General features: G+C 63.9%; 54 protein-coding genes and 1 pseudogene (1 of these 55 cut by a window edge). 31 read left to right on the plus strand and 24 right to left on the minus strand.

Annotated elements, in window-relative coordinates; translation table 11 throughout:
- Window positions 1–1,126 precede the first annotated feature (1,126 nt).
- The 4 genes from JGU72_RS24170 to JGU72_RS24185 all read left to right on the plus strand — a co-directional run bounded on the left by JGU72_RS24170 (window position 1,127) and on the right by JGU72_RS24185 (window position 4,487).
- Entirely contained in the window at window positions 1,127–1,762 is a 636-nt protein-coding gene (locus tag JGU72_RS24170; RefSeq protein WP_199686665.1) for a TetR/AcrR family transcriptional regulator, read from the plus strand.
- Window positions 1,763–1,847: 85 nt separating this feature from the next.
- Entirely contained in the window at window positions 1,848–2,726 is an 879-nt protein-coding gene (ppk2, locus tag JGU72_RS24175; protein ID WP_199686893.1) for a polyphosphate kinase 2, read from the plus strand.
- A 22-nt stretch (window positions 2,727–2,748) separates the two neighbouring features.
- Window positions 2,749–3,609 (plus strand): alpha/beta hydrolase family protein, encoded by an 861-nt coding sequence (locus JGU72_RS24180; protein ID WP_199686666.1) that lies wholly within the window; start codon window positions 2,749–2,751, stop codon window positions 3,607–3,609.
- Entirely contained in the window at window positions 3,591–4,487 is an 897-nt protein-coding gene (locus tag JGU72_RS24185; protein ID WP_199686667.1) for an aminoglycoside phosphotransferase family protein, read from the plus strand. Before JGU72_RS24180 ends, JGU72_RS24185 begins: the two co-directional genes overlap by 19 nt.
- On the opposite strand, the gene JGU72_RS24190 is transcribed toward JGU72_RS24185, so the two are convergent.
- Window positions 4,471–6,489 (minus strand): prolyl oligopeptidase family serine peptidase, encoded by a 2,019-nt coding sequence (locus JGU72_RS24190; protein WP_199686668.1) that lies wholly within the window; start codon window positions 6,487–6,489, stop codon window positions 4,471–4,473. The genes JGU72_RS24185 and JGU72_RS24190 overlap by 17 nt on opposite strands.
- Before the next feature lie 120 nt (window positions 6,490–6,609).
- Here JGU72_RS24190 and JGU72_RS31135 point away from each other — a divergent pair.
- From JGU72_RS31135 to lpdA, 3 genes and pseudogenes are all read left to right on the plus strand, one after another.
- Window positions 6,610–6,726 (plus strand): annotated as a pseudogene (locus tag JGU72_RS31135) (nucleotidyltransferase domain-containing protein); the annotation flags it as partial.
- A 783-nt stretch (window positions 6,727–7,509) separates the two neighbouring features.
- A complete protein-coding gene (locus tag JGU72_RS24200; protein ID WP_233532972.1) occupies window positions 7,510–8,433 on the plus strand; it encodes a dipeptidase in 924 nt (307 codons plus the stop codon).
- A 101-nt stretch (window positions 8,434–8,534) separates the two neighbouring features.
- Complete coding sequence (lpdA, locus tag JGU72_RS24205) at window positions 8,535–9,941, plus strand: dihydrolipoyl dehydrogenase (RefSeq protein WP_199686669.1); 1,407 nt, start codon at window positions 8,535–8,537, stop codon at window positions 9,939–9,941.
- A gap of 135 nt (window positions 9,942–10,076) precedes the next feature.
- Here the strand turns inward: lpdA and JGU72_RS24210 are convergent, their stop codons facing one another.
- Complete coding sequence (locus JGU72_RS24210; RefSeq protein ID WP_199686670.1) at window positions 10,077–10,448, minus strand: winged helix-turn-helix transcriptional regulator; 372 nt, start codon at window positions 10,446–10,448, stop codon at window positions 10,077–10,079.
- 99 nt (window positions 10,449–10,547) lie between these two features.
- Here JGU72_RS24210 and JGU72_RS24215 point away from each other — a divergent pair, with 99 nt between their 5' ends.
- The 3 genes from JGU72_RS24215 to JGU72_RS24225 all read left to right on the plus strand — a co-directional run bounded on the left by JGU72_RS24215 (window position 10,548) and on the right by JGU72_RS24225 (window position 13,304).
- Window positions 10,548–11,405: an SDR family oxidoreductase gene (locus JGU72_RS24215; RefSeq protein WP_199686671.1), complete on the plus strand. Its 858-nt coding sequence runs from the start codon at window positions 10,548–10,550 to the stop codon at window positions 11,403–11,405.
- Between the two features lie 190 nt (window positions 11,406–11,595).
- Window positions 11,596–12,057: a MarR family winged helix-turn-helix transcriptional regulator gene (locus tag JGU72_RS24220; RefSeq protein WP_199686672.1), complete on the plus strand. Its 462-nt coding sequence runs from the start codon at window positions 11,596–11,598 to the stop codon at window positions 12,055–12,057.
- Window positions 12,054–13,304 (plus strand): MFS transporter, encoded by a 1,251-nt coding sequence (locus JGU72_RS24225; RefSeq protein WP_199686673.1) that lies wholly within the window; start codon window positions 12,054–12,056, stop codon window positions 13,302–13,304. The genes JGU72_RS24220 and JGU72_RS24225 overlap by 4 nt, the downstream gene beginning before the upstream one ends.
- Here the strand turns inward: JGU72_RS24225 and JGU72_RS24230 are convergent, their stop codons facing one another.
- From JGU72_RS24230 to urtA, 7 genes are read right to left on the minus strand one after another with little or no spacing between them, the layout of a single operon-like run.
- Entirely contained in the window at window positions 13,305–13,853 is a 549-nt protein-coding gene (locus JGU72_RS24230) for a carboxymuconolactone decarboxylase family protein (RefSeq protein WP_199686674.1), read from the minus strand.
- Between the two features lie 10 nt (window positions 13,854–13,863).
- Window positions 13,864–14,568, minus strand: a complete 705-nt coding sequence (locus JGU72_RS24235; protein ID WP_199686675.1) for a GntR family transcriptional regulator — start codon at window positions 14,566–14,568, stop codon at window positions 13,864–13,866.
- Window positions 14,569–14,570: 2 nt separating this feature from the next.
- A complete protein-coding gene (gene urtE, locus JGU72_RS24240) occupies window positions 14,571–15,263 on the minus strand; it encodes an urea ABC transporter ATP-binding subunit UrtE (RefSeq protein WP_199686676.1) in 693 nt (230 codons plus the stop codon).
- Window positions 15,256–16,089 carry an urea ABC transporter ATP-binding protein UrtD gene (gene urtD / locus JGU72_RS24245; protein ID WP_199686677.1) on the minus strand — a complete coding sequence of 278 codons (834 nt, stop codon included), beginning with the start codon at window positions 16,087–16,089 and terminating at the stop codon, window positions 15,256–15,258. The genes urtE and urtD overlap by 8 nt, the downstream gene beginning before the upstream one ends.
- Entirely contained in the window at window positions 16,086–17,222 is a 1,137-nt protein-coding gene (gene urtC, locus JGU72_RS24250; protein WP_374101153.1) for an urea ABC transporter permease subunit UrtC, read from the minus strand. The genes urtD and urtC overlap by 4 nt, the downstream gene beginning before the upstream one ends.
- Entirely contained in the window at window positions 17,219–18,103 is an 885-nt protein-coding gene (gene urtB, locus JGU72_RS24255; RefSeq protein WP_199686678.1) for an urea ABC transporter permease subunit UrtB, read from the minus strand. Before urtB ends, urtC begins: the two co-directional genes overlap by 4 nt.
- Before the next feature lie 59 nt (window positions 18,104–18,162).
- Window positions 18,163–19,440 (minus strand): urea ABC transporter substrate-binding protein, encoded by a 1,278-nt coding sequence (gene urtA / locus JGU72_RS24260; RefSeq protein WP_199686679.1) that lies wholly within the window; start codon window positions 19,438–19,440, stop codon window positions 18,163–18,165.
- Window positions 19,441–19,754: 314 nt separating this feature from the next.
- On the opposite strand from urtA, the gene JGU72_RS24265 reads away from it, so the two are divergent.
- Both JGU72_RS24265 and JGU72_RS24270 read left to right on the plus strand, forming a co-directional pair.
- Window positions 19,755–21,590 carry an acyl-CoA dehydrogenase gene (locus tag JGU72_RS24265; protein ID WP_199686680.1) on the plus strand — a complete coding sequence of 612 codons (1,836 nt, stop codon included), beginning with the start codon at window positions 19,755–19,757 and terminating at the stop codon, window positions 21,588–21,590.
- A 16-nt stretch (window positions 21,591–21,606) separates the two neighbouring features.
- Window positions 21,607–21,990, plus strand: a complete 384-nt coding sequence (locus JGU72_RS24270) for a hypothetical protein (RefSeq protein WP_199686681.1) — start codon at window positions 21,607–21,609, stop codon at window positions 21,988–21,990.
- 11 nt (window positions 21,991–22,001) lie between these two features.
- Here JGU72_RS24270 and ramB read toward each other — a convergent pair whose 3' ends face one another.
- Window positions 22,002–23,411 (minus strand): acetate metabolism transcriptional regulator RamB, encoded by a 1,410-nt coding sequence (gene ramB, locus JGU72_RS24275; RefSeq protein ID WP_199686682.1) that lies wholly within the window; start codon window positions 23,409–23,411, stop codon window positions 22,002–22,004.
- A gap of 129 nt (window positions 23,412–23,540) precedes the next feature.
- Between ramB and JGU72_RS24280 the strand changes: the two genes are divergently transcribed.
- The 4 genes from JGU72_RS24280 to JGU72_RS24295 are packed head-to-tail and all read left to right on the plus strand — an operon-like array spanning window position 23,541 to window position 27,842.
- Window positions 23,541–24,791 (plus strand): lipase family protein, encoded by a 1,251-nt coding sequence (locus JGU72_RS24280; protein ID WP_199686683.1) that lies wholly within the window; start codon window positions 23,541–23,543, stop codon window positions 24,789–24,791.
- A 37-nt stretch (window positions 24,792–24,828) separates the two neighbouring features.
- Window positions 24,829–26,103, plus strand: a complete 1,275-nt coding sequence (locus JGU72_RS24285; RefSeq protein WP_307828585.1) for an extracellular solute-binding protein — start codon at window positions 24,829–24,831, stop codon at window positions 26,101–26,103.
- Complete coding sequence (locus JGU72_RS24290; protein ID WP_307828586.1) at window positions 26,104–27,009, plus strand: carbohydrate ABC transporter permease; 906 nt, start codon at window positions 26,104–26,106, stop codon at window positions 27,007–27,009.
- 5 nt (window positions 27,010–27,014) lie between these two features.
- The gene (locus JGU72_RS24295) at window positions 27,015–27,842 is read left to right on the plus strand and encodes a carbohydrate ABC transporter permease (RefSeq protein ID WP_199686684.1); all 828 of its coding nucleotides are present in this window, start codon (window positions 27,015–27,017) and stop codon (window positions 27,840–27,842) included.
- Between the two features lies 1 nt (window position 27,843).
- On the opposite strand, the gene JGU72_RS24300 is transcribed toward JGU72_RS24295, so the two are convergent.
- Complete coding sequence (locus tag JGU72_RS24300; RefSeq protein ID WP_199686685.1) at window positions 27,844–29,838, minus strand: serine/threonine-protein kinase; 1,995 nt, start codon at window positions 29,836–29,838, stop codon at window positions 27,844–27,846.
- Between the two features lie 122 nt (window positions 29,839–29,960).
- On the minus strand, window positions 29,961–31,373 hold the full coding sequence (locus JGU72_RS24305) for an HNH endonuclease signature motif containing protein (protein ID WP_199686686.1): 1,413 nt from the start codon (window positions 31,371–31,373) through the stop codon (window positions 29,961–29,963).
- A 729-nt stretch (window positions 31,374–32,102) separates the two neighbouring features.
- Here JGU72_RS24305 and aceA point away from each other — a divergent pair.
- From aceA to metE, 3 genes are all read left to right on the plus strand, one after another.
- The gene (gene aceA / locus JGU72_RS24310) at window positions 32,103–33,395 is read left to right on the plus strand and encodes an isocitrate lyase (protein ID WP_199686687.1); all 1,293 of its coding nucleotides are present in this window, start codon (window positions 32,103–32,105) and stop codon (window positions 33,393–33,395) included.
- Window positions 33,396–33,442: 47 nt separating this feature from the next.
- Window positions 33,443–34,333: a 3-hydroxybutyryl-CoA dehydrogenase gene (locus JGU72_RS24315; RefSeq protein WP_199686688.1), complete on the plus strand. Its 891-nt coding sequence runs from the start codon at window positions 33,443–33,445 to the stop codon at window positions 34,331–34,333.
- Between the two features lie 72 nt (window positions 34,334–34,405).
- Window positions 34,406–36,730 (plus strand): 5-methyltetrahydropteroyltriglutamate--homocysteine S-methyltransferase, encoded by a 2,325-nt coding sequence (gene metE, locus JGU72_RS24320; RefSeq protein WP_199686689.1) that lies wholly within the window; start codon window positions 34,406–34,408, stop codon window positions 36,728–36,730.
- Here the strand turns inward: metE and JGU72_RS24325 are convergent.
- Window positions 36,722–37,207, minus strand: a complete 486-nt coding sequence (locus tag JGU72_RS24325; RefSeq protein ID WP_199686690.1) for a limonene-1,2-epoxide hydrolase family protein — start codon at window positions 37,205–37,207, stop codon at window positions 36,722–36,724. The genes metE and JGU72_RS24325 overlap by 9 nt on opposite strands.
- A gap of 125 nt (window positions 37,208–37,332) precedes the next feature.
- Between JGU72_RS24325 and JGU72_RS24330 the strand changes: the two genes are divergently transcribed.
- The gene (locus JGU72_RS24330; protein WP_199686691.1) at window positions 37,333–38,982 is read left to right on the plus strand and encodes a serine/threonine-protein kinase; all 1,650 of its coding nucleotides are present in this window, start codon (window positions 37,333–37,335) and stop codon (window positions 38,980–38,982) included.
- 37 nt (window positions 38,983–39,019) lie between these two features.
- Window positions 39,020–40,060 (plus strand): NAD(P)-dependent alcohol dehydrogenase, encoded by a 1,041-nt coding sequence (locus tag JGU72_RS24335; protein ID WP_199686692.1) that lies wholly within the window; start codon window positions 39,020–39,022, stop codon window positions 40,058–40,060.
- Between the two features lie 25 nt (window positions 40,061–40,085).
- Here the strand turns inward: JGU72_RS24335 and JGU72_RS24340 are convergent, their stop codons facing one another.
- Both JGU72_RS24340 and JGU72_RS24345 read right to left on the minus strand, forming a co-directional pair.
- Entirely contained in the window at window positions 40,086–40,874 is a 789-nt protein-coding gene (locus tag JGU72_RS24340) for a SigB/SigF/SigG family RNA polymerase sigma factor (protein ID WP_199686693.1), read from the minus strand.
- Window positions 40,871–41,305: an ATP-binding protein gene (locus JGU72_RS24345; protein ID WP_199686694.1), complete on the minus strand. Its 435-nt coding sequence runs from the start codon at window positions 41,303–41,305 to the stop codon at window positions 40,871–40,873. The genes JGU72_RS24340 and JGU72_RS24345 overlap by 4 nt, the downstream gene beginning before the upstream one ends.
- A 231-nt stretch (window positions 41,306–41,536) precedes the next feature.
- On the opposite strand from JGU72_RS24345, the gene JGU72_RS24350 reads away from it, so the two are divergent.
- The 5 genes from JGU72_RS24350 (at window position 41,537) to JGU72_RS24370 (ending at window position 45,443) form a co-directional block, all read left to right on the plus strand.
- On the plus strand, window positions 41,537–42,772 hold the full coding sequence (locus JGU72_RS24350; RefSeq protein ID WP_199686695.1) for a S1C family serine protease: 1,236 nt from the start codon (window positions 41,537–41,539) through the stop codon (window positions 42,770–42,772).
- Window positions 42,773–42,853: 81 nt separating this feature from the next.
- Window positions 42,854–43,096, plus strand: coding sequence for a microaggregate-binding protein 1 (gene mbp1, locus JGU72_RS24355; RefSeq protein ID WP_199686696.1), 243 nt, complete (start codon window positions 42,854–42,856; stop codon window positions 43,094–43,096).
- Window positions 43,097–43,182: 86 nt separating this feature from the next.
- Window positions 43,183–44,274 carry a glutamate--cysteine ligase 2 gene (locus JGU72_RS24360; protein ID WP_199686697.1) on the plus strand — a complete coding sequence of 364 codons (1,092 nt, stop codon included), beginning with the start codon at window positions 43,183–43,185 and terminating at the stop codon, window positions 44,272–44,274.
- Between the two features lie 8 nt (window positions 44,275–44,282).
- Window positions 44,283–45,149, plus strand: coding sequence for a CHAD domain-containing protein (locus JGU72_RS24365; RefSeq protein WP_199686698.1), 867 nt, complete (start codon window positions 44,283–44,285; stop codon window positions 45,147–45,149).
- Between the two features lie 138 nt (window positions 45,150–45,287).
- A complete protein-coding gene (locus tag JGU72_RS24370) occupies window positions 45,288–45,443 on the plus strand; it encodes a DUF6131 family protein (protein ID WP_199686699.1) in 156 nt (51 codons plus the stop codon).
- Window positions 45,444–45,481: 38 nt separating this feature from the next.
- Here the strand turns inward: JGU72_RS24370 and JGU72_RS24375 are convergent, their stop codons facing one another.
- The 8 genes from JGU72_RS24375 to JGU72_RS24410 all read right to left on the minus strand — a co-directional run bounded on the left by JGU72_RS24375 (window position 45,482) and on the right by JGU72_RS24410 (window position 52,784).
- Window positions 45,482–46,339: a polyphosphate kinase 2 family protein gene (locus JGU72_RS24375; protein ID WP_199686700.1), complete on the minus strand. Its 858-nt coding sequence runs from the start codon at window positions 46,337–46,339 to the stop codon at window positions 45,482–45,484.
- A 22-nt stretch (window positions 46,340–46,361) separates the two neighbouring features.
- Window positions 46,362–47,135, minus strand: a complete 774-nt coding sequence (locus JGU72_RS24380) for a class I SAM-dependent methyltransferase (RefSeq protein ID WP_307828587.1) — start codon at window positions 47,133–47,135, stop codon at window positions 46,362–46,364.
- Complete coding sequence (locus JGU72_RS24385) at window positions 47,132–48,106, minus strand: oxidoreductase (protein ID WP_199686701.1); 975 nt, start codon at window positions 48,104–48,106, stop codon at window positions 47,132–47,134. Before JGU72_RS24385 ends, JGU72_RS24380 begins: the two co-directional genes overlap by 4 nt.
- Entirely contained in the window at window positions 48,103–48,444 is a 342-nt protein-coding gene (locus JGU72_RS24390) for a DUF4873 domain-containing protein (protein ID WP_199686702.1), read from the minus strand. The genes JGU72_RS24385 and JGU72_RS24390 overlap by 4 nt, the downstream gene beginning before the upstream one ends.
- Before the next feature lie 9 nt (window positions 48,445–48,453).
- Window positions 48,454–49,203, minus strand: coding sequence for a TetR/AcrR family transcriptional regulator (locus tag JGU72_RS31330; protein WP_199686703.1), 750 nt, complete (start codon window positions 49,201–49,203; stop codon window positions 48,454–48,456).
- A 40-nt stretch (window positions 49,204–49,243) separates the two neighbouring features.
- Entirely contained in the window at window positions 49,244–50,491 is a 1,248-nt protein-coding gene (locus JGU72_RS24400; RefSeq protein WP_199686704.1) for a saccharopine dehydrogenase family protein, read from the minus strand.
- A 37-nt stretch (window positions 50,492–50,528) separates the two neighbouring features.
- Window positions 50,529–51,920, minus strand: a complete 1,392-nt coding sequence (locus tag JGU72_RS24405) for an ABC1 kinase family protein (protein WP_199686705.1) — start codon at window positions 51,918–51,920, stop codon at window positions 50,529–50,531.
- A 138-nt stretch (window positions 51,921–52,058) separates the two neighbouring features.
- Window positions 52,059–52,784: a TetR/AcrR family transcriptional regulator gene (locus tag JGU72_RS24410; RefSeq protein WP_374101154.1), complete on the minus strand. Its 726-nt coding sequence runs from the start codon at window positions 52,782–52,784 to the stop codon at window positions 52,059–52,061.
- A 247-nt stretch (window positions 52,785–53,031) separates the two neighbouring features.
- On the opposite strand from JGU72_RS24410, the gene JGU72_RS24415 reads away from it, so the two are divergent.
- Complete coding sequence (locus JGU72_RS24415) at window positions 53,032–54,246, plus strand: DUF445 domain-containing protein (RefSeq protein ID WP_199686899.1); 1,215 nt, start codon at window positions 53,032–53,034, stop codon at window positions 54,244–54,246.
- Window positions 54,247–54,249: 3 nt separating this feature from the next.
- Here the strand turns inward: JGU72_RS24415 and JGU72_RS24420 are convergent, their stop codons facing one another.
- A complete protein-coding gene (locus JGU72_RS24420) occupies window positions 54,250–55,509 on the minus strand; it encodes a DUF7373 family lipoprotein (protein ID WP_199686707.1) in 1,260 nt (419 codons plus the stop codon).
- 244 nt (window positions 55,510–55,753) lie between these two features.
- Here JGU72_RS24420 and JGU72_RS24425 point away from each other — a divergent pair, with 244 nt between their 5' ends.
- From JGU72_RS24425 to JGU72_RS24440, 4 genes are all read left to right on the plus strand, one after another.
- On the plus strand, window positions 55,754–56,260 hold the full coding sequence (locus JGU72_RS24425; RefSeq protein ID WP_199686708.1) for a helix-turn-helix domain-containing protein: 507 nt from the start codon (window positions 55,754–55,756) through the stop codon (window positions 56,258–56,260).
- Window positions 56,253–56,966, plus strand: coding sequence for a heparin-binding hemagglutinin (locus JGU72_RS24430; RefSeq protein WP_199686709.1), 714 nt, complete (start codon window positions 56,253–56,255; stop codon window positions 56,964–56,966). The genes JGU72_RS24425 and JGU72_RS24430 overlap by 8 nt, the downstream gene beginning before the upstream one ends.
- Before the next feature lie 89 nt (window positions 56,967–57,055).
- Window positions 57,056–57,352 (plus strand): DUF2516 family protein, encoded by a 297-nt coding sequence (locus tag JGU72_RS24435; protein ID WP_307828588.1) that lies wholly within the window; start codon window positions 57,056–57,058, stop codon window positions 57,350–57,352.
- Window positions 57,353–57,466: 114 nt separating this feature from the next.
- Window positions 57,467–57,472, plus strand: the 5' portion of a protein-coding gene (locus JGU72_RS24440; RefSeq protein ID WP_199686710.1) for an AurF N-oxygenase family protein. The gene runs 942 nt beyond the window's last position; 6 of the gene's 948 nt are visible here — the first part of the coding sequence; it begins with the start codon at window positions 57,467–57,469; its stop codon lies off the right edge, out of view.

Consider the following 57,472-nt stretch of genomic DNA (forward strand, 5'->3'; position numbering starts at 1 on the left):
GTCGACGTCGGCACGCCGTCGCCGACCAACGACCAGTACCGATCGACAACCGACCGCAACCGTGAAAGATGCACGCAACACTCCTGAGAAATTTCAGTGTTGCAATCACTCCCTGAACCCAAGTCGGTGCGACTCCCGAGTCGGGGTGCGGCGGGGTGGGGAGGGGGCGCGGTGAGACGGTGCGCGGGTGCGACACAGGCAAGGACGGGGTGCGGGTGGGGACGGGCGCGGGACGGGGGTGCGGCGGGGAGAGTGGGTTTGGGGACTCGCGCGGCGAGGGTAAGCGCGGAAAGGCAACCTGAAGTTGGTTTGCCACACTGGAAACATGAACAACATGAGCAACAAGACGCATATTTAGTCACATTGGTCACATCGATGCGGCATTCCGTGCCCCGAGTCTGCACTGACATCTTCTATCCCAGTGTCCACTCTGATCCCTCTAGTAACACCAGTCCCACGGTTCGATCTTGGTCGCAAACCGGGGCGTGAGCCCTCCTCTGGGCTCGGTCGGATCGATTACACATTTGTAATTCGCCGGGTTTGCCATTCTGCGCCGAGGTTCCTGTGGGTATAAAAAGTCTCAAACGAAATGGTAACTCCTCTGTGAATTACGGCGCTCGATTTGTAGCGTAGGACGCGCAGCAAGATCGAAACCGGCAAAAAGTCGGTCAGAATAAGAATGGAGATTTATCAGTGGGCAGCCTCGAATCAACCGTCGATATCCTCGCAGCTTTCCTGGATTTCCTGGCGGCACTTGGCACAGGATCTTCCGGCGGCTTGTCCTAATCCCATAGGCGCGCCCGCCTTTCGCGCCACAGGGCCGGTCCTCTCTGCGAGGACCGGCCTTTCGCGTTTGCGCCTGGCAATACATCGAACCGGGCTTCGGCCGGTCGTATAGGTACACGCCGCCCGGGCAGCATTCGAATTTCGGATTTCGCGTGCGTAAATGTCGAAACAAGGCCGAACCGCGTAATTCGTAAGCTATCCTCCGCGCAATTTGATCGGCGGCGCATTCGGTTGGGTGCAATAGCCGCCCGCGCGGCCGCACCCCCGCCAGGTCACGGTCGTGTAGGCATTTGCTGTCCGGTTGCGGGTTTCGGTGCAGCGTTGGGTACTGTCGTCGGCAATGTCACAAGATTCAGTCGGGCGCACCTACGCGGGACAACTGGTCGAGGATCGGCAGAAGGAACGTCGCGCACGATTCCTCGAATCCGGCCTCACAGTCTTCGCGCGTGACGGTTACGCCAACAGTTCGGTCGGCGCTATCTGCAAGGATGCCGGTCTGTCCTCGCGCCAGTTCTACGAAGTCTTCTCCGGCCGCGAGGCCGTACTGACCGAGCTGTTCACCACTATCGACCGCGATTCGCTCGAAGCTGTGGGAAGCGCACTTGCCGAGAACGCATCGGCAGGCGTTTCCCGCATGATCGAGGCGGGCACGCGCGCCTACATCTCGTCGGTCGGCGCCGATCCGCGCAGGGCGAAGGTGGCGATCGTCGAGGCCGTCGGTGCGAGCACGCGACTCGAGCAGTACCGCGTCCAGCAACGGACCGTCTGGGGCGCAATGATGGCCAGCGTCGCGGAAGTTGCCGCCACCCAGGGCAAGATCCCCGCGGGTGACTACCAGATGCGGGTCAGCGCACTGCTCGGCGCGGTCAACTACGTCGTCTACGATTGGAGCATCGCCGAGCCGCGGCCTTCGCTCGATGACGTCATCAGGGTGCTGACCCGCATTCTCACCGGAGCGATCGGCGCCGTCACCTAGCAAGCCGCGTTCATGCGTCGTTCACCGCGTCGTCGCACACGCGGGATAGCTTCGGCCGGTGACCGACATCGAATCCCGTACGTGGTTGACGACTGTCGACCTGTTCAACACCGCCGGCTACGTCGTGGATGACGAAGACGACGACGATCCCGTGTTGCTGACCCACCCCGAGGGCGTCGTCATCGACACGTGGCGGGAGAACTACCCGTACGACGAGCGAATGGCCCGCACCGAGTACGAGATGACGAAGCGGCTACTGCAGATCGAATTGCTGAAACTGCAGAATTGGACCAAGGCAACCGGTCGGCGGATCGTGCTGGTCTTCGAAGGGCGCGACGCCGCGGGTAAAGGCGGGACTATCAAGCGGTTCATGGAACATCTCAATCCGCGTGGTGCGCAAGTCGTCGCGCTGGAGAAGCCGTCGGTGCGTGAGTCGTCGCAGTGGTACTTCCAGCGCTATGTCGATCACCTACCGGCAGCCGGCGAGATGGTCTTCTTCGACAGGTCTTGGTACAACCGGGCCGGCGTGGAGCGCGTCATGGGCTTCTGTAGCGATGAGCAGCACGCACGCTTCATCAGGCAGGTCCCGCTCTTCGAGCAGATGCTTGTCGACGACGGGGTCGACCTCGTGAAGTTCTGGTTCTCGGTTTCCCAGCTCGAGCAGCGGACCAGGTTCGCGATTCGGCAGGTCGATCCGGTACGGCAATGGAAGTTGTCGCCGATGGATATCGCGTCCTTGGACAAGTGGGAGCAGTACACGTCGGCCAAGGAGGAGAACTTCCGGCACACCGATACCGACCACGCGCCCTGGACGGTCGTGAAGAGCAACGACAAGAAGCGGGCGCGGGTCAACGCGATGCGCCACGTGCTCGGGCTGTTCGATTACGACAACAAGGATGCCGAGATCGTGGGCCACGCAGACCCGCTGATCGTCGGCCGGGCGCGAGACGTCATCGGGGAGTAGCCGCCGCGGTTACAGTCGACCTGTGGAGACGGTACCGATCCAGCTGCCCGACGGCACCACCTCACCGGTGTTGCTATTCCCGGCCGACGAGGCGCACAGCCACAAGCCATCGCCGGATTCGCCGCGGCCGGTCGTGGTGATCGTTCCCGGTCTCGGGATTCCGGGTGGGTACTACGACGTCTTCGCCAAGGAACTCGCCATGCGCGGATTCGACGCTGCCGTCTGCGAGTTGCGTGGACAGGGTGACAGCAGACCGCGGCCGAGCAGTGAAAGCCGTTACGGCTACCACGAATTGGTGTCGGTCGACCTCCCTGCGATGTTCGAGGTCGTGCGGGAGAGGTTTCCGGAGAGCACGCCCTACCTGCTCGGCCACAGCATGGGCGGGCAGCTCGGGGTGCTGTATGCGGCACGGATCCGCGGCCGCCTCGGCGGACTGATCCTCGTCGCGTCGGGCACACCGTACTTCCGTGGCTTCGGCGGCGCGAAGTCGCCGGGCATACTCGTCGGCTCCGCGGCAATGTCGTTGACCGCCAACATAGCCGGGTTCTGGCCGGGCGACCGAATCAACCTTGGCGGCTTCGGACGGCAGTCGAAAACGCTGATCTCCGACTGGTCGCGACTGGCCAGGACCGGACGGTTCGACCCCGAAGGTGCCGACATCGATTACGAGGAGCGGATTTCGCGCCTCAAGTTACCGGTTTTGAGCATTTCGATCGAAGGTGACGATGTTGCTCCGGCGTCGTCGGCGACACACCTTGTGGGGAAACTGCCGAATTCCGACGTGACGACCTGGCTGCAACCGGAACCGTTGGGACACAACGGATGGATTCGCAAACCAGTGACAACGGTTGACCGCATCACGGCGTGGCTGCACGATCGGTGATCGAACTACCGGCCAACCTCGCCGAAGCAGTGACGGACGACGAGGTGATGCTGCGATGGGTGGCGACTCTGCCCGAACGAATCGCCGAGTCGGAGGCGCGGTGGTCGCTCGCGATCGAAGCACCGTTTCAGCCGGGCGGCGTCACGGCGTGGGTTGCTCGCGCACGCAATCGAGCGGGTGAGCCGGTCGTTCTGAAGCTGGGCTGGCGACACGAGGAATCCATGCACGAAGCGGATGCGCTGCGCGCGTGGGATGGGAATGGCGCGGTCCGGCTGCTGGATTCGGCAACGACAGACGACACCGCCGCGATGTTGCTCGAAGAATGCCGGCCGGGTACCCCGCTGTCCCACGTGCGTGCGCCCGCCGCGCAGGACGAAGTCATCGCCGGACTTCTGCAGCGCCTGTGGATCGAGCCCGCAGCCAAATATCCGTTTCGCGAATTGCACAGCATGTGTGCGCTGTGGGCCGACGAGTTCGTCGAAAAGCGGGCGACGACCGGCGATATCGGCCTGCCTGACGACATCGTCGAGGCTGGGATTCATGCGCTACGAACGCTGCCCACCACCGATTCGCGGCAAGTCCTGCTCTGCACCGATCTCCACGCCGAGAATATCCTTGCCGCAGAACGGGAACCGTGGCTCGCGGTGGATCCCAAGCCGTACATCGGCGACCCCGCCTACGACCCGGTGCAATACATGCTCGATGCAACCGAGAGGCTGAGCGCCGATCCGCTGGCCTTCGTTGCGCGCATGGCGAAGTTGCTAGATCTCGATCCGGTTCGGTTGCGGCACTGGGTGTTCGCGCGCTGTGTGCAAGAGTGCATCGATACACCCGAGCTCGCAGGCGTCGCCCGCGCGCTCGTCAGGCAGCTCGGCTGAGGTGTGCCCAGAGGAACTCGTAGATCAGCGCCGACGCGAACGCGAGTTGTGCGTTGTCAGCCGCCCCGCCGTGGCCACCTTCGATGTTCTCGTAGTACCAGACGTCGTGGCCGAATTCCTCGAGCCGCGCAGCCATTTTCCGGGCATGACCTGGGTGAACGCGATCGTCACGGGTCGACGTCGTCAGCAGAATCGGCGGGTAGTCGGCAGTTTCGGACACGTTCTGGTACGGCGAGTGCTCTTTCAGGAACGCCCACTCTGCCGGGTCGTCCGGGTCGCCGTATTCGGCGACCCATGATGCTCCGGCGAGCAGTAGGTGATAGCGCTGCATGTCGAGCAGCGGGACCTGGCACACCAATGCCCCGAACAACTCCGGGTACTCGGTCAGCATGACGCCCATCAGCAGGCCGCCGTTGCTGCCGCCGACTGCCCCGAGTTGCTGGGGAGTGGTGATGCCGCGGGCGACGAGGTCCTTCGCGACAGCCGCAAAATCTTCGTACACCTTGTGCCGACCGGACTTCTGGGCCTGGGTGTGCCACTCGGGTCCGTATTCGCCGCCGCCGCGGATGTTGGCGGTGACGGAAATGCCGCCCCGCGACAACCAGCCGATGCCGTTGCCGCCGTTGTAACCCGGCGTCCGGGATATCTCGAATCCACCGTAGCCGCCGAGCAGCGTGGGACCACTTGCTCCGGCCTTGCGGACGACGAAGTACGGAACCATTGTGCCGTCGAGTGATTCGGCAAAGAATTGTTCCGTCGAAATGCCGGCAGCATCGAAGTGGTTCGGCTCCTGCTTCAGGACGGTTGCCGGTTCGCCGATCGTCCCGGCCAGAAGCGTTGTCGGAGTAGTGTATCCGCTGGTCGTCAGCAGGTAGTCGTCTCCGCTCTCGAGTGGGTCCGTACCCGCGACTGCAGTCGACGCCATCGCTGGTGCATCGCTCAATTCGGTTCGCGACCATTCCCCGGCACCCGGGGTCAGCACGAACAGTTTCGACTGGACGTCCGAAAGCGTCACCAGGAGAAGATGATTCTCGGTCCAGCCGTAGTGATGCAGTGAGGTGTGGGCGTCCGGTTCGAAGAGGACTGTGAACTCACGGCTGCCAGTGAGGAACCCGGCAAAGTCCGTGGCGAGTAGAGCACCTGTCGGATATGTGGTTTCGCCGATTGTCCAGGGTGACTTCGTCCGCACCAGTAACCAATTCTTGTACCAGGATTGCGAAGCATCCGTCGGCGTCTCGATCAGTTGCAAGCCGCTGTCGGTACGCAAGTACGTTTCGTGGTTGAAGAAGTCGGTCGACCGGGAAACATAATGACGTTCGTAACCCGGCGTGCGGTCGTAGCCCGCGGAGACGGAAATGTCCTCTGCGATACCCTCGTACACGGTCTCGGCGGCTTCGAGTGGCGTTCCGCGGCGCCATTGTTTTGCGATCCGGGTGTAGCCGGAATCGGTCATGCTGCCTTCGCCGAAATCCGTTCCGACGTAGACGGTATCGATGTCGATCCAGCTGATGTTGGATTTCGCCTCGGCCAGTACGAATGCATCCTCGGTGACGAAGGTTCTTGTTGCCATATCGAATTCACGGACGACGCCCGCGTCGGCGCCGCCTCTGGAGAGGCTGATCAGCGCGCGCTCCTGGCTGGGTCGCAGTACGGATGCGCCGTCCCATACCCAATTCTCGTCTTCGGCCTTGGCCAACGCGTCGACGTCGATGAGCACGTCCCAGGCCGGCGAATCGGTGCGGTACTCGGCCAGCGACGTCCTTCGCCAGATGCCGCGGGGATGGTCGGCGTCACGCCAGAAGTTGTAGAAGAATGCGCCCCGCCGGGCCGGCATCGGAATTCGGTCGTCGGTATCGAGCATCGCGCGCAGTCGTGATTCGAGGTCGTGGAAGTCGTCTCCGCTCGCAAACTGCGCTTTTGTTCGAGAATTGCGCTCGCGGACCCAATCGAGGGCGCCCTCGTCGGTTACTTCTTCCAGCCACAAATACGGGTCTCCGGCCATCCGGCCATTCTGTCGACCCCGTTATTGCACACACACGGCGGGTACCCGAAATTTCCCCCGGCACCGATTCGTGCTGGGTAACATGCGGAAATGGTCGTCGACGCAGAGTTCCTGCACGAGATGGCATTCCGCCTGTGTGAAATCCCGGGCATCGTCGGAGTCGTACTCGGTGGCAGTCGAGCACGGGGGGAGGGCACCCCCGCGTCGGATTACGACGTCGGCCTCTACTACCGGAGGCCCCTGAATCTCGCGGCGCTCAACGAGCTGGCTCGCGAATACGCGGGTCCTGAAGCGCACGTGACCGATCTGGGTGAGTGGGGGCCGTGGGTCGACGGCGGGGCCTGGCTCACGATGGACGGCACTGCCGTGGACTGGCTCTACCGCGATATCGACCGGGTCGAGGGGCTCTGGTCTGCCGTGCAGCAGGGCCGATTCGGGTTCCCCGCTCAGGTCGGGCATCCATTCGGTTTCGCGGATTTCGCATACGTCGGCGAGCTCGCGCTCAGCGTCGTGCTCGCGGACCCGTCCGGCGAGCTGACGGCGATTCGCGCTGCGGCCCAACACTATCCGCCCGCCCTCGGGGAAGGCCTGGTCCGCCGGCTGCGCGAAGCGTCGTTCGATATTTTCATCGCGCGCAAGGCGGTGAGCCGGGGCGACGCGACGTTCATCGCGGGTTGCCTCTTTCGGGCGGTCGAAGTCTGCGCGCACGCCCTGCACGGCCGCGCAGGCCGGTGGCTGATCAACGAGAAGGGCGCGATCACGGCGGCGGGGCGATTGCCGAATGCACCGCACAACTTCGCCGCGCGTGCGCATTTCATACTTGGGCACGTCGGTACCTCCCCGGCGGAATTGGGGCGCACGCTGGACGCGGCGGAGGAACTCGTCGAGGAGACGGTTCGCGCCTGTGAGTCGATCAGGCCGACCGGCGTGATCGTCGGCGCGGAATCGGCAACTGCCAAAGAAGAATCCGCTGAGTCGCTGCCTGATCTTGTGCTCTGGGAACAGCATTCCTGTCTGCCGCTGAAGACGGTCGTCGATATCGACGAGTTGGCCCGCTACCCGGCAGGGTCCTACGTGTCGGTCAACATCGGGTACTCACCGCAATCGAAGGCGCAGTCGACCGCACTTGCACACGCGTTCCGGCGAACGGCGCTGTGGGACGGTCGTTTCCGGCCGGTCCAGGTTTTCGACGACCTCGCGGCCGCGCTGGAAGAGGACGTGATCGCGCTCGCCTTCGACCTGGAGGACTCGGGGCCGCTCGAAGGAGACCTCGGCAACGTCAAGCACTTCTACGATCTCGGGGTTCGGTCCCTGCTGCCGGCCTACAACTACGCGAACGCGGCAGCGTGTGGCTGCCTGGATTCCGAGGACACAGGTCTGACGGCCTACGGGCGTGATTTGGTCCGGGAGATGAACGCCGTCGGAATGACCGTCGACGGATCGCATTGCTCGCGCAAGACGGGTCTCGACATCGCCGAGTGCACCGCGTCGCCGATGATCTACAGCCACTCGAACTTCGCCGGACTGTGGGACCATCCGCGCAATATCACCGACGACCAAGCCCGCGCCTGCGCCGAGACCGGGGGCGTCATCGGTATCAACGGCGTCGGGATCTTTCTCGGTAGCAACGGACCCGACGACCATCGTGAACGACTCGAAGCGATGGCCGACCACATCACCTACGGCATCGAACTCGTCGGCATCGACCACATCGGTATCGGTTCGGACTACTCGTTCGACCACATCGATTTCAACGCCGAACTGCTGATCAACCCGCAGGCGTTCTCCGAGGCGTACACAGCGTGGGGGCCCCTGCAGTGGGTGCCGCCGGAGGACTTGCTGACTCTGCCGGATGTGCTGCGCAGACGGGGTTTCGACGAGGAGACCATCGCAGCGGTCTTCAGCGGCAACTTCACTCGCGTCGCGAATCAGGTGTGGCGCTGAACAGCCAACAAATGTAAGGCGATCCTAATATTGCTGCCGCTGAATTCGAGGGGGAGGCATCCTAGGACAGCCGGTAAGGGTCGGGACTAGGCTGGTGGACCGTGACCACACACTATGACGTCGTCGTGCTCGGAGCCGGACCTGGCGGATACGTGGCGGCTATCCGTGCTGCCCAACTGGGCCTCAAAACCGCGATCATCGAGAAGCAGTACTGGGGCGGTGTCTGTCTCAACGTAGGCTGCATCCCCTCGAAGGCGCTTCTCCGCAACGCCGAACTCGCGCACATCTTTACAAAAGAAGCGAAGACATTCGGCATTTCCGGTGAGGCAACTTTCGACTTCGGGGTGGCGTTCGATCGCAGCCGCACCGTCGCCGAGGGCCGCGTCAAGGGCGTGCATTTCCTGATGAAGAAGAACAAGATCACCGAGTACGACGGGCACGGCAGCTTCACCGACGCCAACACGATTTCGGTCGAGTTGACCAAGGGCGGCACCGAGACTCTGACATTCGACAACGCCATCATCGCGACCGGTACCGAGACGAAGTTGCTCCCGGGCACGAAGTTGAGCGACAACGTCGTCACATACGAAGAGCAGATCCTCACGAAGGAACTGCCGGGCTCGATCCTGATCGTCGGCGCAGGTGCCATCGGCATGGAGTTCGCGTACGTGCTCGCCAACTACGGCGTCGACGTGCAGATCGTGGAATTCCTCGACCGCGCGCTGCCGAACGAGGACGTCGAGATCTCCAAGGAGATCACGAAGGCGTACAAGAAGCTCGGCGTGAAGATCCAGGTCGGCGCGGCAGTCCAGTCGATCGACGACGATGGGTCGAAGGTCACGGTCAAGATCAAGGACAACAAGACCGAAAAGGTCGAGACGGTCACCGTCGACAAGGTGTTGCAGGCCGTCGGGTTCGCGCCGCGCCTCGAAGGTTTCGGACTCGAGAACACCGGCGTCGAGCTGAGTGACCGGCCCAAGGCGATCGCCATCGACGATCACATGCGCACGAATGTGCCCCACATCTACGCCATCGGTGACGTGACCGCGAAGCTGCAGCTCGCGCACGTCGCTGAAGCTATGGGCGTGGTCGCGGCGGAGACGATTGCCGGCGCGGAGACGTTGACGCTCGGTGACTACCGGATGATGCCGCGTGCGACCTTCTGCCAGCCGCAGGTTGCCAGCTTCGGATTGACCGAACAGCAGGCGAAGGACGAGGGCTACGACGTCAAGGTTGCAAAGTTCCCGTTCACTGCGAACGGCAAGGCGCACGGCTTGGGTGACCCGACCGGTTTCGTGAAGCTGATCTCCGACGGCAAGTACGGCGAACTGCTCGGCGGGCACCTGATCGGTCCGGACGTGTCCGAGCTGCTTCCCGAGCTGACGCTGGCCCAGAAATGGGATCTCACGGTCAACGAGCTCACCCGCAACGTCCACACGCACCCGACCCTCAGTGAGGCGCTGCAGGAGGCCATCCACGGCCTCGGCGGGCACATGATCAACTTCTGAGTGGTGCACGGCCCGGCTGGCGAGACGATCTTCCGGCCGGGCCGTTTACACTCTCGCGCGCGGTTCTGTGTCCCGCTCGCGTTATAACGCGAGCGCGTCGCAAGGTCGCGAGCGTGGCGGGTCGGCGGGCGCTACTCAGCGGGCGTCGTAGCGCGCCCGCGCCGCGGTCACGTCGGCCATCCGCGCCTCGACAACGTCGATCAACGCCTGAAGCTTGCTCGCGACCTCGGTACCGAGGTCGGTCAGGCTGTACTCCACCTTCGGCGGAATTGCTTCCAGCACTTCGCGATTGACCAATCCGTCGCGCTCCAGTGCCTGGAGTGTCTGTGACAGCATCCGCTCGCTGACTCCCTCGACCCTGCGCCGCAGTGCGCTGAAGCGGTACGGACCTTCGTGCAGCGCAACCAGCGCCAGCGTCCCCCAGCGCCCGGTGACGTCTTGCAGTGTTTCGCGGGACGAGCATGCGCGCGCGAAGACATCGACTGCGAACGCCTCGTCCTCGATCATGCACACAGTCTACCCACAGGTGCATACGGTTGCGCATGTACTAACTAATAGTTAGTGTCAGCAAGGCAGGAAGTACTCACGAAACAAAAGGGGCATCTCATGAGCATTGCAGTAACGGGAGCGAGTGGTCAGCTGGGTCGAGCGGTCGTCGAATCGCTGCTGAGTCGCAGCGTCGCAGCGTCCGAGATCGTTGGACTCGTGCGGCAGCCCGCCAAAGCTGCCGACCTCGTCGAGCGCGGCATCGACCTGCGAGTCGCGGATTACGCTGAGCCGCAGACGCTTTCGGCAGCCCTCGCCGGCGTCGATCGATTGCTACTCGTTTCCGGCAGCGAGATGGGCAAGCGCGTCGAGCAGCACACGAACGTTATCGATGCGGCCAAGGCGGCCGGCGTCGGTTTCATTGCGTACACCAGCGTGCTGCGCGCGGAGGAGTCGCCGCTGATTCTCGCCGCCGAGCACAAGGCGACGGAAGCGGTTCTCGTGCAATCGGGCGTCGAGTACGCGTTGCTTCGCAACGGTTGGTACTGGGAGAACTACACCAACGGGCTCGCTGGAACGGTCGAGCGCGGGGTCCTCGCTGGGTCGGCAGGAAACGGTCGGGTCGCAGGTGCCGCCCGCCTGGACTATGCGGACGCCGCGGCGGTCGTCCTGACCACCGACGGGCACGACGGCAAGGTGTACGAACTCGGTGGGGACGAGCGGCTGACCTATGCGGGACTCGCGGCTGAGATCTCGAAAGTCGCCGGTAAAGAGGTTGTCTACCAGGATCTTCCGCAGGCTGAGTACGCGAAGGTGCTCGAGCAGGCCGGACTACCGGCGGGGTACGCGCACGTCCTCGCAGATTCCGATGCCGGGATTGCGGCGGGTGCGCTCGACGTCGACACGGGTGATCTCCAGAAGTTGATCGGTCGGTCGTCGACGCCGGTTGCCGAGGTGTTCCGCGCAGCCCTCGCCTGACTTCCCCGACCCGAGGGGTTCGTCGCCGACCCTCCGGTCGCACCACTTCTCGGGATCCGCACTCGAAATAGGGCCCTATTTCGAGTGCGACTGCCGAGTCGGGGTGCGGCGGGGTGGGGAGCCGGGCGGCCGGGCGGGCGCCGGCCGGTCGGGTTGAGATGCATAGCTTGGTTATGCAATACTGTTACTCATGCTAACGAACCCCGGTGCGGAGGCGAGCCTGCACAGCCTGGTGGTCGAGCTTGTGATCAACACTTCTCGGTTCACCAGGCTGGCCGCTGCGACTTCTACCGGGGGCAGGCCGCGAGCTCTGGTTCGGGCGCTGTCACTCATCGACGGGTACGGCGAACTCCGAATCACCGAGTTCGCGCGGCTCGACGGGTGCAGCCAACCTGCCGCGACAGCGCTCGCGAAGAAGCTGCACTCGCTCGGGCTCATAGACCGCGTCGTCGATCCCGACGATTCCCGCGCGGTGCGATTGAGCCTGTCCGCCGAGGGCCGACGTTGGCTTGCCGATGCGCGTCACGCGATCGGCACTTCGCTCGCTCCACGCCTCGCCGGCGTCGATCCTGAACGGATCGAGATGCTGGCCGCAGGCCTTGCGGAGCTGCGCGAGCTACTCAAATCGCCCGATTCGAAGGATTCCGCATGACAGCGACCATCGTGGCCGGACCTGCCACCGCCGACAAACCGCCGAGCTTGCTCGATCAGCCCAAAGCTGTGTGGGCCGTAGCGTTTGCGAGCGTCATCGCGTTCATGGGCATCGGCCTCGTCGACCCGATTCTGAAGCCGATCGGCGAGCAGTTGAACGCGTCGCCGTCGCAGGTGTCGCTCCTGTTCACCAGCTACATGCTCGTCATGGGTTTCGCGATGCTGATCACAGGTGTCGTGTCGAGCCGGTTCGGGGCCAAACGCACTTTGCTCGGCGGCCTCGCGATCATCGTCGTGTTCTCCGCGCTTGCCGGTATGTCGAGCACCGTGAACGAGATCGTCGGGTTCCGGGCCGGCTGGGGTTTGGGTAACGCGCTCTTCATCGCGACCGCCCTGGCGACGATCGTCGGCGCCGCGACCGGTGGAGCCGCGCGAGCCATCATCCTGTACGAGGCTGCGCTCGGTATCGGCATCGCCGCCGGACCTCTCGTCGGCGGCGTGCTCGGCTCGGTCAGCTGGCGTGGGCCGTTCTTCGGCGTTGCCGCACTCATGGCGATCGCGTTCATCCTGCTCGTGGTGATGTTGCCCGATACGCCGAAACCGGCGCACACAACCTCCCTCGCCGCACCCTTCCTCGCGCTGCGACATCGTGGGCTGCTGACCGTCGGCATCACCGCACTGCTGTACAACTACGGCTTCTTCACGCTGCTCGCGTACACGCCGTTCCCCCTCGATATGGGTACGTACGCAATCGGATTCATCTTCTTCGGCTGGGGTGTCATGCTCGCTGTGGCGTCGGTGTTCCTCGCGCCCATGCTGCAACGCCGCTTCGGCACGCTCACAATGATGGCGATCTCGCTGACGCTCTTCGCGCTGACGCTCGCGACGATGGCGGCCTTCACGGAGAACAAGACGGTCCTGATCGTCGGTGTCGTGATCGCGGGCTTGTTCCTCGGCATCAACAACACGCTGATCACCGAGACCGTCATGATCTCAGCACCGGTCGAACGGTCGACCGCGTCGGCGTCCTACAGCTTCGTCCGGTTCGCCGGCGGTGCCGCAGCACCTTATCTGGCAGGAAAGCTCGGTGAGCACAACATCCACACGCCGTTCTGGGTGGGCGCGGCCTGCACGATCGCCGCGGTCGGCGTACTGCTGACGGGTCGAAAGGTGCTGGCGCACATCGACGACCATGATCCGGCGCCGCACAGCCTCGAAGAAGCCGAGGCGATCACAGTCGGCGACTGATCAGAAGTCCCGCTGGATCCGCAAGGTTCCGATGGTCGTTGCCAGACCGTCGTACTGGGCGACAAGTAGGCAGACTTCGATCAGGCGGCGCTCGTCGTAGTGCTCGGCAAGCGCCTTCCAGGTCCCGTCGCTGAGATCTTTGGTCCCCACCAGTTCGTCCACCGCGGCAAGCAGCGCGCGGTCGCGGTCTGTCCACCCGTCGACCGTCGGACCCGCCAGAACACGTTCGAGAATGTCGGCGGTGACGCCCGCGCGCCGACCGAGCCGGATGTGGTGGTCCATCTCGTATCCGCATGTGCGCAGGTGTGCGACGCGCAGAATGACCAGCTCGCTCTCGTACCGCGACAGCTTGCCGCCCGGCATCAGCTTGCCGCTGTAGTGCAGCCACCCGCGGAACAGTCCGCCGGTGCGGCCGAGTGTGCTGAACAAATGCGCGTCCGCGGCACCGGCGCCTTTGGACAGGATGCGCCACAGCACCCAGTTGACCGGGCCGAGCTCTTTCAAGCGACCTGGCTGAATACGGGCCGCGGAATCTACCTCTGACGACATGACCGCCACGCTACCCGCGCAGCGCAAGACCGAGCTTCGACATCGACATTGCGCGTTCGGCACGTTCGAGCACCCGTACCTGCGAGCTCTCGATATGTGCGACGAGTTGTTCCAGTGCGGACTCGAGTCGCCCGGCGAGCAGCGACTCGACGATCGTGATGTGTTCGGCAACCATCGTTGCGACGCGATCCGGCGTAAGTGCGTCGAGTGCGCGGACCGGCCGCATCCGGGTGTTGACCACCGCAAGCGCTTCGGCCAGCGCGCTGTTTCCCGACGCCTGCAGCAGGGTCGTATGGAACTGCTCGTCGACCGCGACCAACTCGGCGTCCGGCAGCGGTGGCAGCTCGCGGAATCCCTGCCACGTGGTCAACTCTGCGGTCAACGCTTCCGAGTCGTGCTGCAACTCCGCGTTCTCTAGCACACGTCGAATCCCGCGCGCCTCCAACGTGACTCGCAACTCGTAGAGTCCGTCGAGTTCCTCGAGCCTGGGCCGGTAGGGATACAGGCCGTGCTCGTCACGCTCGATCAAGCCGTCCGAGAGTAGACGTGCGAGCGCCTCACGCACCGGTGTCCGCGAGACCCCGTACAACTCGGCGAGGCGCTCCTCGCCTAGCCGCTCCGTTGGAGCGATGACCCCGGACGCCAGGTCTTCGCGGATCGAACGGTAGACGCGCTCGCGCAATGAACTGTCTCTGAACAGGCCCCGACGACCCATGCTCAGATGGCCATCGCCGCACGGACCGTCGACTCGGCTGCGGCGCCACCTTCGCCCTCGGACGTGACCCGTCCCGATTCGAGAACGTAGTAGCGGCCCGCGGCTTGCAGCGCGAAGCCGATGTGTTGCTCGACCAGCAGGACGCTCAGCCCACCGCGATTGCTGAGATCGATGATGGTGCGCTCGATTTCGGCGACGACGTTGGGTTGGATGCCTTCGGTGGGCTCGTCCAGAATCAGCAGACGGGGTTCGGTGATCAGCGCACGCGCGATCGCAAGTTGCTGCCGCTGGCCGCCCGAGAGCAGCCCCGCCCTGCGGGTGAGCAGACCACGCAGTGCTGGAAAAAGTTCGAGCGACTCCTCGATCAACGCCTTGCCGCGCTTGCGTCCGTCTGCGACGAGCTGCAGATTCTCTGCGGTCGTCAACTGGCCGAAGGACTGCTGGCCCTGCGGCACATACGCCATGCCGCGCCGGACCCGCGCGCTCGGCCGAAGCTTGCTCACGTCTTCGCCGTCCAGCAGTACCTTTCCGTTCTTCACCGGAAGCAGGCCGACCACCGCCCGCAGCAGCGTCGTCTTGCCCGCGCCGTTGTGGCCCATCACCGCGGCGACAGCGTCGCCCGGAATCGCAAGGGACACACCGTGAACAACTTCGGAACGACCGTATCCGGCGTGCACGTCGATGAGCTCAAGCATCGTTGCCTCCATCCGACTGACCCGCGACACGGACCAGTTCTTCCCCGCCCGCGGCAGTGCCGAGGTAGACCTCTTGCACCTTGGGATCTGCCTGAATCTCGTCGACAGTTCCTTCGCTGAGGACTTTGCCGCCCGCGAGTACGGTTACCGAGGTCGCGAAGGCTCGCATGAAATCCATGTCGTGTTCGACGACGACGACGGTCCGCTCGCCGCCGATGCGGCGCAGGAGATTTCCCGTCTCGTCGCGTTCTTCGGCGCTCATACCTGCGACGGGCTCGTCGAGCAGCAGCACAGATGCATTCTGCACCAGCAACATTCCGATCTCGAGCCATTGCTTCTGGCCGTGCGCGAGAATTCCGGCCGGTTTGTCGATGAGGTCGCCGAGTCCGGTGATCTCCAGCGCTTCTTCGATTTTCGGCAGAATCGTCTTGCGCCGGCGCAGCATCGTCAACGCGGACCTCGTTGCCCCCGCCGCTATATCGAGGTTCTGCAGGACGCTCAACTGCTCGAAAACGCTTGCCGTCTGAAAGGTTCTGCCGACACCGAGGCGCGCGATCTGGTGGACCTTCTTGCCGAGTAGCTCGACGCCGGACTTCTTCACCGAACCGGTTGCAGGGACGAGGCCGGTGATTGCGTCGATGAGGGTTGTCTTCCCGGCGCCGTTAGGGCCGATCAGGAAGCGCAGGTCGCCCTGAAAGAGTGTCATATCGACGTCGGTGACGGCCTTGAAGCCGTCGAAACTGATAGTGAGACCACGGATTTCGAGGTACTCGCTGGACATGCCAGCGTTGCCGCCGAAGGTGGGCTCGTGCGTGACGGCGGTCATCTGGCTGGCTCCTTCTCCGGTTCGGGCTCGGGTTCGAGTTCGGCGCTGAGGGGCTCGGGTGCTGGGGGCGAAGTCGCGGACCTCTTGCGGCGCTGCACGCGAATCTTCGCGAGACCAGCGATGCCCGCGGGGAAGAACCCGACCACGATGATGAACAGTGCGCCCTGGAAGTACGTCCAGCCCGAGGGGAATTCCTCGGAGAGCGTCGTTTGCGCCCAGCCGACGCCGATGGCGCCGAGCACCGGACCGAGCAGGGTGGTGCGCCCGCCGATTGCGACCCCGATGAGGAACGCGATGGAGGGCAGGATGCCGATGTCTGCGGGGGAGATGATGCCGACGATCGGCACGAACAGCGCACCCGCGATACCGGCGAACAGTGCGGCGACCACGTAGGCGACGATCTTGACGTTGGCCGGGTCGTAGCCGAGGAATCGCACGCGTTCTTCCTGGTCACGGACGGCAACGAGCAACTCGCCGTAGCGGCTGTGCATGAGTTGACGGGCTATCGCGACGACCGCGAGCAACGTGCCCGCCGCGATGAAGAAGAGCATCTGCCGGTTCGCCGGGTCGTTCAGATTGAAGCCGAAGAACGTCCGGAACCGGCTCAGTCCGGTGAACCCGCCGATGCTCTGTTGGCCGATCAGGAGGATCGCCAAGGCCGCGGCGAGCGCCTGGCTGAGGATGGCGAAATAGGCGCCTTTGACTCGGCGTTTGAAAACGCCGTAGCCGAGCACGAGCGCGACGAGTGCGGGCAGGGTCAGGATCGCGAGGATGGTGACGATCGGCGAACTGAACGGGACCCAGTAGCCGGGGAGTTGGCGGATGCCGGAGATCTGCATGAAGTCCGGGACCTCGTCGCCGCGCAACTCGGCGTCGGCGAGTTTGAGGTGCATCGCCATGATGTACGCGCCGATGCCGAAGAACACCCCCTGACCGAGCGTGAGCATTCCGCCACGCCCCCAAGCCAATCCGATGCCCACCGCGACGATCGCGAAGCACAGGAACTTGGCGAGCAGGTTGAGCCGGAATTCACTGAGTGCCGCGGGCGCGACTGCGAACAGCAGGATCGCGGCAAGTCCGAAGCCGGCCGTGGTAGCGCGCCAGCCGTGCAGGAAGGAACGGATCGCAGTCACGCCAGGCTCCTCGTTTTGACGGTGAACATGCCCTGCGGCCGGGCCTGCAGGAACGCGACGATGATGACGAACACGATGACTTTCGCCATCGATGCCGTCGTCGAGTATTCGATGTAGGAGTTGAGTAGGCCGAGTGCGAAGGCTGCGATCACAGCGCCCTTGATCTGCCCGAGACCGCCGATGACGACAACGAGGAAGGCGTCGACCAGATAACTCTGCCCAGTCGTCGAACTCGTGGAGCCGATCAGCGTCAACGCGACTCCGGCGACGCCGGCCAGCCCCGAGCCGATGAAGAAGGTGCCGATATCGGTTCGCCTGCTGGAGATTCCGCTCGTCTCCGCAAGGTCGCGGTTCTGGACGACGGCGCGCATCCTGCGGCCGATCGGGGTCGTCTTCATCGCGACAGCGAGCGCCACGACGCAAACGACCGCAAGCACAAGGATGAAGATGCGGGTCTTCGGAACCACCGGCCCGAAGATCTCGATGCCGCCGCGGAGCCACTCGGGAGTGACCACGTTCACCGCGGGAGCGCCGAAGATGTCGCGGGCCAGTTGCTGGAGGATCAGGCCGACGCCGAAGGTGACGAGGAGCGTGTCCAGCGGCCGGTGGTACATCCGCCTGATCAGTGTCACCTCCAGCAGCACGCCCATGAGACCGCCGACGAAGAATCCGACGACCAACGATATGAACAGCGAGATTCCCGCGGTGGAAAAGACTTGCTGCACAACGTATGCCGTGTAGCAACCCGCCATGATGAACTCGCCGTGCGCCATGTTGATCACACCCATCTGACCGAAGGTCAGTGAGAGTCCCAGCGCTGCGAGCAGGAGAATCGAACCGAGACTCAGTCCCGTGAACAACTGCCCGATCATGACATCCATAACGATGTCCGCCCTTCGTTCATGTGATCGTCGGATTCTTGCGTCAGTGCTGCGGCGGCTCAGTTGCCGCCGAGGTCCTTCGCCCAGTCGTAGGACGTCAGGTACGGGTCGGGCTTGATCGGGCTACCGGAATCCCAGACCGTGTAGATGAGTCCGTCGGGCCGGATCTCGCCGATACGCGCGGTCTTGGTGATGTGGTGGTTGCTACCGTCGAGCGTGACGAGCCCTTCGGGCGCGTTGAACGTGACGCCGTCCGCCGCTTCCTGAATTGCCGCAACGTCGAACGAGTTGGCCTTTTCGACCGTGTTCTTCCACAGGTAGACCGAGACGTAGGCGGCTTCCATCGGGTCCGAGGTCGGCTTGTCCGCGCCGTACTTCGCCTTGTACGCGTCGACGAACGTCTTGTTCTCCGGCGAATCGACCGTCTGGTAGTAGTTCCACGCCGTCAGCTGGCCCGCAATGTTCTGCGCACCGATGCCGTTGACCTCTTCTTCGGCAATCGAGACGGACACGACGGGCATGTCCTTCGCCGTGAGACCAGCATTCGTGTACTCACGGAAGAAGGCGACGTTCGAGTCACCGTTCAGTGTGTTGAATACTGCGTCGGCATCGGCCGAGCGGACCTTGTTGACGATCGTCGAGAAGTCGGTGGACCCGAGCGGTGTGTAGTCCTCGCCCTTGATCTCGATACCGTTGGCAGCCGCGTATGCCTTGATCTCACGGTTCGCGGTCTGCGGGAAGACGTAGTCGCTACCGACCAGGTAAAGCGACTTGACGCCCTTCTCCTTCAGGTAGTCGAGCGCGGGGATGATCTGCTGGTTCGTAGTCGCGCCGGTGTAGAAGATGTTCTTCGAGTCTTCGAGGCCCTCGTATTGAACGGGGTAGTAGAGCAGCGAGTTCTTGTCTTCGAAGACGGGCAGCATCGCTTTGCGGCTCGACGAGGTCCAGCCACCGAACACCGCTGCGACGCAGTCGCTGCTGATCAGCTTCTCGGCCTTCTCCGCGAACGTCGCCGGAACCGAGTTGCCGTCTTCTGCGACCGGAACGATCTGCTTGCCGAGGACGCCGCCGGACGCGTTGATTTCATCGATCGCGAGTTGGGTCGAATCGCGAACTGTCACTTCACTGATCGCCATGGTGCCCGACAGCGAGTTGAGCATGCCGACCTTGACGGTATCGCCCGAGGTGTCGACGCACGACGTGGCCGATTCCGTCGAATCTCCGGCCTTGGAACCGCAGCCTGCGAGGGTCAGCGCAGCTGCCGCAACGGCGGTGGGAATGGCGACAGCGCGCAGAAGGCGCTTGCGCTGACGATGTGGACCACAGGAATCAGCCATGAACGGGCCTTTCGTTCTTCCGATGAGGTGGTCGGTAGCACCGCAGAATGCGCACGTGTGCCACCGCCGAACACGCCGCGCGAGAACTGCGTATACAGCGGCTGTATCCGTGATCGCAGACAGTAAAGGGGAAGTATTGCCACTGAATGACCGTCGATGACGAGTTTGTGTCCGGTGTTTCTATCAGGTGAACGAATCCTCGTCAGGCCCGATTTGGCCAGGTGAACATAATTTGCGGTCGGCCGGACCGGCGCTGTCGACGCCACCTACGATTACTGACAAGTCTGGTGTCACCGTCGACAAGGGAGTCTTGTGTGAGTCACTACAAGAGCAATGTCCGAGATCTCGAGTTCAACCTCTTCGAGGTGCTCGGTATCGGTTCGCTTCTCGACAGCGGCGCGTACGGCGATCTGGATACCGAGACCGCGATCAATGTGCTCGAGGAGGTCGCTCGTTTCGCGGAGGGCCCGATCGCCGAATCGTTTGCCGACGCCGACCGCGATCCCGTGCAGTTCGATCCGGCGACGCATTCCATCTCGATCCCGCCCGCACTGCGCAAGACGATCGCTGCGGTCCAGGCTTCCGACTGGAACACGCTCGGTTTGCCCGAGGGCATGGGCGGCGTGGCAGCGCCCAAGGCAATCCTCTGGGCGATGCAGGAGATGATCATCTGCGCCAATCCCGCCGCGCTGTTCTTCAACATGGGTCCGCTGATGGGCAGCGTCCTCTACGGCGTGGGTACCGAGCAGCAGCAGCGCTGGGCTCAGCTGGGCTTCGAAAAGAAGTGGGCGGCAACGATGGTGCTGACGGAGCCGGATGCGGGTTCCGACGTCGGCGCCGGGCGTGCGAAGGCAATTCCGCAGGACGACGGAACCTGGCACATCGAAGGTGTCAAGCGCTTCATTTCCGGCGGCGACGTCGGCGACACTGCCGAGAACGTCTTTCATCTGACCCTCGCGCGCCCCGAAGGCGCTGGGCCGGGCACGAAGGGCCTGAGCCTGTTCTACGTTCCGAATTACCTGTTCGATCCCGAGACCCTCGAACTCGGTGCGCGCAACGGCGTCTACGTCACGGGCGTCGAGCACAAGATGGGCCTCAAGTCGTCGCCGACGTGTGAGCTCACCTACGGCGCAACGGATTTGCCGGCAGTCGGTTACCTCGTCGGTGAGGTCCACGACGGCATTGCGCAGATGTTCCAGGTGATCGAGAACGCTCGCATGACGGTCGGCGTCAAGTCGAGCGGAACGCTGTCGACGGGCTACCTCAACGCGCTCGCCTACGCGAAGGAACGCGTGCAGGGCGCGGACCTGACCCAGATGACCGACAAGGAAGCACCCCGTGTGGCGATCACGCGGCACCCCGATGTGCGGCGCAGCCTGATGATGCAGAAGGCGTACGCGGAGGGCCTGCGGTCGGTCTACCTCTACACCGCGGCACACCAGGACAACGATGTGGCAGAACTGGTTTCGGGCGCTGGGCCCGATCTTGCCCACCGCATCGACGACCTCCTGCTGCCAATCGTGAAGGGCGTCGGATCCGAGAAGGCCTACGAACTCCTGACCGAAAGTCTGCAGACGCTCGGCGGATCGGGATACCTGCAGGACTATCCGATCGAGCAGTACATTCGCGACGCAAAAATCGACAGCCTCTACGAGGGCACCACCGCAATTCAGGCGCAGGACTTCTTCTTCCGCAAGATTGCCCGCGACCGCGGTGTCGCGTTCGGCCACCTCGCCGGGCAGATCAAAGCCTTCATCGACGGTGGTTCCGACGGCGACTCGCTACAGGCCGAACGCGCACTGCTCAGTTCCGCACTCGACGATGTGCAGGCGATGACGATGACGCTGACGGGCTTTCTCATGGGCGCGCAGCAGACCCCGTCCGAGCTGTACAAGGTCGGTCTCGGTTCCGTGCGCTACCTCTACTCGGTCGGCGACCTGGTGATCGGCTGGCGGTTGCTGGTCAACGCCGAAACTGCGCTCGCAGCACTGGCGGCCGGCCCCGAAGCCAAGGACGTTCCCTTCTATCAGGGCAAGGTTGCAGTCGGATCGTTCTTTGCGAAGAACGTGCTGCCGAAATTGGCTGCTACGAAAGCGATCCTCGCCGCCATCGACAACGACATCATGGAACTCGACGAAGCGGCGTTCTAGCGCCGGAGGAGGGTAAGTGGACATCGTCCTCGCACTCGCGGCTGTCGTCATCGCCTTCGTGACGATCGGGCTGTGGTTCTGGAGTACGGCGCCGGGCACAGCCGTATACGGCGGCCGGCTGCAGACCTGGGGCGCGTTGAATCGCTCGATGGTGACCCGGGTGCTGCCGCCCGGTGCCGACCCGGACATCTGGACCAGGCTGCTCCACCGTCAGCAATGGATGACGATCAGCATGATGCTGTTCTTCGTCGTATTCGGGCTGAACGAAATTTACGATGCGTTCAACCGCACCGGCTGGCGGATGTGGCTTGCGGGGGCACTCGCCGTGCTGTTCTTCGTACTCGCAGGTTTCACCGCCAAGCGGCTGCGTGCGGGCTCGGCGCTGCAAGCCCAACTCTGAGCCGGATCGACTCAGCGAAGAACGTACGGCGACACCGAACTTCGGTGTTCGCTGATGTCGAGATCTTTGCCTAGTGGCGGGAACGCGCGCTGTGGGCAGTTCGCTCGTTCGCAGACGCGGCAGCCGGCACCGATGGGTGTCGCTGCGGCGTCGTCGAGATCGAGTCCGTCGGCATAGACGACTCGGCCCCCGTGGCGCAGTTCGCAGCCGAGGCCGATGGCAAAAGTCTTGCCGGGCTGGCCATATCGTGATGCCCGGCGCTCGACCGTCCTGGCGATCCAGAGGTACTTCCGTCCGTCAGGCATCTGCGCGATCTGGGTCATGATCTTTCCCGGGTAGGCGAACGTCTCGTAGACGTTCCACAGCGGGCAGGTGCCGCCGCTCGACGAGAAGTGGAATCCCGTGGCGGACTGGCGTTTCGACATGTTCCCGGCGCGGTCGACGCGAACGAACGACCAGGGCACACCGCGCTGCTTCGGGCGCTGCAGCGTCGAAAGTCGGTGGCAGATCGTCTCGTAGCTCTGTGAGAAGAAGGCCGAGAGGCGCTCGATGTCGTAGCGGAAGTCCTCGGCCACATCATGAAATCGGCCGTACGGCAACACTGTTGCGGCGGCGAAGTAGTTCGCGAAGCCGAGCAGCGCCAGCTTGCGTGACGCGTCGGAGGTGAAGTTGCCCTCGCTGACCAACTTGTCGAGCAGGTCGCCGCATTCCAGATAGGCGAGCTCTGCGGCGAACTTGAAGATCTTCTGGCCGCCGGAGAGGTGCGGTGAAATCTCGAGGACCCGATTCTCAGGGTCGTAGCGGTGCAACACATTTGCGCCGAGATCGATCCGTTCGACGATCTGCACGTCGTGGGTTCGGGTCAGCCGGCGTGCAATTTCACCGGCGACATCGCCGCGGTGAAACCGCATTCGGGCGGTGAGATCTTCTGCGGCACTGTCGAGATCGTGGAGGTAGTTCTGGCGTTGATAGAAGTAGTCGCGAACCTCTTCGTGTGGCTTGCTGATAGATCCGCTGCCCGACCCGTCGGCAAAGCGCTCCTCGGTCGCGGCAGCGAGTTGGGCGGTGGTGTTGCGGTAGCGGCGATGCATGTTGACCATCGCGCGGGCGAGGCTCGGGTGGCTCTGGACCATCTCGGCGATCTCTTGCGCGTCCGAGCTGATCCCCATTTCCTGGTCGAGCGCAACCTCCTGCAGTTCGGCGATCAACCGGGTGTCGTCCTGCGACGAGAAGAACGTGGTGTCGACGCCGAAGACCTCGCTGATTCGCAGTAGCACGGGAACGGTCAGCGGTCGGACGTCGTGCTCGATCTGATTCAGGTAACTCGCCGAAATTTCGAGCGCCTGCGCAAGCGCGACCTGGCTCATGCCGCGCTCGGTGCGCAGTTGTCTCAACCGAGCTCCGACAAAGGTCTTGGACATAAGGCCAGCGTACGGGCTTGTTCCGCCTTGCGAACATCGCGTTCGCAAATTTAGCTGACGAATGCCGCAGTTCCAGTCCGCAGCATGCTGTGCAGCTCTACGCTTAGTTCCACAGTTCTGGAGGTCGAGATGACGGGTGCCGGAATTCGCCGGACTATGGCGATCTTGGTCGCGGTATTGGCGATCGTTGTTGCGGCGGCGCCGGCCGGGTCCGCCGATCCGATCGGCGACCTGATGAATCCGAGCCACGATCCGGCTGCATTGCTGCCGACGCCGACCGGCGATCCGTTCATGTTCGCGCCGCCGGGGTTCGAGAACGCTCCGCCCGGAGCTGTCCTGAAGGTGCGGCCGGTCGCCGCGGGACCCCTGCTCACGCCGGCAGCGTCCACGCAGCTGCTGGTGCGGTCCAACGACTCGAAGGGCAATCCCATCCCGGTCGCGACGACGGTGCTGGTCCCGCTCGCACCGTGGCCTGGGGGTGGCCCGCGACCGGTCGTCGGTTACAACACGGCGATCGACTCTCTGGGTCTCGACTGCGTACCTTCGACGACGTTGCAGCGCGGCACCGAAATCGAGCTCGTCCCGATAAACATGCTGCTTTCACGCAACTACGCCGTCGTCGTCACGGATCATCAGGGTCCGCGGCAGTCCTACGCCGGCGGCCGAATCTCTGGTCACGCTGTGCTGGACGCGTTGCGAGCGGCGGTGAACGCGCCGTGGCTGGGTCTGTCACCGGCGTCACCGATTGCGTTGAGTGGCTACTCCGGCGGAGCCATCGCAGCGGGCTGGGGGGCGGAACTGGCACCCTCCTACGCTCCGGAACTGAACCTCGTCGGCGCGGTAATGGGCGGAGCGCCAGTCGATTACGCGATGCTGCTGGGTTCGATGAACGGCCGCAACGCCGCCTCGGGCGTGTTTCTCGGTGCGACGCTGGGCGTGGCTCGCGAGTACCCCGAGTTGTTCGGCCTACTCAACGACAACGGTTGGCGACTCGGGATGATGGCGAAGGACTGGTGCCTGACGGCACTGGCGCCGGCGGGGTTGGTCGCGCCCATACCGGTCGAGGCGCTGTCGGATGTGCCGAACGTCGTCAACTCACCGGTTGCACGGGAGGTCATGGCAGCTACCCGGATGGGCGGCGAGGCGCCGCGGGCTCCGGTGTTTCTTTACCAAGGCAGACAAGACATCTGGATTCCGACCGAGGGCGCGCAGCGGCTCTACAACGACTGGTGTGCTCGGGGCGCGAGCGTTCAACTTGCCGAACTCGTCGGCGAACATCTGATCGTCGCGGTGTCGGGTCTGCCCGCCGCGATCGGCTGGATGGACGATCGGTTGGCCGGCAGGCCGAGTGCGCCGGGGTGCAGTCGCTTCAACGGTTGACCTTGACGTGTCGCAGGCCGCACAGCAAAATCAGCACGTGAATCGACCATCCAAGAGAGTAATGGGCTGTCTTGCCCTGCTGACGACCGCTGCGCTTTCGATGACGGCATGCGGATTCGGGGGATCGGACAGCGACTCCGGCGGTGACGATTCGGGGAAGACGACGGTCAGCTTCCTCGCGCCGACCTACCGCGACGGCGCCGATGGCACGAAAGCCCTGTGGGACAGCATTATTGCGGACTTCGAAGCGAAGAATCCCAACGTCGACGTCGTGCTCGAAATGCAGTCGTGGGACAACATCAACGACGTTCTGCGGACGAAGCTGCAGTCCGAATCAACCACTCCCGACGTGCTGAATATCGATGCGTACGCCGACTTCGCGAAGGACGGCCAGCTCTACGAGGCCAAGGACGTGGTGTCGCAGAGCGTTCTAGACGACTTCCAGCCCGGATTCGCGAAGAACGCATCGCTCGACGGCACGCAGTACGGTCTGCCGATCGCTGCGTCGACGCGCACGCTCTTCTACAACAAAGACCTCTTCGAGCAGGCCGGCGTGACGGCGCCGCCGAAGACCTGGGACGAGTTGCTGGCCGCCGCGCAGAAGATCAGTGCGCTCGGCAACGGCATCGCGGGTTACGGTCTGCCGCTGGGCAACGAGGAGGCGCAGGCCGAGACGTCGATCTGGACGTTCGGCGCCGGCGGGTCGTGGGGCGACGAGACCGAGCTGACGATCGACACCCCGGAGAACCTGGCGGGCGTCGAGCAGATCGAGACGATGATCGACGCGAACGTCACGCAGCCCAATCCCGGTTCCACCGACCGGAAAGACGTCATCAACAACTTCATTCAGGGCAAGATCGGCATGATCGAGGCGCACCCACCGACGGTAGGACTCATCGCGGCCGGCAATCCAGGACTCAATTACGGCACAGCACCGACACCGACGAAGTCCGGCGAACCGGTAACGCTCGGGGTCGCGGACCATCTGATGGCGTTCGAGAAGGACGGCTCGAAGGCCGACGCGATCAAGGCCTTCCTCGACTACTTCTACGCGACAGACGTCTACGCCAATTTCGTCAAGACGGAGAACTTCATTCCGTGCACGGTCAGCGCGGGTGCAGTGCTGGCCGACGAACCGGTTATCAAACCGTTCCTCGAGACGCTTCCCGCCGCGAAGTTCTACCCGAGCAACAACCCGAATTGGGCTGCGGCGCAAGGCGCACTCAAACAGAACATGGGCACGCTCGGGCAGGGTGAAAGCCCTGCCGGGGTCCTCGGAACCGTCGAGGACGCGGCGAACGCCGGCAACTAGGTGTCGGATTCTGGACTGCAATCGCGGCGGCGAAGCAAGGACTTCGTCGCCGCGCTGCCATGGATCGCGCCGGTCGTCCTTCTCATCGGCGCAATCGTCGTATTCCCGGTCGGCTTTCTGTTCTGGACGTCGACGCGTGACCTGAACCGGTACGGGAAAGACCAGGGGAGTGCGGGTTTCGACAACTTCTCGAATCTCGCAGACACCCGCGGGCTCGCGCTTGTGCTGACCAACACGGTGATCTGGGTGGTCGCCGTCGTCGGTATCACGCTGGTCTTGTCGATGGCGCTTGCCCAGTTCTTGAACAAGGACTTCCCAGGCCGCAAGCTGGTGCGGCTTGCGGTCCTGGTGCCGTGGGCGGCATCGGTGGTGATGACGACGACGATCTTCTATTACATGCTCGGCGAGTTCGGTCTCGTCAACCAGTTGCTGCTCGATCTGGGCCTGATCGACGAGGGATTCACCTTCATCGGCGAGCCGCGGGCAGCGTTCGTACTCGCGATCGTGGTCGGCGTGTTCGTGTCCATCCCGTTCACCGCGTACACGATCTTGGCTGGGCTGCAATCCATTCCGGGCGAGGTCATCGAGGCATCCCGCGTCGACGGCGCGAACGCCTGGCAGCGGTACCGGTTCGTCGTCCTGCCACAGCTGCGACCGGCAATCGCAGTGGCAACGATCGTGAACATCATCAACGTGTTCAATTCGCTGCCGATTCTGCAGGTGCTGACCGGCGGGATCGCGGGCTACAAGGCGGACACCACAACAACATTGACGTTCAAGTTCATCCGCGTGGACGGCAAGATCGACACGGCCGCGGCGTTGAGCGTGGTGAACTTCGCGCTGATCCTCGGGGTGATCGCGATCTACGTCATCGCGGTGAAGCCGCTGCGGGCGGTGGATCGGTGACGCGGATGCGCAACCGACGGCGCTGGGATCTGACGGTCGTCGGAATCATGCTGGCGCTGCTCTTCTTGATCCCTTTCATCGTGATGGTGCTGGGGTCGCTGAAGACGCAGGCCGAGATCCTGCGGGTCCCGCCGTCGTACATTCCGGACACCTGGCAGCCGCAGAACTACGTCGACATGTGGTCCACACCGGAAACTCCGTTGCAGCACAACCTGATCAGCACGGTCGTGATATCGCTGTGCGCGACCGTGCTGGTGCTGCTCGTGGCAGTTCCGGCGGCGTACTATTCGGCGCGTCGTCGGTTCCCGGGCCGGTTGGCGTTTCTCGGGTTGGTGTTGATCACGCAGATGGTCCAGCCGACCGTGCTCGTCGTCGGTTTGATCAAAGAAATGCTCGCGCTGGATATTTCGGATACCTGGCTCGCGATGATCCTCGTCAACGCGGCTTTCAATCTGTCGTTCGCGGTGTGGATTCTGCACAGCTTCTTTGCGACGATTCCGGTCGAGATCGAAGAAGCGGCCCGACTGGACGGGCTGAACAGGTGGCAAATCCTCGTCAAAGTGAGCCTGCCGCTCGTGTGGCCCGGCGTAGTCACAGCAACCATTTTCACCCTTGTCGCGTGCTGGAACGAGTTCGCCGCGAGCCTCGTCATCTTGAACACGCCTGACAATCAACCGCTTTCGGTGGCGTTGACGAAGTTCATCGGGCAATACCAGACGGCGTGGCAGTACGTGTTCGCGATTTCGACGGTGAGCATCGTTCCGGTAGTGATCCTGTTCGCCCTGATCGAGAAGCGCCTGGTCGCGGGGCTCACCGCGGGAAGTGTCAAGTAGGTCAGCGGCTGACGACCGACACCGTTCCGTCTTCGTAGCTGTTCACGAATGCACGGTGGGTAGGTAAGTCGACGGCTACTCCGACCGGGGAGTCGGCGAATCCGTAGCTGCCGGTGACTTTTCTGGTCGCGGTGTCGACTGTGGTCAACCATTCGTTTCTGTCGCCAGAGATGTAAGCGGTGTGGGCGGTTGGGTCGATGGCGACCGCGACGGGCCGACCTCCGACGTCGACAGTGTCGATGACCTCGCGAGTTGCGGTATCGAAGACCGAGATCGTTCCGTCGGCGCGATTGGTGACGAATGCGGTGCGCGTCGCGGGGTCGATCGCGATTCCGTTGGGCTCGTTGCCGACCTGGATGGTGTCGACAACGTCGCGACTCGCCATGTCGATAACGGAGACTGAAGCATCGTTCAGGTTGGATACGTACACGACGCGGGTGTCCGGATCGATCTGCGGAACAATAGGATTCGCTCCAACAGTGACGGTGTCCACCACGCGATCGCCTTCGATGATCGACACCGTGCCGTCGTCCTGGTTCGCGACGTACGCGGTGTGGGTGGCGGGATCGACCGCAATGTCCCACGGATTGTTGCCCACATCGACAGAGCCGAGAACAACGCCGCTGCTCGAATCGACAACGGAAACGTTTCCGTCGGCCGAGTTCACGACGTACAGCTTGCGTGCCGCCGGATCGACCGCGATGCCCGCCGGCTCGGTGCCTACTCGAATCGTCGACACCACGGCGAGCTGGTCGACGTCGATGACCGATACGGACCCGTCGCTGATGTTCGTGACGTACGCGCGCTGCGCCGCCGAATCGATGCTGATGCCGATCGGGTGGTCGCCGACGTCGACGGTCGCGGTGTGCGACGGCGGCCCGATCGGCGCGGTAGTGGTGGATACGTCAGAGCTGCCGGCGTTATCGGTCGACGTGGTCCTGGTGCTGTAGATGTATGCCACCGCCGCCGAGACGAGCAGGACGACGCCCACGAGAGCCGCGAAGATCACCCAGCGGCCCCGGTTGCGCTCGGGGCGCGGTGGGGCGATAGGCGGGGTGACCATGGGCCGCGCGACACGGGTTCCCGGCGGTGGTAGCACTCGGGACGGTGCCGGCCGGGGAAGTGCGGGAGCCGGCGCAGGAACTGTCGGCTCTTCGTCGTCAGCCATCATCCTTGGCGGCGCCGCTACGAGCGCAGCCCGCGCAGCCTCGCCCAGGTCACCCGCCGTCGCGTAACGGTCTCGCGGCTTCTTCGCCATTCCGCGCGCAATAACCGCGTCGAGCGCGACAGGCACGGCGGAGTTCGCTGCGCTGGGTCGAGGAGGTGGTTGCCCGATGTGGCCGTGCATCTGCCGCTCGGGAGTGGTGTTGCCGAACGGCGGTCTGCCGGTCAGGCAGTGATAGAGCACGCACGCCAGGGCGTAGACATCGACGCTGGCATCGAAGGTTCCTACGAACCGCTCCGGCGCCATGTATTCGAGGGTGCCGACGGAGAGCCCCGACCCGGTCAATCGGGTCTGCTGGGTACCGAACGCAATCCCGAAGTCGATCAGGTAGACGAAACCCTTGCGGTGGGTGAGCAGCAGATTCGACGGTTTGACGTCGCGGTGGACCAGGCCGGCTTCGTGCGCCGCGTCGAGGGCGTCACCGGTTTGCGCGATGATGTCGACGGCCTTGGGTACGGGCAGCGGGCCTTCCTTGAGGAGCGACCCGACGTCGCGGCCCTCGATGTACGCCATGTCGATGTAGAGCTGGTCGTCGATCGTGCCGAAGCTGTGGATCGGGACGATGTGCGGCTCGCGGAGTGCCGCCGCGACCTTTGCTTCGCGCAGGAAACGCTGCCGGTAATCCTCGTCGTGTGAAAAAGCTGGTGGCAGGACTTTGACCGCGACTTGTCGTTCGGTCTGAGTATCGAACGCCAGCCAAACCTGGCCCATGCCACCCGCACCCAGCAGCCGCTCCAGCAGGTAGTGGCCGAAATGAGTGTTTGCCTGCACCCGAGTCCCTCCCGCGATCCTTGGCTTCGAGTATGACGCTTAACGCCCCCTGCCATTCGGAAGTCGGCACGCCTTTCTGGCCCGTCACCGTGGTGGTGACGGGCTGAGCGGGCTTGGGTTCGCTAGAAGGGTGGCGGTTCGTAGTCGCCCTCGTTTAGGGCTCGTTCGCTGCGGGCGCGGGCTTCGTGTTGCTGGATTCTGGTGTATCGCTTCGGGTCCGGTGCCGTGTCGGGCATCGGGCGGTCGGGTTCGGTCCCACCCAGGAGTGGGATCGGCCCGGTTTCCGCGACCGGATAGGTTTTGCCGTGCGGGGAGGTGATCGACAGTGTCCCGTCCTCGCCTTTGGTGAGGTCCCACCCGCCGAAGGTTTTGCCGCGGTGGTGTTTGCGGCAGAACGGACCCAAATTCTCGGCTGTTGTTCGACCGCCGGTTGCTGGGTTGTCGTGGTTGTACGGGTCGCGATGATCCAGGTCGCAGTCCCATGCCGGTACGTCGCAGTTGGGGAACATGCACGACCCCCACAACGCGCGCACATAGTCCTGCACCTGTTCGGTGGGTGTGTAGGAGTCGGTGGTCTTCTCGTCGGGGGTGGTGAGTGGCCGCACGATCGCATCCTCGGCGATAGCACGGACTTGGTCGGCGTCGATGATCCCGAACCCGTCCAACCAGCCCGGCTGCTCACTCGTCCCGTTAACGGTGGCGCGGGTGGCGATGACGTGCACCAACGCTTTGCGTGCCACCTTCGATGCACCGCCGACCACCGGGCAGGCTTCGCGCCCGCATTCGCAGGCCAGGTGGGACTCGCCTTTGGACAGGGCGATCAACGCATCCGCCTTGCGGGCCGGAAAGGTTCGCGGGTCCTGTTTGCACACCGTTTTCGCCATTTCCCCGATCCGACCGGACAGGAACATCGCATCCGCCGCCGGCAACGACCCGGCCAGTTCGGCCATCCCGTCCTGTCCGGGTCCGATCCACACATGGCGCTGCTTGGTGGCGGCTTCGCGTCGGGTCCGCAACCCGTCGGCATCGACCTGCGCGATCACTCTGTCCACGACACCGCGCAGGCGGTGACTGGTCAACGGTGCCCGACCGTCCAGCGCGGCGGCCAGGATGCGGCGTTCGACCTCTTTGAGGTGCTCCTCGGCGACATTGCGGGTGGCGTTGACGATGATCTTCACCCGGTACAGATCCAGATCACCGCGGGCGAACGCGGCCCACACGTTCGGTAACCGGGTGATCAGGTTGTGCCCGATGTCGATCAACGCGGATGCCCCCGCCGAGGTGATCGTCAACGCAGCCGACAGCTCGGCTTCCGCGGCGTCCCAGGGGTCGATCGTCGACACCGGATCAGGATCGGTGGGGGCCTCGTCGAGGCAGCGTTGAAACACCGCCGCCGCGTAGGCATGTGTGCGGGCGGACACGGCGGCCTCGAACCGGTGCAGGGACGTGGCGGTGTCGACCAGTGCTGGGGTCGGCGCGGTTGCGGGGTCGGGTAACCCGGCTCCGGTGAGTGCCTGCAGCAACTGTTCGAACATATTTGCTATTCTATTCGAAACCTGTTGATATAGCTAGGGTTACATCGACCGAAACTTCCGCGAAGTCAGCCTGCGGCGGCCCAGCGGCCACGCTCGTGAGGCCGACTTCCGGGCGACTCTCGCCCTCCGACGCTAGTGCTGTTCTGTCGCCCATGGCTCGGGTCGATCGGCGGGGGGCATGGCAACCCTCTTGGGCGACTGGTAGGTCCGCGAGCACTTGGCGCCGATGCCGCGGACCTGGAGAGCCGCGCCGTCGCCCTAAGTGCCGTTCTGTAGCCCATGGCCCGGGTCGACCGACGGGAGGGGCGGGAGAGGTTTGTACATCGCGGCTCGCGAGTTCGGGACTCGGCGAACCGTCTCGCAAACCCTGCCTCCGGGCACTATGTGAGCCTCGCCACAAATGGGCGCAGTCAAGCCTTGTACTCGCGCTGAAGCGGCTGTCCGGTTTGCAGTACGGGCGTTCTGTTGGGTTGGCGCAAACCGCGAGTTCAGCCGGTATTTTTCCGGAACGCGCGGTTACAGCTGTGGCCTGCGTCTGCAACGGCAAATTTGCAGAATTAGCAAGGCGGTCTGAGAAGCTAGCGAAGATTGGCATTCGCAACAGGTAGACGGCACTTTTTAGCTGTGCCAGTCTTAAACAGTACGCACGTTATGCCTCGCAAAGCTGCGAAAGCCCGCCACGGCGCAAGAGGGCCGGGCAGGCAGATCACACGAAAGAGAGTGGAGTAGATGTCGACAACCGGCACCCCGAAGACCGCCGAAGAGATCCAGAAGGATTGGGACACCAACCCGCGCTGGAAGGGAATCACCCGCGACTACACCGCAGAGCAGGTCGTGCAGCTGCAGGGCAGCGTTGTCGAAGAGCACACGCTCGCTCGCCGCGGCGCCGAGATCCTGTGGGAAGGCGTCAACAAGGAAGACGATTACATCCACGCGCTCGGCGCGCTGACGGGCAACCAGGCCGTCCAGGCCGTCCGTGCCGGCCTTCGCGCGATCTACCTGTCGGGTTGGCAGGTCGCCGGTGATGCGAACCTCTCCGGCCACACCTACCCGGACCAGAGCCTCTACCCGGCCAACTCGGTGCCGAACGTCGTTCGTCGTATCAACAACGCGCTGCTGCGCGCCGACGAGATCGCCAAGGTCGAGGGCGACACCTCTGTCGACAACTGGCTCGTCCCGATCGTCGCCGACGGTGAAGCCGGCTTCGGTGGCGCGCTCAACGTCTACGAGCTGCAGAAGGCCATGATCGCAGCGGGTGCCGCCGGTACTCACTGGGAGGATCAGCTCGCGTCGGAGAAGAAGTGCGGTCACCTCGGTGGCAAGGTGCTCATCCCGACCCAGCAGCACATCCGCACGCTGACCTCGGCGCGTCTGGCTGCCGACGTCGCCGGCGTGCCGACGGTCGTCATTGCGCGCACCGACGCCGAGGCTGCGACGCTGCTCACCACCGACGTCGACGACCGCGACAAGCCGTTCCTCGATGGCACCCGCACCGCCGAAGGCTTCTTCGGCATCAAGAACGGCATCGAGCCCTGCATCGCTCGCGCCAAGGCCTACGCGCCGTACTCCGACCTCATCTGGATGGAGACCGGCGTGCCGGACCTCGAGGTCGCGCGCAAGTTCGCCGAGAGCGTCAAGGCCGACTTCCCGGATCAGCTGCTCTCGTACAACTGCAGCCCGTCCTTCAACTGGAAGGCACACCTGGACGACGCGACCATCGCGAAGTTCCAGCGTGAGCTTGCGGCCATGGGCTTCAAGTTCCAGTTCATCACGCTGGCCGGTTTCCACTCGCTCAACTACGCCGCATTCGACCTGGCCTACGGCTATGCCCGCGAGGGTATGACCGCCTTCGTCGACCTGCAGGAGCGCGAGTTCAAGGCAGCAGCCGAGCGTGGCTTCACCGCCGTCAAGCACCAGCGTGAGGTCGGTGCCGGCTACTTCGACACCGTCGCCACCACTGTCGATCCGAACACCTCGACGGCGGCGCTGAAGGGCTCCACCGAAGAGGGCCAGTTCCACTAGGTCGCGATCTCGACCCGCCTCCACCCACAAGACCAACAGGAGCTGACTTGACCAGCGAAAAGATTCAACGGGTCGGCGTGATTGGCGCCGGACAGATGGGCGCCGGGATCGCCGAGGTTTGCGCGCGAGCACACATCGACGTGCTCGTGTTCGAGCAGACCCGTGAGCTGGCCGCGGCAGGGCGTTCGCGCATCTTGCGTTCGCTCGACCGCGGTGTCAGCAGCGGCAAGATCACCGAGCGGGAACGTGAGCAAGCTGCCTGGCGGCTTCGCTTCACGTCCGACCTCGCGGATTTTGCCGACCGGCAGCTCGTGGTGGAGGCGGTGCTCGAGGACGAAAACGTGAAGACGGCGATCTTCCGTGAACTCGACGAGGTCGTGACCGACCCCGACGCGGTGTTGGCGTCGAACACGTCCTCGATCCCGATCATGAAGATCGGCATCGCCACCAAGCAGCCCGAACGCGTCATCGGGATGCACTTCTTCAACCCGGTACCGGTCCTGCCGTTGGTGGAATTGGTGACCACGTTGAAGACGAGTACCTCGGTTTCCGAGCGCGCTGAGAAGTTCGCCGGCGAGGTGCTCGGCAAGCAGGTCATCCGTTCGGCCGACAGGTCGGGCTTCGTTGTCAACGCGTTGCTGGTGCCGTACCTGCTCTCGGCCATTCGCATGGTCGAGTCGGGTTTCGCCACAAAGGAAGACGTCGACAAGGCCATCGTTCTCGGCCTTGCGCACCCGATGGGTCCGTTGGCGCTCACAGACCTCGTCGGACTCGACACGGTCAAGTCGATCGCCGACTCGATGTACGCGGAGTTCAAGGAGCCTTTGTACTCTGCCCCACCGCTTCTCATGCGTATGGTCGAGGCCGGTCTCGTCGGCAAGAAGTCCGGCGCGGGTTTCTACAAGTACGAAAACAAGAACGGTCGTAAAGGGGCATAGCCCTCGTGCGCGGTTGGCGAGTCTATAGACTCGCTAACCGCGCACAAGCGCGCAGCGCTAGGGAGGTTGTCAGTGGCCAGCAGAGGCGCCGACGGATACGGCTCGAGCGTTCTGGGATACCCACGCATCGGACCGCATCGCGAACTCAAGCGCGCGCTCGAGGGCTACTGGCACGGAAGCGTTTCTCGCGAAGAATTGCTCGAGGTCGGTAAAGACCTGCAGGAATCCGCGATCAGCGAACTCGCCGCCACCGGCATCACCCAGGTGCCGGGCAACACATTCTCTTTCTACGATCACGTTCTCGACGACGCACTGTTGTTCGGCGCCGTGCCGCAGCGCTTCGAACCGCTTGCGGGAGAGCTGGATCCGCTCGATTTCTATTTCACGATGGCTCGCGGACGTGAGGATTTTCCGCCGCTCGAGCTCGTGAAGTTCTTCGGTACGAACTACCACTACCGCCAGCCGGAGCTGCACGCGGACATGGAGTTCTCGCTCCACGCGGATGCGCTTCTCGACGAGCTGGACCGTGCCAAGGTCCGCGGCATCGAACTGCGACCGGTTGTGCTGGGGCCGGTTTCGCTGTTGCTGCTGTCGAAGGTCAGCCCCACCGAGACCGATCCGGACTTCACGCCACTGGACCTCCTCGACAAACTGCTCCCGCAGTACGAGGCATTGTTCGAACTCCTGGCCAAGCGCAACGCGACCTGCGTCCAGCTCGACGAACCGTCTTTCACGAGCGATCGCACACCCGCGGACCTCGCCGCCTTCGAGAGCGCGTACACGCGTCTGTCTACGTCGGGGCTGCGGCCACGGATGCTCGTCACCGGCCAATACGGCGATTTCGGTGCAGCGCTACCGATCCTTGCCGCGTCGAAGGTCGAGGCCATCGGGCTGGATCTTGCCTCCTACCGAATCAAGCCCGAAGACCTCGCCAAGGTTCCGGGCATCACACGCAAACGTTTGTACGCGGGCGTGATCAGTGGCCGCAACGTGTGGCGCGCGGACCGGTTCGTCACGCTCACCTACCTCAACGAGCTTGCGAAGGTCTGCCCCGACCTCGTCGTGTCGACTGGGTGCACACTGCTGCACGTCCCGTACGACGTCCTCGTCGAATACGACATCGACGGCAACGTTGCGGACCGTCTCGCGTTTGCGAAGCAGAAGACGACCGAGGTCGTGTCGCTCGCCAAGGCGCTGACCGAGGGACCGTCGGAGAAGTGGCGGAAACGTCCCACCGAAGTGCACTTCAAGCAGAAACATGCTGTGCGCCAACGAGTTTACGCGACAACGCCGGACATGCGCGAACGCGAGCCGTACGAGGTGCGCAAGGCTGCTCAGCAAGCGAAGCTGAACCTGCCGCTCGTTCCCGCGACGACGCTCGGCTCGTTTCCGCAGACGGCGAAGGTCAAGCAGGCGCGCTACGAACTCGGGCAGGGCCGCCTCGACTACGAGGAGTACTGCAAGTTCATCGAAGCCGAGATCGAAGCGACGATCCGCGTGCAGGAAGACATCGGGCTCGACGTCCTGGTCCACGGCGAGCACGAGCGCAACGACATGATCCAGTACTTCGCCGAGCTGCTCGACGGTTTCGCGACGACTCGCAACGGGTGGGTGCAGGTCTACGGTTCCCGCTGCGTCCGGCCCCCGATTCTGTACGCCGATGTCGCACGGCCGAAGCCGATGACCGTCGATTGGCTCACCTACGCCCAATCGTTGACCGACAAACCGGTGAAGGGCATGGTGACGGGACCCGTCACGATGCTTGCGCGCTCGTTCGTCCGCCAGGATCAGCCGCTGTACGAAACAGCTGACCAGGTCGCGTTTGCCATCCGCGACGAGGTCATCGACCTCGAAAGGGCCGGCATCGGCATCATCCAGGTCGACGAGCCGGCGATCCGGGAGTTGTTGCCGCTACGCGAAAAAGGCCGCGACGAGTACCTGCGCTGGGCTGTTGCCGCGTTCAAGCTGGCGACCTCCGGTGTGAAGCCCGAGACGCAGATCCACACCCACATCGGCTACTCGGGATTGCAGATCGTCGTCGATGCCATCGAACAGCTCGACGCCGACGTCACCGCCATCGTTGCGACCCGATCCATCAAGTGGGTACTCGAGGCGTTGAAGGGTGACGTATCGGAGGGCGAGGGTCTCACCCGCGGTGTCGGACCGGGTGTCTACGAGAGTCGTTCCGCGCGGATTCCTGACATCGACGAGCTGGACGAGTTGCTGAGTTTGGCCGCGGATGCGGTCGACATCGATCGGCTGTGGGCGAACCCGGACGGCGGCCTCAAGACGCGGCACCATTGGCAGCTGGAACCATCGCTGCGCAACCTCGTCGCTGCAGCACGTCGACTGCGCCGCCGTGCGGCCAAAGAAGCGGCCGCCGGCACATCAGGGTAGGCGGCGGCTGGGGCGTAACGGTGGTGCGACGACGCCGACGATTCCGCGCAGACCCGCGAAAACGATGTTCCCCCAGTCGAAGTAGTCCCGCATCGCGACGATCTCGCCGCTGCGGACCTCGAAACGGCCGCACGCCCAGATCAGCATTTCGAGCGGTCCGATCTTGACCAGTTCCCGACGAGCCGTGAGCACAGTTTCACCGTTGCCCGCGATTTCGAGGCTCACGATGTCGAATCGGGTGACCAGGCTTGCGAGCAACCCGAAACCATGCCGGAACGCACCGCGCCCGCGAACCGTCGGCAGCCCCGAGTGGGACAGCACGAACTGTTCGGCGAGCAGGCCTGCTGCAGCATCCGGGTCGAGGCGTTGCAGCGAGCGCAAGAATGCGCGAACCACTTCGACTTCGAGGGTTTCGCCCATCCGGACATTCGGATCGAGCGTAGGACCGGTTCTTCCGTCGAGACCGCTGTCTTCCACGGCTCACTCCCATCGTCAGCGCCGCCCTTGGATCAGGCTCGCATTCAGATATGACAGTATCCGACATCGGTATGCTGGCGCGGGACGCCGTTGGTCGCAGTCCGTAATCGACTGGGGGTGAGGCAATGAGTTCGGCAGACAGCCTCCGACCCGGTTCTGTGTTCGCGGGTTACCGGATCGAGCGGTTGCTGGGGAGTGGCGGCATGGGCGCCGTGTACCTCGCGATGCACCCGCGGCTGCCCAAACGTGTGGCACTCAAGCTCCTGCACCCCGGGATGACCACAGACCGGTACGTACGCATGCGCTTCGAACAGGAAGCCGAGCACGCGGCACGCCTCGAGCATCCGAATATCGTCGCCGTCGAAGACCGCGGACGGGTCGGCGAGCAATTGTGGATGGCGATGCGATACGTCGTCGGCGCCGACGCCGAACATCTGCTCGAAAACGGCCCGGTGGATCCAGCGCGCGCCGTCTACATCGTCACTGAGACGGCTGAAGCACTCGATTACGCGCACGAACTGGGCGTGCTGCACCGCGACGTCAAGCCCGCCAACATCTTGCTCGAACGACGCGGTTCCGGACGGCGCGAGCGAGTTCTGCTCGCCGATTTCGGAATAGCGAAGGCGTTATCGGAATCGTCGGACCTGACCACCAGTGGGACGATGGTCGCGAGCCTGCCGTACGCGGCTCCCGAGCAGTTCGGCGACCAGGACCTCGATGGCCGGATCGACGTGTACGCGTTGGGCTGCACGCTGTTTCGCCTGTTGACCGGTCGGCCGCCGTACCCGGGAAACACCCTGCACCAACTGTGGTACGGCCACGTGCAGGCAGCGATTCCGCAGCCGAGCAAAATTCGCCCGGACCTCCCGGCGGCGTTCGACGCGGTCGTCGAGATCGCGCTCGCAAAGAAGCCCGAGGACCGCTACAGGACGTGCGGCGAGCTGGCCGATGCGGCCATCGCGGCGTTGCGCCCGACCCTCGCGGCAGCAGCAACGAACGTCGACCTTGCCCACCGCACCGAGCCGGCGCAAACACCCGAACCGGCGGTGTCACCCGAACCGCTGGAAACACCAGAACCGCCACCGTCGCCAGGACCGACGCTGCGGGAGCGCGCGCGCAGGCTCGAGCCGACGATCGCCGCCCCCGCACCGGCGGTGGAGAACACCGAACCCCGAGAGGTGCGGGTTCGCCGCGCGCGGGACGCAATCTCATCCGTGCGGACGCGGCTGGAAGCTGTGCAGACACGCGCCGAGCGCCTGCCACCCGCCTATTCGGCGTTGTTGCGTGAGTTCAGCGCCGCAAGCTCGGAAGATCTGGCGGGCAACGACCGGTCGAGCAGGCGGCAGATCGGGGAGGCCGACGCGTTGCTTGCGCGCGCTGCAGCGGCCCTCGCAGCCGGTGACGCCGATGCCGCGCTGGGGTTGACCCGCGCGGTCCGCGCGCATCTGACGGCCGCTGAGCGGCACGTCGACGCGGTCACCGCGCGGCTGTTGCTGCTGCGTGAAGTGCGCGCCAACCCCCGTGCGCGGCTGGACGCCGCACGTTTCCGGATTCGGGACGCACAGATGCTCGCGGCCAACCTCGGGATTGCCCAGGATTGGAGCGCGCTGCTCGACACCCAGTGGGCGCGCATAGATGCGATCGCGGCGGCACTGCGCGGTCCGCACCCGAACTACTGGGCGTATGTGAGCGGATTGGACGAGGTCGTCACGGTCGTCGCGCACGCTGTCGCGCGGATGCGGAACCAGCCGGGAGACGCCGCGAAACGTCGGTGAATTGCCTTCGCAGACATGCGCGGGTAGGCATGTATATATGGTCAGCGCAGCCGCATACGGCGTTTCCGGTCCCGATTCGAAGTTCGAGAAACTGACGATCGATCGTCGCGAGCTCGGCCCGAAAGACGTACTGATCGAGATCAAGTACGCGGGTATCTGTCACTCCGACATTCACACGGCGCGAAACGAATGGAAGGGCACGTCCTACCCGTGCGTGCCTGGCCACGAGATCGTGGGGATCGTCGCCGAGACCGGGTCCGCTGTCGAGAAGTACAAGGTCGGTGACAGGGTCGGCGTCGGCTGCTTCGTCGATTCCTGCGGTCAGTGCGTAGCCTGCGTGGCGGGCGAGGAGCAGTACTGCACCAAACGCGTTGTCGCAACCTATAACTCGCCGCTTCCCGACGGGTCGTACACGCAGGGCGGGTACTCGACGCACGTCGTCGTCACCGAATCCTTCGTACTTTCGATTCCGGACGGTCTGGAACTCGACGTCGCCGCCCCGCTGCTGTGCGCCGGCATCACGCTGTACTCGCCGCTCAAGCATTGGAATGCCGGACCCGGCAAGCAGGTTGCGATCATCGGTATGGGTGGGCTCGGCCACGTCGGTGTGAAGATCGCCAATGCACTCGGCGCCGAAGTCACGGTCCTGAGCCAATCGTTGAGCAAGGAGGAAGACGGCAAACGCTTTGGTGCGCAGCACTATTACGCGACCAGCGACCGGAAGACGTTCAAGGAACTGCGAAGTCGGTTCGACCTGATCATCAACACGGTGTCGGTGAACCTGGATCTCGACGCGTACCTGTCGATGCTCGCAATCAACGGCACGCTCGTCGAGCTGGGATTGCCGGAGAAACCGCTCCAGATGCGTGCGTTCTCGTTGGCGGCAAATCGGCGCAGCATCGCGGGATCGATGGTGGGCGGACTCCCGCAGACGCAGGAAATGCTCGACTTCTGCGCTGAGCGCGGCATCGGTGCGGAGATAGAGACAATCTCCGCCGACAGGATCGATGAGGCCTACGAACGTGTGGTCGCGAGCCGCGTGCGCTACCGCTTCGTCATCGACGCGGCGACCTTCTGAGCTGACGCGGCGACCTTCTGAGCTGTCACTCCAACTGCTGGCGTAGTTGCGCGAGGGTCCTGCCGAGCAGGCGGGAAACGTGCATCTGCGATATGCCCAGCTTCTCAGCGATCTGGGTTTGTGTCATGTTGCCGAAGAAGCGGTAGAGCAGGACGGCGCGCTCGCGCTCGGGTAGTGCGGCGAGCAGTGGCCGCAGCGCTTCGTGGTTTTCGACGTTCTCGAGCGCGGAGTCGTAATCGCCGAGCGTTTCCACAAGCGGCAGCTCGCCGGACCGATTGCCGACCGTACTGTCGACGGAAACCGTCTGGTACGCGTTGCCTGCGACGATGCCCTGCGCAACTTCGTCAGGATCGATTTCGAGAACCTTCGAGAGTTCCTTGACTGTCGGTGGCCGACCGAGGGTCTGTGACAGGTCGCCGATCGCCTTGCTCAACGAAAGGTGCAGTTCCTTCATCCGACGCGGCACCCGAACCGCCCAGCCGGTGTCACGGAAGTGGCGCCGGACCTCACCCATGATCGTCGGGACCGCGAACGACACGAAGTCCGAGCCCCGACTGACATCGAACCGATTCACCGCATTGACCAGCCCGAGCCGGGCGACCTGAACGAGGTCGTCGTGCGCTTCGCCGCGGCCGTCGAAGCGGCGCGCAATGTGCTCGGCAAGCGGAAGGCACCGAACCACGAGTTTCTCGATGAGTTGATCGCGCCGCGAATCACCGGGTTCCAGGGCTTGCAGCTCTTGGAAAGTCGCCGTCACATCCGCGTAGTCGTCGGATGTACGTGACGAGGAATTGGAGTCCCCGCTCGGTCTCACGCGTCGCTGACTTTGGTCTTGGTGAACTCGATGGTGGCGACGATTCCGTTCGCCTGCTCCGGATCGGCGTCTCGTGTCATCACGATGGAGTCGGTCAGCGTATTCAGAACGTGCCAGCCGAACGACCGCTGGCTGGTCGTATCCAATTCCGAGACTTGGGCATTGATGGTGACACGCAACTCCTCCGGCGTCGACTGGAAGCGGCAGGACAGTGTGGTGCCCTCGAGTGCGCGCAGGATCAGGATCGAACACGCCTCGTCCATTGCGAGCCGGACGTCCGCGATGGAATCGAGATCGAAATCTGCCTGGCCCGCGATCGCGGCCGAGACAGCGCGAATTATCGACAACTGCGAAGCGTCCGCGCGGACAAGCAACTCGACCGCGGGCGGCGATTGATTCTGGATCGGATCGATCGCCTCGACTTTCGCCATCACTCCTCCATCTGGCGTCGGCTCGGTCTTCCGAACAGTTGCATAGTTCGCCTTTCGGGATTCGCAGAGGGTGCTCTGCTTTCTTGCACAGTAGCGAGTCTGTGTGGACGCCTAGAACCGCAATACCCGAAACTTCGGTCGGCAAACGTTTCTCGGCGTCGCGTGTGCCGGAGTCATAGGCTGTAATCACTTGACCAGGAAACGTAGCGCGGAGAAGTAGGCGGAACCAGCATGGACGGCGAGGAGCGACCTGACGTGGGTCGCATGTGGGTGCCGCCGCAACGTGTCGGACCGCAACGAATCCAGCCCGAACCGCGATCGGGTGGCTTCGCCCGGGTAATCGTGACAGTTCTCGTTCTCGCCGGCGTGGTCGGCGGCCTCGGGCTGGCGTCGGACCAGTGGGATCTTGGAAAGCTCTTCGACGGCAGGCCGGGCTCGACGTCCGACGCCCGCGGCGCGCTGCCGGTCGAGGTACCCAAGCCGCCGCTCGACGTGAATGCTGTTGCGGCAGCTGTCAACCCCACGATCGTCAACATCAACGTCACAGTGGGGCCGCTGGAACTGGAAGGCGCCGGTACCGGCATCATGCTGACCCCGGACGGTCAAGTGCTGACCAGCCACCACGTCATCAAGGGTGCGGTGACCATCAGCGTCACCGATGTCGGGAACGGCCTGATCTACGACGCCACGCCCGTCGGCTACGACAGCAGCCACGACATCGCACTGCTGCAACTCGTCAACGCTGCGGACCTGCCCGCCGCGCGCATCGGTGATTCCGAGACGGTCGACGTAGGCGACGAGGTGGTCGCGATCGGCAACGCCGGTGGGGTCGGCGGCACGCCGACCGTCTCGCCGGGCAGAACGACGGACCTGGACGGTTCGATCGTCGCGCGCAACGAATCCGACTATTCGCGGAAGGTACTCAACGATCTCATCGAGATCGAAGCCGAAGTCCGGGCTGGGCAATCGGGCGGCGCTCTCGTGAACAGCACCGGCGAAGTGGTGGGCGTGATCACAGCGGCCTCGCTGAATCCGGAGGCCGAGAATATCGAATCGACCACTCCGACAGCGGTTCCCGGCAGTGGGCCGGTCGAACCGGTCGAGCCCACGCAGGCATACGCGGTCCCGATCGATCAGGCGATGCAGATCGTCGCGCAGATCCGGTCAGGTCAGCGGACCGACACCGTGCATATCGGTCCAACGGCGACGCTCGGTGCGCTGGTCAGCAACGATGACCGAGGCGCGCGCGTCGAAGTGGCAATTTACGGGACGCCCGCGTACGAGGCGGGGCTACGTAGCGGCGACGTGATCACAGCGGTCGACGAGCAGCCGATCGATTCTTCGACGGCACTGCGGATCGAGTTGAACGGACGCACGCCAGGTGACGCGCTTCGGCTTGCAGTGACCGACGAGGCAGGCGCCTCGCGGATCGTCTCGGTGACGTTGGCCGACGGTCCGCCGAACTAGCTGTTCCGCACGTGCAGGTTTGGCACCGATACGCCTCGGGTAACGCTCTGCTGCAAGCAACCAACACGGAGGTGTAACTAAGTGGCAAACGAAAACAGCGGTCCCCAGGAAGGCATCCGAGGCGTCGTCGAAGGCGTCAAGGGTAAAGCCAAGGAAGCTGCCGGTAGTGTGCTCGGCCGTGACGACCTCGCTCGCGAAGGCCAGGCACAGCAGGACAAGGCCGAATCGCAGCTAGAGGCCGCAAAGCGCGAAGCCCAAGCGGAGAAGGCCCGCGGCGAGGCGAAGGTGGACGAAGAGCGCCAGCGCGCGGAGCAGAATCGCTGACAGATACTTCCGAGCGAGTCGATGGCCCCACCGAGAGGTGGGGCCATCTTCGCGTAGCGGGGCGATTTTCCGGGTAACCGGAAGGCATGAGTGATTTGCCGACCGTGGGTGTGGAGGAGGAGTTCCTCCTTGTCCACCCGCAGTCCGGTTATCCGGCGCCCCGCAACAAGGAGGTCGCTGCCGCGGCCGCGGACACCGGGGTCGAGCTTCAGCTCGAGTTGACGACCTGCCAGGTCGAGACCACCTCGCCGGTTGCGACCAGCGCCGCGCAGTTGCGCAAGCAGCTCGTCGACCTTCGCAAGACAGTGGTGAAAGCGGCGGAGACAGTCGGTGTCCGGGCATTGGCAGTCGCGGTTCCGCCCGATGAACACGACGAATTTCCTGTCACGGACACACCCCGCTACCGGCGCATCGACGAGCGTTTCGGGGCGATCGCCCGCGAACAGGGCATTTGCGGATGTCACGTTCATGTCGAGATACCCGATGTCGAGGTGGCGATCCGCGTCAGCAATCACCTGCGGCCGTGGCTGCCGACCCTGCTTGCGCTGACAGCGAATTCGGCGGTGTACCGGGGAGTCGACACCGGATATGCGAGTTGGCGTTCGGTGCTCTGGTCGCGATGGCCGAGCGCCGGCCCGCCGCCCTACCTGCGGGATGCCGACCACCACCGTGCGATCGTCGAAATGATGCTCGCCAGTGGAGCGATCGTCGACGACCGGATGATCTATTGGGACGTACGACTTTCGACGCACCTGCCGACCGTCGAAGTCAGAGTCAGCGATGTGCCGGCGACCGTCGACGAGACCGTGCTGCTGGCCACGCTGGTGCGGGCCGCCGTGATCACCGCGATGCGGCAGATCGACGACGGGGAGGACGGCCCGCACGTCGCAGCAGAAATCCTGCGCGTGGCGTACTGGAAGGCAGCGCACGACGGCCTCACGGGTGACGCGATCGACGCCTTGGCAGGACGCGTAATCCCGGCTGCCGACATGGTCCGCACCCTCGTCGACCATGTCAGACCCGCACTCGAAGACCTCGGCGAATACCAGGAGACGACAGAACTGCTCGACTCGGTGCTTGCCAGAGGCAACGGCGCAGTAACCCAACGAAATGCCCTGCGTGAGCGCGGTGCGATCGCCGATGTTGTCGACGCCTGCGCGCACGCGACCAACTTGTGAGGACTTGAATGACCGTCATCGAACAACCCGCGAAGAAATCGAGCACCCCGCGGAGCGTGATAGGTGACTACCTCGGCGAGCAGATCGACAAGATCTTCGCCGGCGAGATGGCCCTGCGCCTCGGCGAAGACGCGGTCCACGCCACCCGTGTGGCGATCAGGCGACTGCGTAGCACGCTGCGCACACTGCAGCCGCTGTTCGATACTGCTGCGACGAAGCATCTCGACTTGGAATTGCGCTGGTACGCAGACATATTGGGGCGCGCACGGGATGCGCAGGTGCAGCGCAAGCGCCTAGTGGCAGCGATCGAGGAGATACCGCCGGAGCTCGTGCTCGGGCCTGTCGTCAACCGCATTCGGCAGGACCTGTCCGCTGCCGAGGCCGAGGCATTGGCCGACGCCGCCGACGCTCGAACCGACGACAGATACGAGAACCTGATGGCCGCGCTGCGCGCCTGGGAAACCGAACCCCGGTTCGCCACTCGCGGCGTCGGAAAGAAGCGGTTGCGCAAGCGCGTAGAGAAAGCATCTCGCAAGGCGCGCAAACGTTTATGGGGCGCGATCGAGGCGCCGGATTCCGAGGAAGAAATGCACCGCGCCCGCAAGTCGGCCAAGCGCGCACGCTACGCCGCCGAGCTCGCAGTGCCCGTGTTCGGCAAGCGCGCACGGTCGACGATGAAGAGCCACAAGAAGGTTCAGCGTATTCTCGGCGAACATCACGACAGCGTCGTCTCCGCCGAGCTGATCCGGACACTGGCGGTGCGCGCCGGCACCGCACCCGGCGAGAACGGGTTCACCTACGGGCTCCTGTATGCCGGTCAGCGCCGCGCCGCGCACCTCGCGAGAGCCAAAGTGATCCGCCGCAGCTTTCGCTGAAGGGAGTTGTGAATACCCGATCGAGAATTCCTGAGCAGCAACGTTTCTCAGGGGGTGCCGGGTTTACCAGGAAGTTATTCCGGGTAAACCAGGAACAGGCCGGACGACGGTGTTCGGCCAATTCGAGTGAGGTGCACGATGATCATTCTCGGCCTGGTTCTAGTCCTTGCCGGATTCATATTCGGCATATCCATCCTGACGACTGTCGGGATCATTCTCGTCGTTGTCGGCGCAATTCTTGCCGTACTCGGTTCCACCGGCCGCGCGGTCGGCGGTCGAGCGCATTACTACTGAGTTGGACCGCACCGAGGTTCGACCACACTGAGGTTCGGTCACGCTGACTCGAGTCGCCTCTTCTCCGCTTCGACGTCGAAGGTGGCGGGCGGCCAATCGAGGTTCAGCCGCTCCAGCGCATCGATCAAAAGTTCGGTGACTGCCAAGCGGCTGAACCACTTTCGGTCTGCAGGCACGATGTGCCACGGCGCGATGTCGGTGGACGTCCTATCCAGCACGGCCTGGTAGGCCTCCTGGTAGGCCGGCCATAATTCGCGCTCGTCGACGTCGCGCGGGTTGTACTTCCAGTACTTGTCCGGCCGTTCGAGTCGCTCCATCAGGCGCTTCTTCTGCTCGTCGAGCGACACGAACAGGGCGACCTTGACGATCGTGGTTCCGGACGCGGCGACCTCGCGTTCGAACTCGTTTATCTCGTCGTAGCGGGCCGACCACACCTCCGGCGGCACCAAGTTGTGCACGCGGACGACCAGGACGTCCTCGTAGTGCGAGCGGTCGAACACCCCGATCTGCCCTCCCCGTGGGAGGGCTTTCCTGATGCGCCACAGGTAGTCGTGGCTCTTCTCCTCCTCGGTCGGCACCCCGAACGACGCGTGGTCCACGCCCTGCGGGTCGACTTGACCGATCACGTGCCGGACGATCCCGCCTTTTCCGGCGGTATCCATGCCCTGCAGGACCAGCAGCACCGACCTGGTGTCACCCGAGCGCCCGTTCGCAAACAGCTTTTCCTGCAGGGCACCCACCACGGTGGCGCGCTCGAAAAGTAGCGCGGCTGCGGCCGCTTTGTCGCCGTTGAATCCTGGAGTTGCAGATGCATCGAGGCCGGCCAGGAGCTGACCGGGGGAGAACCGCAGCGCGCTACCGGCCGGGGTTTGCCATCCGCTGCTTGCTTTCGACATGTGTGGACTGTGCCATACAGAGTCAGCCCGCGGGCTTGGTCGCCGTCACGAATTGGGCGACGCCGTGGATCTCCTGCTCGATCTCGGTCAGTCCGGCGTCGGCGAAGATGTCGGTGAACGTCGTGCGATCGAACATTCGGACACCGACGGTCCTGGCGCCGAGCGTCAGCGGCGTGCTGATGAGCGGATGCTCGCGGGTATAGCTCGTCATGATCGCGATACGGCCGCCCGGCGCGAGCACGCGGATGAGTTCGACAACCACGGTCAGCGGTTCGGGCACGAGATACAGCGCCGCATAGCAGCAGACAGCATCGAACGTGCCATCGTCGAACGGCAGATTCCGGGCGTCGCCGCGCACGTATGCCGCGGTGCCGCTGCGGTTCTCGCGCGCCGCCTGCAGCAGCATCGGTCGCGAGATGTCGAACCCGATCGCGATGCCCTGATCCGACAGCGCCGCGCCGAGACTCTTGGTGAAGTTGCCGGGTCCGCAGGCGACGTCGAGGACTTTCTTGTCGTCACGCAGCCGCAGATCCTTGACCGCTTTGGCGCGCTCGTCCATTCCGGACAGACCGTAGAAGCCGAGCGCAGCAACGCCGACCGGTCGCCACAGCCGCTCGTAGATGGCCGCGACGAACTTGCTGTTCATCGCGCGCTGCGCTGCAGTCGGCTGCGGTGCCTCGACGGGGCCGATCAGGTCGATGAAGCCCTCGTTCGATGCGGCTCGTGCGGCCTGTGCTGCCGGGCGCAGAAGGATTCGAGCACGGTCGAGCGCGCCGTCGACGCTGGAAATGCTCACGGCGCGACGACGTTTCCGCGGCCAAGCTCGCCGTAGGTCGCGCCCGTCAGTTCGACAGACTTCTCCCACAGTCCGGCAGCTTTGTCCTCGTCGCGGGCGCGCCGGGTCCGTGGCGAGCGGCGGACCGGTCCCTTCATTCCGTTGAAGTCGTTGGGGCCCAGGTAGTCGTCGTTGCGGACGTCGGGCATCGTCGCGGCATAGAGCTGGCTCAGCGCCCCCGACTTCTCGTCGGTGCCGACAACCCGGAGGCCCAGATGCATTGCGGGCAGCGCACCCGGAACACGGGGCACCATCGAGTCGAAAAGATTGGTCGCAGCGACGCCGGGGTGTGCAGCGACTGCCAGCAGTGGCAGCCCTGCCGCTGCGCTACGTCGCGCTAGCTCGGCACTGAACAGCAGGTTTGCAAGCTTGGACTGGCTGTAGGCACCCATCCGCGTGTATCGGCGATTCTCGAAGAACAGGTCGTCGAGGCGGATCGTGCCCTGGCGGTGCGCGATGCTCGCCAGCGTGACCACGCGTGGTGCGGGCGCTTTGAGCAGTGCCCCGAGCACGCCGTCGGTGAACGCGAAATGACCCAGATGATTTGTGCCGATCTGCATTTCGAAGCCATCGGAGGTGTGCGCGAACGGAATCGCCATGACGCCGGCGTTGTTTATCAGAACGTCGATGTGGGGGACCGCTGCCGTGACTTCTGCTGCTGCCGATCGAATCGACGCGAGGTCGGCAAGGTCGAGCGGGATCAGCCGATGGTCAGCGGCCGGGCCGGCTCCGCGGATCTGCTCGAGCGCAGACTTGCCGGTCGTCTGGTTGCGGCACGCGAGCAGAACTTGCGCACCCGCACCGGCCAGCGCTGTCGCGGATTTCAACCCGAGACCGTTGTTCGCACCGGTGATGAGTATCGTCCGGCCGGTCTGGTCCGGAATGTCGTCGACCTGGAATTTCTTGTGCGCCAATGCACTTTCCTTGGTCATTCACTAGCCTCTCGGTCTTGTGCTTCGACTTCTTCGAGCGTTTTGGGGAGGTAGTAGGGCGGCTGACCGTTGCCCTCCACCCGGTATCGGCCCCAGAGATCGCGGTCGCTCACAGTGACAGGTGCCGACCCGGTTGGCGTCTCGAGGGTTCCGGTTGCGCGCTTGCCGCCGACCAGTTCGTCGAGCGCTTCGCTCGGCCGCAGTCGCCCGTACCAGTGGTACCGGCCGTCGACCGGCGCAAAGTTGCCCCGCAGATCCGCCTCGACGTCGACCGTGCCGCCGTCCAACTGCAATGTCACCGGACCGGTGTAGTCGGATTCGTCTGCGGCTTCGGACATCGGTGCTCCTTACGTTCGCGCCGAGAGAGCAACGTGAAGGGGCTGATCGTGATCGATCGTGATTCCGGCCAGCCCGCTGGCGGCGTCGATCATGCCCTGCACGAGACCGCTGAGGTAGCGGACGAACTCATCGTCGGGCAGTGGGCGCTCGCGCGCCTCGTTCGGGCCGATCCACCAGTCGGTGGCCGACGCGACCGCACCGAAGATCGAGAACGCGACGAGTTCGGCCCGCGTCACGTCGACCTGTGGACTGTCGAGTGTCTCGGCGAAGAGGGTGGCGATCCGGCGCGCGGAATCCTGCGCGGCCTGCAACGCGCGCTCGGACTCGTCACCCTGGCGCGTGAAGTGGCCGTGCACGAGAAACCGGAACAGGTTCGGGTTCTCGGTCACGATCAGCACGTACTCGGCGGCGCACCGCCTGGTGAGTTCGGCCATCGGGTCGGAGACGAGGTTGATGCTTCCGAGGGTGCGGGTCCAGAGCGTGGTCTGCACGTGCGCGACGATCGCGGCGTAGAGGTCGAGTTTGTTCTCGAAATGCCGGTACAGCTTGGGCTTCGCCGCGCCGGCCTCGCGCGCGATGTCGTCCATGCTGACCTCCGGACCGAACCTCGCGATCGCCCGAACAGCTGCTTCGACGAACTCTGCCCGTACCTGTTTTCGGTGTTCGCGCCACCGTTCGGTCCGAGCGTCGACGCGGCTGTTTCCAGCCGCGTCGGCGTCGGTTCGCTGGCGCTTGGCACCGTGCGTGAGTCGGGTCACACCCCGGATGGTACCTAATACTCTTGGTACCGGCTAAGGACTAGCTCAATCGCTCCACCGACAGCTTCATCCCGGCCGCGCGATAGCGGTCGGGCAGGGTGTCGCCCATGACCGTTGCCGGAGTGACGATTCCGGCGAGGTCGGCGAGGTTGTCGTCGAACGCGAGCGACAACCCGCATTCGCCGAGCAGCACTGCGGTCGCCTTGTAACCGGGATCGCCCTGGGCGGTGAACGTTGCGCGGTACTTGGCGCCCGACGTCGTGCGCGAGAAGGTCTGCATCGTGAAAAAGCCACTGTCCCGCGTCTTTTCGCTCGGACCCGTGCCTGGTTTCGGCAGCACCCGATCGAGAATCTTCTTGCCGAATCCGCGCGACATGAGAACACCGAGCACCGATGTCGCGACTATTCCACCCGTCATACCCGCGGCGATCGCCGGCGCGACCACCGACTTTCCGACGCTCATCACCTCGGTGTAGCGGAAGTTCTTGCCATATGCCCAGCCGAGCAGAGAGTTGCTGCGCCGCACGATCTTTCCGTTGTGCATCGCCATGATGAAGGTGCCGACCCAGCCATCCAGGCTCGGATCGATCGAACTCGCGCGGGCGGTGGCAACGTCGGTCTGCCGTCCCAGGTCGGGTTCGAGGGCGCGGTCCGGGCTCAGCGAATACGGGTCGGTGACGACACTGCGCTTGGCCGGATTCTCGGCGATCGCCTCCATCATCGCGCGACCGGAATCGATGGTGCCGCCACTCGCACCGCCCTTGATCTTCGCGACCAGAGTGGTGTTCTCCAACTCCCCGGTGTTGTCGGCGAGGGCCTGCTTGTAGATCAGGTAGACGTTCAGATCCGAAGGGACGGAATCGAAGCCGGCCGAGTTGACGATCTTCGCACCCGACTCGACGGCGGCGTCGTGGTAGCGGTCGATGCACTCGCGAATGAACATCGGTTCGCCCGTGAGATCCGCGTAGTGGGTTCCCGCCTGCGCACAGGCCTCGACGAGCGGCAGGCCGTAGCGCAGGTACGGGCCGACCGTCGTGACGACGACCTTCGTCGACGAGGCCATCGCGTCGAGGTCGGCCTGCTTGGTGGAGTCTGCGACGACGAGTTCCCACTGTGCGGCCGCGGCGCCGAGCTCGTCGCGAACGGCCTCGAGCTTCGCGCGTGAGCGTCCCGCGAGCGCGATCCGTGCCTGCTCGGGAGCCGCTTTCGCGAGGTACTGGGCGGTGAGCTTACCTACGAAACCTGTTGCCCCGAATAGAACAATGTCGAAATCGCGTTCCGCGACCATGCTTCTCCGATCGAGAGATTCAGTGTGCTCGAGAGATTCAGTGTGTTTTGAGTTCGGCCTTGCGAGCGAGTTGCCACTGCTCGTTCTGCTTGCCGAGTTCGGTGGCCGGCGGCTCGCCGTACAGCCATTCGCGCGCGATGAGGTGCCAGTTCGCGGTCGAATTGAGCTGCCCGAGAACGCCGAACGTCAGGAAGTCGGCGCGCCGGGAAAAGAGGTGCTCTGGCGGGAGGTTCTGCAGCTTCATGCCACCGAACTCCGATTGGCGCGGGTCGACCGCCAACAAGAATGCGCCGCTGGCAAGTTCGGGAGTGATCTCGAGGTCCTGGTCGACGAGGCACCAGCCCGACCCCGCGTATACGTAGTCGAGGCATTCGTCGACGGTCACCTTGGCTGTCTTCTTGATGACGCCGCGCTTGACCATCAACTTGTAGAGGTCCTCCCCGCGATCTTCCGCGGCTGCGCGCAAACAGGATGCTTCGAACTCGACGTGTTCGGGGTCCATCGTGTTGAACAAGCCGAAATCGAGGAAACTCACGCGCCCGTCCGCGCCGACGAGGACGTTTCCGGGGTGCGGATCGCCGCAGAACTCGTAGTTGACGAACATCGACCCGACGTAGAACCGGTAGATGATCTCGCCGATCCGGTCACGCTCGGCCTTCGGCAGGACCCGGATCTGTTCGAAGCCGATGCCTTCGATGTAATCGGTGACGAGGACCCGTCGACCGCACAGCTCGGGGATGCTCGTCGGCACGAAGATGAACGGATGGTCTGCGAACTCCTCCGCGACCCGCTGCTGGGTGGCAGCTTCGGCCGGATAGTCGAGCTCTCGCTCGAGATTGCGGCCGAGTTCTTCGAGCAGTGCCGGAGTGATCCACGGAATGATCGCCTGGAGGAACTTGGCGAACATCGTGAGGTTCTTCAGATCGGCGCGCACGGCCGCTTCGATGCCCGGATACTGCACCTTCACCGCGACGACGCGACCGTCGTGCAACTTCGCCCGGTATACCTGCCCGATGGACGCCGCCGCGATCGCGTGCTCGTCGAAATCGGCGAAGATCGCGTCGAGGGGCTTACCCAGATCCTCTTCGATGACCCGTCGCATCGCGCTGAACGACGTGGTAGGTGCGCTGTCGCGCAGGACCGCCAGCTTCTGCTGAAACGTTTCGCGGTGGCTCGGTGGCACCAGATCCATGTCGAGAATCGACAGCATCTGGCCGAGCTTCATTGCTACGCCCTTCATGCTGCCGAGAACGGCGACAACCTGTTCGGCTGCACGAATGGTCGATTCTTCGGCCAACTTCTGGCGCACTTCTTCGGACCGCCCGAGCATTTCCACGCGAGTGCGCTGACTGCGTAGCAACTGCGTCGCAGCTACGACGCCGAGCTTCGATCCACGGGCCAACCTCGATGTCGGAACCCTTCTAGCCATTGACGAACCTCCGCTTCTGATCCTCGCACGACGATGGCGCCGATCGGATGCATCAGTGCGTTCGATTGGCGGCAAGTGCGCGGTCGCCCTCATTCTTACTCGAGAGTCAGACCGGTGCGTGGTACGGGTTGCCTACGATCAGGCGTCGGTTTTGGGAAGCGGGTGAGACATGGAGTTGAACACCTCGGCGGATCCGCCGACCCGGTAGATGCCCTCTATCGAACTCCAGACCATCATGACCAGGTAATCCGTCAGTTCGTCTGCGCTGATCGACTCGTTGGAAATCCACCAGTGCGTCGCGAGTTGAATACCGCCGACGATGCAGTACGACCACGGCACCGAACCCGCGGTCGACAGCCCGTGCGACGCAATACGCGCGCCAACAACGACGCTGAGCGCATCGGCGATCATTCGCTCGGAATCGGCGAGCGCATCCCGGTCCGACCCGTTCGACATCACGTAGCGGTAGATGTCGGTATCGGCGGAGATCGTTTCGACGTACGCGGTGATTGCCGATCGGACCAGGTCGTATTCCTCCAGCTGTTCGCCGATCGCCTCGTAGATGCGCGGCGCGAGAACAACCTCGACGAAGCGCAGCATCGCGGCGTTCGTCAGATCGTTCTTGTCAGTGAAGTAGCGGTAGAGAACGGTCTTCGACACGCCGATCTCGGCGGCGATCTGGTCCATCCCGATTCCGCCACCGAGCTTGCGAATCGCGGCGAGTGTTCCGTCGACCAGTTCCTCGCGGCGCGCGACCTTGTGTTCTTGCCAGCGCTGCTTACGGCCGTCGGGTTTGATCCGCCTACGACCACGGCTGCCGTCGGTGCCCTCGAGGTCGGCGTTCACTGTCAGTTTTTCCGGCACTGTGGTTCTCTCGCCCCGCGTCGTCATTTCGGTGTGCGTGTCGGTCGTTTTGCCAGTTCAGCTTAAGCCCGATCGGAATCGCCCGTAGCGGCGACGCTTGCGTGCTGTCCGGATTGGGCACAATGAGCGTGTGCCCTCAATCACGCAAGGACGCGAGACCGAGCAGGCCGGTGCTGCGCCTTCGCCGGTGCTGCGCAAGTCCGCCCCACCGGATGCAGACGCCGCGAAACGCCGCGATCTGTTCCGGATGAAGGTCGTCGCCACCGGATTCCTCGCCGTCGCGACGGTGATCTACCTGTTCTGCCGCTGGCAGGAATCGCGCGGCGCCGGCGCGTGGGTCGGGTACGTTCGCGCAGCGTCGGAAGCAGGCATGGTCGGTGCGCTCGCGGACTGGTTCGCCGTCACGGCGCTGTTCCGGCATCCGCTCGGCCTCCCGATTCCGCACACGGCGATCATCAAGAAGAAGAAGGACCAGCTGGGCGAAAGTCTCAGCAGCTTCGTCGGTCAGAACTTCCTCGCACCCGACGTGGTCACGGAGAAGATCGCGTCCGCACAGATTCCGTTGCGCATCGGCACGTGGATGGCGCAGGAAAAGAATGCCGACCGCATCGCAGCCGAGACCTCGACGCTGCTGCGTGCCCTGCTCACGGTCCTGCGTGACGAAGACGTGCAGCAGGTCATCGACCACACGATCGTCCGGCGCATCGCCGAGCCCCAGTGGGGTCCCCCGATCGGCAAGGTGCTCGACGAGTTGCTCAAGGAAAACCGGCAAGTTCCGTTGGTCGACATGCTCGCAGAGCGGGCGCATCAGTGGGCGCTGGGCAGCCAGGAGACGATCGATCGCGTCGTCCTTCGCGATTCGCCGCAGTGGTCGCCGAAGTTCGTCGACATCCTGCTGTCGGAGAAGATCTACCGCGAGCTTGTGGAGTTCACCTGGAAGGTCCGTACGACGCCGGACCATGAGGTCCGGATGGCCGCGAACCGGTTCCTCGTCGACTTCGCGCACGATCTGCAATTCGACGAGGCAACCGTGCAGAAGGCCGAGTCCATCAAGGCCGAGATCATGGGCCGTGAGGAGATCACCGGCCTCGCCGAAGCGACCTGGCGGGTGGCGAAGCGGATGATTCTCGAGTCCGTCGACGACCCGAGCAGCACGCTTCGCCGGAAGGTCCGCGAGAACGTGCAGCAACTGGGTCAGCGTTTGCGCGACGACGAGGAAATGCGCCTGAAGGTCGACCGCTGGCTGCAGGGCGGCGCGCGCTATATCGCGGCCAACTACGCCGGCGAAATCACGACGATCATCACCGACACGGTCGCACGGTGGGACGCCGAAGAAGCGAGCAAGAAGATCGAACTCCAGGTCGGCCGCGACCTTCAGTTCATCCGAATCAACGGCACCGTCGTCGGGTCACTGGCCGGCCTCGCGATCTACACGATCTCCCATCTCATGTTCGGTAGCTGAAGCTCAGCGCAGGGTCGAGTTCGCCAGCACGGCGTACTGCGCGATGGCCTTCTCGCTCAAGTCCTTCTTGTCGTCGCTGGTCACCGACGCCAGGTAGGTGCGGTAGCGCACGTAGCACCCGAATTGGGGCCCGTCCGGTTCCGCGGCGGTGTCCTCGAAGCAGATGGTCGAGTCCTTTATCTCCGCCGGACTGTCGAACTGCTTGCGCGTGTCCGTCGAATTGACGACGTCGGTCTGCAACTTCGTGGTCGCCGCATCATCGCGAGCCTCGATGACACTGCCGTCCTTCGTTGCCGAAACCTGCACGACCCCGGCCTCGGTCAGCAGCGGGAGCAGTCGCTCCCGGTCGTCCTTGGACAGGAAGTGCGCGAAGCCCTTCGGGCCGTAGGCCCAGTTCTCGTGACCGTCGACGGTGATCCCGCCCGGACTGGTCGACAGACCTCGCTCGAAGACGCCGTAGGGGTCGGCAGGCAGGTCGGCGATCTCGTCCTCGGGGGTTGCCTTGAACTCGTCGAGCAGCGGGAATTGCGCGTCGTAGGCCTTGCGCACCATTCCGGTCAGCGCGTTCAGGTCGGGTGCCGGCCTGAAGACGAAGACGTCCACCACGAACGGTCCGTGGGCCGTCGTGGCGGCAAGGGACGCGATATTGGGTCGCCAGTGCGAGTTGGCTTCGGGGTAGCCCGGAATCTGAACCTTCTGATTCAAATCTCGCGCCTCGTCGAAATCGGCTTGATCGATCTCGCGTGCGGCGGCCTCGGCCGCAGCGTCGTCGGGGAAGCGGAGAACCGTCATCGTGATCGTCGACGAGTTCGCGGCACGATCTCCTTCCGGCGTGAGCGGAACATCGCTACCGGACACGACGAATCCGCCGAGCAGGCCGTGCCGCTCGATCACCGGCCGGGCAACGCCGGCGAACAGATTGTTGTACAGATCGCCGGCCGCTTCGTCGGGAGTGAGAACGGTCCCGACGCGGCTGAGCCAGTTGTCGTCGAGGGTCGGATCGATGTCGGACGGTGCTGCGACGGCATCCCCCAAGCGCATGGATTCCAGTGCGATGCCCTGGGTCTGGGTGCGCGGGTCGGCGACTTCGGTCGGCTCGGGAGAGTAGTCGCCGATCTCGTTGTCGAACGTGGAAACGTCGGGCTCTCCGGCTGCCGGCGTGCCGGAGACCGTGCCGCAGGCACTCAGTGTCGCGGCCGCGAGAACGATGCCGAATACGGCCCGCTTTCGGCGGCTGTGCTGCGCAAACTTCGAGGCGATCATCGCCGAACACCCTTCTCGTGAACTCACAGGAATGTCACTCGATGGATAGGCGAACGCGCACCCCAAGCGCCGCCGAAACATCGCAGGATGATCGAAACTCTACCTACTCGTTCGGCCTCATAAAGGCTCGTACCTCGGACAACCGGAATGTGACCGACGCCTCGCCAGCACGCTAGCGCGGTGCTTGCAACAGCTAGCACTCTCGCTTACGCTGGGTTTCAGTACCCCGAACAGGAGTGAGCCGATGCCGGATTTGCCCGAAGTTCCCGACGCGGGAACGTCCGACCTCGAAGCAGAGGCCGGCGCGGGCGAACTGGCCGCACGTGTTGTAAAGGTAAAGGACGCCGCACAAGACATCGGTAGTTTCATCCGCGCCCAACGCGAGGCAGCGCACGTTTCGTTGCGCCAACTCGCATTGCTGGCGGGTGTGAGCAATCCCTATCTCAGCCAGATCGAGCGGGGCTTGCGTAACCCTTCTGCCGAGGTACTCAGCCAGATCGCGAAAGGTCTCCGGGTTTCCTCGGAGGCGCTGTATGTACGAGCGGGCTATCTGGAGCAGCGTCCTTACAGCCCGGTCCGGGACGCACTGTTGGCGGATGTCGCCATAACAGAGCGGCAGAAGCAGGTGCTTCTGGAAATTTATGAATCGTTCTGTCGCGAGAACGTTTCGCCTGAAGATGAGCTCGAGCCCTCCGGTGAGGCCGAGTTGACAGCCGAGTCAAGTCCTAGAACAGGAGAGCAAGATGAGTGAGTCCACAGAGAAGGGTCTCGAAACTGTGAAGAAGCCGATCTACGCAACCGTAGGTGCCGGCGACGCAGTTGTTCAGGCTGTTGCAGACGTGGTCGCCAAGGCACGTGAGCGTGCCGGCAGCACCGATGTTTCGGGTCGTGTCGAGGAAGCTCGTGAGCGTTTCGCATCGCTGCCCGCCGATGTCCAGGAGCAGATCGAGAACCTGCGCGAGCGTCTCGCGGGCCTGCCGTCCGAGCTGCCCGAAGAGCTTGCGGAACTGCGTGAGCGTTTCACCGTCGAGGAGCTTCGCAAGGTTGCCGAGGAATACCTGAAGATCGCGACCGATCTGTACGCCTCGCTCGCAGAGCGTGGCGAAGAGACCGTCGAGCGCCTGCGCGGCAACTCGGTCGTCGAAGGCCGTCTCGAGCGTGTCGAGGGTCTCGTCGACGATGCACGTGGCCGTGTCACCGAAGCCACCAAGCCGGTCCGTGACCAGGCTGCCAAGCTTCGCGAGCGCGTGACGGGTCGCGCCGAGGAAGCCGCCGACGCCGCTCAGGATGCGGTTACGGCTGCGCAGGACGCCGTCTCGGACGCCGTCGAGGAAGCCACCGCAGCGGTCAAGAAGGCGACTGCTCGCAAGGCTCCCGCGAAGAAGGCGCCGGCCAAGTCGGCTCCGGCCAAGAAGGCTCCGGCCAAGAAGGCTCCCGCCAAGAAGGCGACCAGCTAGTAAAGCGGTGACACCTCGCTAGGTGTTCGCAGATTGCGGCCGCCCTCGCGCCTACCCGGCGCGGGGGCGGCCGCTTCTATGATGGTGTGGTGTTTACCGCCGTCGCCGGCTTGACCGGCTGGATAATGCTCCTTTTACAGATCGCTGCGCTGATCGCGGCGGCTTTTGCGCTGTTCCACGCTGTTCGGCAACGCAAGGATGCGTACCCGGCGGTGGACAAGCTGACGAAGCCGGTCTGGCTCGGTATCCTGGCGGCCTCGATCGTCATCATCTACCTGTTCCACCCGGTGTCGTTCCTGGGAATCATCGCGGTAGTGGCGGTCGGCGTCTATCTGGTCGATGTTCGGCCCCGCGTCGACGAGGTACAGCGCGGTAGCCGGTGGTAGCTCCCAGCTAGCACTAACCTTGACAATGAGCATTGTGACAATTACCGTGGAGACAACGGCGCAAGCAAGTTAGCCGTCCACGAGCACCAATGCTGTTGCGAGGGAGTAAGCAGTATGACG

Origin of the sequence: Antrihabitans auranticaus, from assembly GCF_016481275.1 — a bacterium.
Lineage (GTDB): Bacteria > Actinomycetota > Actinomycetes > Mycobacteriales > Mycobacteriaceae > Antrihabitans.

Bases quoted from the DNA above. Each gene is read 5' to 3' on its own strand.
- JGU72_RS24280 (WP_199686683.1), top strand. From the start codon at position 23,541: ATGACGGGTGCCGGAATTCGCCGGACTATGGCGATCTTGGTCGCGGTA.
- JGU72_RS24365 (WP_199686698.1), top strand. From the start codon at position 44,283: ATGACCGTCATCGAACAACCCGCGAAGAAATCGAGCACCCCGCGGAGC.
- aceA (WP_199686687.1), top strand. From the start codon at position 32,103: ATGTCGACAACCGGCACCCCGAAGACCGCCGAAGAGATCCAGAAGGAT.
- JGU72_RS24230 (WP_199686674.1), bottom strand. From the start codon at position 13,853: ATGTCGTCAGAGGTAGATTCCGCGGCCCGTATTCAGCCAGGTCGCTTG.
- JGU72_RS24210 (WP_199686670.1), bottom strand. From the start codon at position 10,448: ATGATCGAGGACGAGGCGTTCGCAGTCGATGTCTTCGCGCGCGCATGC.
- JGU72_RS24390 (WP_199686702.1), bottom strand. From the start codon at position 48,444: ATGTCCGAAGCCGCAGACGAATCCGACTACACCGGTCCGGTGACATTG.
- JGU72_RS24220 (WP_199686672.1), top strand. From the start codon at position 11,596: ATGCTAACGAACCCCGGTGCGGAGGCGAGCCTGCACAGCCTGGTGGTC.
- urtE (WP_199686676.1), bottom strand. From the start codon at position 15,263: ATGCTTGAGCTCATCGACGTGCACGCCGGATACGGTCGTTCCGAAGTT.
- JGU72_RS24375 (WP_199686700.1), bottom strand. From the start codon at position 46,339: ATGTCGAAAGCAAGCAGCGGATGGCAAACCCCGGCCGGTAGCGCGCTG.
- JGU72_RS24420 (WP_199686707.1), bottom strand. From the start codon at position 55,509: ATGATCGCCTCGAAGTTTGCGCAGCACAGCCGCCGAAAGCGGGCCGTA.
- JGU72_RS24215 (WP_199686671.1), top strand. From the start codon at position 10,548: ATGAGCATTGCAGTAACGGGAGCGAGTGGTCAGCTGGGTCGAGCGGTC.
- JGU72_RS24405 (WP_199686705.1), bottom strand. From the start codon at position 51,920: ATGGCTAGAAGGGTTCCGACATCGAGGTTGGCCCGTGGATCGAAGCTC.
- JGU72_RS24415 (WP_199686899.1), top strand. From the start codon at position 53,032: ATGAAGGTCGTCGCCACCGGATTCCTCGCCGTCGCGACGGTGATCTAC.
- JGU72_RS24345 (WP_199686694.1), bottom strand. From the start codon at position 41,305: ATGGCGAAAGTCGAGGCGATCGATCCGATCCAGAATCAATCGCCGCCC.
- JGU72_RS24425 (WP_199686708.1), top strand. From the start codon at position 55,754: ATGCCGGATTTGCCCGAAGTTCCCGACGCGGGAACGTCCGACCTCGAA.
- urtA (WP_199686679.1), bottom strand. From the start codon at position 19,440: ATGGCTGATTCCTGTGGTCCACATCGTCAGCGCAAGCGCCTTCTGCGC.
- JGU72_RS24295 (WP_199686684.1), top strand. From the start codon at position 27,015: ATGCGCAACCGACGGCGCTGGGATCTGACGGTCGTCGGAATCATGCTG.
- JGU72_RS24350 (WP_199686695.1), top strand. From the start codon at position 41,537: ATGGACGGCGAGGAGCGACCTGACGTGGGTCGCATGTGGGTGCCGCCG.
- JGU72_RS24400 (WP_199686704.1), bottom strand. From the start codon at position 50,491: ATGGTCGCGGAACGCGATTTCGACATTGTTCTATTCGGGGCAACAGGT.
- JGU72_RS24170 (WP_199686665.1), top strand. From the start codon at position 1,127: ATGTCACAAGATTCAGTCGGGCGCACCTACGCGGGACAACTGGTCGAG.
- JGU72_RS24190 (WP_199686668.1), bottom strand. From the start codon at position 6,489: ATGGCCGGAGACCCGTATTTGTGGCTGGAAGAAGTAACCGACGAGGGC.
- ramB (WP_199686682.1), bottom strand. From the start codon at position 23,411: ATGTCCAAGACCTTTGTCGGAGCTCGGTTGAGACAACTGCGCACCGAG.
- JGU72_RS24330 (WP_199686691.1), top strand. From the start codon at position 37,333: ATGAGTTCGGCAGACAGCCTCCGACCCGGTTCTGTGTTCGCGGGTTAC.
- JGU72_RS24235 (WP_199686675.1), bottom strand. From the start codon at position 14,568: ATGGGTCGTCGGGGCCTGTTCAGAGACAGTTCATTGCGCGAGCGCGTC.
- JGU72_RS24305 (WP_199686686.1), bottom strand. From the start codon at position 31,373: ATGTTCGAACAGTTGCTGCAGGCACTCACCGGAGCCGGGTTACCCGAC.
- JGU72_RS24430 (WP_199686709.1), top strand. From the start codon at position 56,253: ATGAGTGAGTCCACAGAGAAGGGTCTCGAAACTGTGAAGAAGCCGATC.
- urtB (WP_199686678.1), bottom strand. From the start codon at position 18,103: ATGGATGTCATGATCGGGCAGTTGTTCACGGGACTGAGTCTCGGTTCG.
- JGU72_RS24225 (WP_199686673.1), top strand. From the start codon at position 12,054: ATGACAGCGACCATCGTGGCCGGACCTGCCACCGCCGACAAACCGCCG.
- JGU72_RS24370 (WP_199686699.1), top strand. From the start codon at position 45,288: ATGATCATTCTCGGCCTGGTTCTAGTCCTTGCCGGATTCATATTCGGC.
- JGU72_RS24385 (WP_199686701.1), bottom strand. From the start codon at position 48,106: ATGACCAAGGAAAGTGCATTGGCGCACAAGAAATTCCAGGTCGACGAC.
- JGU72_RS24335 (WP_199686692.1), top strand. From the start codon at position 39,020: ATGGTCAGCGCAGCCGCATACGGCGTTTCCGGTCCCGATTCGAAGTTC.
- JGU72_RS24360 (WP_199686697.1), top strand. From the start codon at position 43,183: ATGAGTGATTTGCCGACCGTGGGTGTGGAGGAGGAGTTCCTCCTTGTC.
- urtD (WP_199686677.1), bottom strand. From the start codon at position 16,089: ATGACCGCCGTCACGCACGAGCCCACCTTCGGCGGCAACGCTGGCATG.